This is a genomic window from Methanomassiliicoccales archaeon (assembly GCA_026394375.1).
Classification (GTDB): domain Archaea; phylum Thermoplasmatota; class Thermoplasmata; order Methanomassiliicoccales; family UBA472; genus JAJRAL01.
In genome coordinates this window covers 1-50,262 of record JAPKYJ010000019.1, presented here as the reverse complement: position 1 = coordinate 50,262, position 50,262 = coordinate 1, and the positions used below count along the sequence as shown (strand labels likewise).

Annotated in this window: 51 protein-coding genes, 1 tRNA gene and 2 pseudogenes; 27 read left to right on the top strand and 27 right to left on the bottom strand. The window is 59.0% G+C overall.

Annotated elements, in window-relative coordinates:
* The first annotated feature begins 152 nt into the window (after positions 1 to 152).
* Both NT137_04700 and NT137_04695 read left to right on the top strand, forming a co-directional pair.
* Positions 153 to 401 carry a UPF0147 family protein gene (locus NT137_04700; GenBank protein ID MCX6652635.1) on the top strand — a complete coding sequence of 83 codons (249 nt, stop codon included), beginning with the start codon at positions 153 to 155 and terminating at the stop codon, positions 399 to 401.
* Between the two features lie 103 nt (positions 402 to 504).
* Positions 505 to 576, top strand: a tRNA-Gly gene (locus NT137_04695).
* 566 nt (positions 577 to 1,142) lie between these two features.
* Here the strand turns inward: NT137_04695 and NT137_04690 are convergent.
* Positions 1,143 to 2,747 carry an ice-binding family protein gene (locus tag NT137_04690; protein MCX6652634.1) on the bottom strand — a complete coding sequence of 535 codons (1,605 nt, stop codon included), beginning with the start codon at positions 2,745 to 2,747 and terminating at the stop codon, positions 1,143 to 1,145.
* 151 nt (positions 2,748 to 2,898) lie between these two features.
* Here NT137_04690 and NT137_04685 point away from each other — a divergent pair, with 151 nt between their 5' ends.
* Together NT137_04685 and NT137_04680 are read left to right on the top strand one after the other, a co-directional pair.
* Positions 2,899 to 4,035: an Ig-like domain-containing protein gene (locus NT137_04685; protein MCX6652633.1), complete on the top strand. Its 1,137-nt coding sequence runs from the start codon at positions 2,899 to 2,901 to the stop codon at positions 4,033 to 4,035.
* A 641-nt stretch (positions 4,036 to 4,676) separates the two neighbouring features.
* Positions 4,677 to 5,510, top strand: coding sequence for a site-specific integrase (locus tag NT137_04680; GenBank protein MCX6652632.1), 834 nt, complete (start codon positions 4,677 to 4,679; stop codon positions 5,508 to 5,510).
* A gap of 205 nt (positions 5,511 to 5,715) precedes the next feature.
* Here NT137_04680 and NT137_04675 read toward each other — a convergent pair whose 3' ends face one another.
* From NT137_04675 to NT137_04665, 3 genes are all read right to left on the bottom strand, one after another.
* Positions 5,716 to 6,153: a hotdog fold thioesterase gene (locus NT137_04675; GenBank protein MCX6652631.1), complete on the bottom strand. Its 438-nt coding sequence runs from the start codon at positions 6,151 to 6,153 to the stop codon at positions 5,716 to 5,718.
* A 127-nt stretch (positions 6,154 to 6,280) separates the two neighbouring features.
* Positions 6,281 to 6,973, bottom strand: a complete 693-nt coding sequence (locus NT137_04670) for a DUF1638 domain-containing protein (GenBank protein MCX6652630.1) — start codon at positions 6,971 to 6,973, stop codon at positions 6,281 to 6,283.
* Between the two features lie 76 nt (positions 6,974 to 7,049).
* Entirely contained in the window at positions 7,050 to 8,897 is a 1,848-nt protein-coding gene (locus NT137_04665; GenBank protein MCX6652629.1) for a cation:proton antiporter, read from the bottom strand.
* Between the two features lie 401 nt (positions 8,898 to 9,298).
* Here NT137_04665 and rtcA point away from each other — a divergent pair, with 401 nt between their 5' ends.
* Positions 9,299 to 10,324: an RNA 3'-terminal phosphate cyclase gene (gene rtcA, locus NT137_04660; GenBank protein MCX6652628.1), complete on the top strand. Its 1,026-nt coding sequence runs from the start codon at positions 9,299 to 9,301 to the stop codon at positions 10,322 to 10,324.
* Here the strand turns inward: rtcA and NT137_04655 are convergent.
* Complete coding sequence (locus NT137_04655) at positions 10,311 to 11,156, bottom strand: PAC2 family protein (protein ID MCX6652627.1); 846 nt, start codon at positions 11,154 to 11,156, stop codon at positions 10,311 to 10,313. The two genes, rtcA and NT137_04655, sit on opposite strands and share 14 nt — an antisense overlap.
* Positions 11,157 to 11,399: 243 nt before the next feature.
* Here NT137_04655 and NT137_04650 point away from each other — a divergent pair.
* From NT137_04650 to NT137_04635, 4 genes and pseudogenes are all read left to right on the top strand, one after another.
* A pseudogene (locus NT137_04650) lies at positions 11,400 to 12,176 on the top strand (transposase).
* 15 nt (positions 12,177 to 12,191) lie between these two features.
* Positions 12,192 to 12,422 (top strand): annotated as a pseudogene (locus NT137_04645) (zinc ribbon domain-containing protein).
* Positions 12,423 to 12,484: 62 nt separating this feature from the next.
* Positions 12,485 to 13,114: a 2,5-diamino-6-(ribosylamino)-4(3H)-pyrimidinone 5'-phosphate reductase gene (locus NT137_04640; protein ID MCX6652626.1), complete on the top strand. Its 630-nt coding sequence runs from the start codon at positions 12,485 to 12,487 to the stop codon at positions 13,112 to 13,114.
* Positions 13,111 to 13,563: a Mut7-C RNAse domain-containing protein gene (locus tag NT137_04635; GenBank protein ID MCX6652625.1), complete on the top strand. Its 453-nt coding sequence runs from the start codon at positions 13,111 to 13,113 to the stop codon at positions 13,561 to 13,563. Before NT137_04640 ends, NT137_04635 begins: the two co-directional genes overlap by 4 nt.
* Positions 13,564 to 13,573: 10 nt before the next feature.
* On the opposite strand, the gene NT137_04630 is transcribed toward NT137_04635, so the two are convergent.
* Positions 13,574 to 14,503: a hypothetical protein gene (locus tag NT137_04630; GenBank protein ID MCX6652624.1), complete on the bottom strand. Its 930-nt coding sequence runs from the start codon at positions 14,501 to 14,503 to the stop codon at positions 13,574 to 13,576.
* 298 nt (positions 14,504 to 14,801) lie between these two features.
* Between NT137_04630 and NT137_04625 the strand changes: the two genes are divergently transcribed.
* Positions 14,802 to 15,170 carry a DUF131 domain-containing protein gene (locus NT137_04625; protein ID MCX6652623.1) on the top strand — a complete coding sequence of 123 codons (369 nt, stop codon included), beginning with the start codon at positions 14,802 to 14,804 and terminating at the stop codon, positions 15,168 to 15,170.
* Here the strand turns inward: NT137_04625 and NT137_04620 are convergent.
* Positions 15,144 to 15,365 carry a hypothetical protein gene (locus tag NT137_04620; protein ID MCX6652622.1) on the bottom strand — a complete coding sequence of 74 codons (222 nt, stop codon included), beginning with the start codon at positions 15,363 to 15,365 and terminating at the stop codon, positions 15,144 to 15,146. The genes NT137_04625 and NT137_04620 overlap by 27 nt on opposite strands.
* Positions 15,362 to 15,937, bottom strand: coding sequence for a GMP synthase subunit A (locus tag NT137_04615; GenBank protein MCX6652621.1), 576 nt, complete (start codon positions 15,935 to 15,937; stop codon positions 15,362 to 15,364). Before NT137_04615 ends, NT137_04620 begins: the two co-directional genes overlap by 4 nt.
* A gap of 112 nt (positions 15,938 to 16,049) precedes the next feature.
* Between NT137_04615 and NT137_04610 the strand changes: the two genes are divergently transcribed.
* Positions 16,050 to 16,778 carry an HAD family hydrolase gene (locus NT137_04610; GenBank protein ID MCX6652620.1) on the top strand — a complete coding sequence of 243 codons (729 nt, stop codon included), beginning with the start codon at positions 16,050 to 16,052 and terminating at the stop codon, positions 16,776 to 16,778.
* A gap of 2 nt (positions 16,779 to 16,780) precedes the next feature.
* Here the strand turns inward: NT137_04610 and guaA are convergent, their stop codons facing one another.
* The 7 genes from guaA to NT137_04575 all read right to left on the bottom strand — a co-directional run bounded on the left by guaA (position 16,781) and on the right by NT137_04575 (position 21,868).
* The gene (gene guaA / locus NT137_04605) at positions 16,781 to 17,728 is read right to left on the bottom strand and encodes a glutamine-hydrolyzing GMP synthase (protein MCX6652619.1); all 948 of its coding nucleotides are present in this window, start codon (positions 17,726 to 17,728) and stop codon (positions 16,781 to 16,783) included.
* A complete protein-coding gene (gene purE, locus NT137_04600; protein ID MCX6652618.1) occupies positions 17,728 to 18,195 on the bottom strand; it encodes a 5-(carboxyamino)imidazole ribonucleotide mutase in 468 nt (155 codons plus the stop codon). Before purE ends, guaA begins: the two co-directional genes overlap by 1 nt.
* Before the next feature lie 71 nt (positions 18,196 to 18,266).
* The gene (locus NT137_04595; GenBank protein ID MCX6652617.1) at positions 18,267 to 18,572 is read right to left on the bottom strand and encodes a hypothetical protein; all 306 of its coding nucleotides are present in this window, start codon (positions 18,570 to 18,572) and stop codon (positions 18,267 to 18,269) included.
* Between the two features lie 18 nt (positions 18,573 to 18,590).
* Positions 18,591 to 18,824, bottom strand: coding sequence for an Lrp/AsnC ligand binding domain-containing protein (locus tag NT137_04590; protein MCX6652616.1), 234 nt, complete (start codon positions 18,822 to 18,824; stop codon positions 18,591 to 18,593).
* 104 nt (positions 18,825 to 18,928) lie between these two features.
* Entirely contained in the window at positions 18,929 to 19,840 is a 912-nt protein-coding gene (locus NT137_04585) for a carbohydrate kinase family protein (GenBank protein MCX6652615.1), read from the bottom strand.
* Entirely contained in the window at positions 19,840 to 21,081 is a 1,242-nt protein-coding gene (locus tag NT137_04580; protein ID MCX6652614.1) for an adenosylhomocysteinase, read from the bottom strand. Before NT137_04580 ends, NT137_04585 begins: the two co-directional genes overlap by 1 nt.
* A 31-nt stretch (positions 21,082 to 21,112) precedes the next feature.
* On the bottom strand, positions 21,113 to 21,868 hold the full coding sequence (locus NT137_04575) for a 4-phosphopantoate--beta-alanine ligase (protein MCX6652613.1): 756 nt from the start codon (positions 21,866 to 21,868) through the stop codon (positions 21,113 to 21,115).
* A gap of 247 nt (positions 21,869 to 22,115) precedes the next feature.
* Here NT137_04575 and NT137_04570 point away from each other — a divergent pair, with 247 nt between their 5' ends.
* From NT137_04570 to NT137_04560, 3 genes are all read left to right on the top strand, one after another.
* Positions 22,116 to 22,379, top strand: coding sequence for a Gar1/Naf1 family protein (locus tag NT137_04570; protein MCX6652612.1), 264 nt, complete (start codon positions 22,116 to 22,118; stop codon positions 22,377 to 22,379).
* On the top strand, positions 22,348 to 23,283 hold the full coding sequence (locus tag NT137_04565; protein MCX6652611.1) for a transcription initiation factor IIB: 936 nt from the start codon (positions 22,348 to 22,350) through the stop codon (positions 23,281 to 23,283). The genes NT137_04570 and NT137_04565 overlap by 32 nt, the downstream gene beginning before the upstream one ends.
* 216 nt (positions 23,284 to 23,499) lie before the next feature.
* Complete coding sequence (locus NT137_04560) at positions 23,500 to 24,327, top strand: zinc ribbon domain-containing protein (GenBank protein MCX6652610.1); 828 nt, start codon at positions 23,500 to 23,502, stop codon at positions 24,325 to 24,327.
* An 11-nt stretch (positions 24,328 to 24,338) separates the two neighbouring features.
* Here the strand turns inward: NT137_04560 and endA are convergent, their stop codons facing one another.
* A complete protein-coding gene (endA, locus tag NT137_04555; GenBank protein ID MCX6652609.1) occupies positions 24,339 to 25,391 on the bottom strand; it encodes a tRNA-intron lyase in 1,053 nt (350 codons plus the stop codon).
* Between the two features lie 137 nt (positions 25,392 to 25,528).
* Here endA and NT137_04550 point away from each other — a divergent pair, with 137 nt between their 5' ends.
* The 8 genes from NT137_04550 (at position 25,529) to NT137_04515 (ending at position 33,305) form a co-directional block, all read left to right on the top strand.
* Positions 25,529 to 26,179, top strand: a complete 651-nt coding sequence (locus NT137_04550) for a helix-turn-helix domain-containing protein (protein MCX6652608.1) — start codon at positions 25,529 to 25,531, stop codon at positions 26,177 to 26,179.
* 1 nt (position 26,180) lies between these two features.
* Positions 26,181 to 26,480, top strand: coding sequence for a hypothetical protein (locus NT137_04545; GenBank protein ID MCX6652607.1), 300 nt, complete (start codon positions 26,181 to 26,183; stop codon positions 26,478 to 26,480).
* A gap of 94 nt (positions 26,481 to 26,574) precedes the next feature.
* Positions 26,575 to 27,084, top strand: coding sequence for an Hsp20/alpha crystallin family protein (locus NT137_04540; GenBank protein ID MCX6652606.1), 510 nt, complete (start codon positions 26,575 to 26,577; stop codon positions 27,082 to 27,084).
* Positions 27,085 to 27,151: 67 nt separating this feature from the next.
* Positions 27,152 to 29,335, top strand: a complete 2,184-nt coding sequence (locus NT137_04535) for a CDC48 family AAA ATPase (GenBank protein ID MCX6652605.1) — start codon at positions 27,152 to 27,154, stop codon at positions 29,333 to 29,335.
* A gap of 4 nt (positions 29,336 to 29,339) precedes the next feature.
* Positions 29,340 to 29,867 (top strand): Hsp20/alpha crystallin family protein, encoded by a 528-nt coding sequence (locus tag NT137_04530; protein ID MCX6652604.1) that lies wholly within the window; start codon positions 29,340 to 29,342, stop codon positions 29,865 to 29,867.
* A 105-nt stretch (positions 29,868 to 29,972) separates the two neighbouring features.
* On the top strand, positions 29,973 to 30,932 hold the full coding sequence (locus NT137_04525) for a transcriptional regulator (protein ID MCX6652603.1): 960 nt from the start codon (positions 29,973 to 29,975) through the stop codon (positions 30,930 to 30,932).
* Positions 30,919 to 31,566, top strand: coding sequence for a hypothetical protein (locus tag NT137_04520; protein MCX6652602.1), 648 nt, complete (start codon positions 30,919 to 30,921; stop codon positions 31,564 to 31,566). Before NT137_04525 ends, NT137_04520 begins: the two co-directional genes overlap by 14 nt.
* A 62-nt stretch (positions 31,567 to 31,628) precedes the next feature.
* Positions 31,629 to 33,305 carry a UbiA family prenyltransferase gene (locus NT137_04515; protein ID MCX6652601.1) on the top strand — a complete coding sequence of 559 codons (1,677 nt, stop codon included), beginning with the start codon at positions 31,629 to 31,631 and terminating at the stop codon, positions 33,303 to 33,305.
* Here the strand turns inward: NT137_04515 and NT137_04510 are convergent.
* Genes NT137_04510 through NT137_04500 form a run of 3 tightly spaced genes read right to left on the bottom strand, consistent with a single transcriptional unit; the run spans position 33,292 to position 39,974 of the window.
* Positions 33,292 to 34,482 carry an NAD(P)/FAD-dependent oxidoreductase gene (locus tag NT137_04510; protein MCX6652600.1) on the bottom strand — a complete coding sequence of 397 codons (1,191 nt, stop codon included), beginning with the start codon at positions 34,480 to 34,482 and terminating at the stop codon, positions 33,292 to 33,294. The two genes, NT137_04515 and NT137_04510, sit on opposite strands and share 14 nt — an antisense overlap.
* A 48-nt stretch (positions 34,483 to 34,530) precedes the next feature.
* Entirely contained in the window at positions 34,531 to 35,706 is a 1,176-nt protein-coding gene (locus NT137_04505; GenBank protein ID MCX6652599.1) for an NAD(P)/FAD-dependent oxidoreductase, read from the bottom strand.
* 50 nt (positions 35,707 to 35,756) lie between these two features.
* Positions 35,757 to 39,974 carry a type IV pilin gene (locus NT137_04500; GenBank protein ID MCX6652598.1) on the bottom strand — a complete coding sequence of 1,406 codons (4,218 nt, stop codon included), beginning with the start codon at positions 39,972 to 39,974 and terminating at the stop codon, positions 35,757 to 35,759.
* Between the two features lie 218 nt (positions 39,975 to 40,192).
* Between NT137_04500 and NT137_04495 the strand changes: the two genes are divergently transcribed.
* Together NT137_04495 and NT137_04490 are read left to right on the top strand one after the other, a co-directional pair.
* Positions 40,193 to 41,305 (top strand): hypothetical protein, encoded by a 1,113-nt coding sequence (locus NT137_04495; GenBank protein MCX6652597.1) that lies wholly within the window; start codon positions 40,193 to 40,195, stop codon positions 41,303 to 41,305.
* Positions 41,306 to 41,327: 22 nt separating this feature from the next.
* Complete coding sequence (locus NT137_04490; GenBank protein MCX6652596.1) at positions 41,328 to 41,492, top strand: hypothetical protein; 165 nt, start codon at positions 41,328 to 41,330, stop codon at positions 41,490 to 41,492.
* Between the two features lies 1 nt (position 41,493).
* Here the strand turns inward: NT137_04490 and cobO are convergent, their stop codons facing one another.
* Entirely contained in the window at positions 41,494 to 42,018 is a 525-nt protein-coding gene (gene cobO / locus NT137_04485; GenBank protein ID MCX6652595.1) for a cob(I)yrinic acid a,c-diamide adenosyltransferase, read from the bottom strand.
* Positions 42,019 to 42,105: 87 nt separating this feature from the next.
* Here cobO and cyaB point away from each other — a divergent pair, with 87 nt between their 5' ends.
* Positions 42,106 to 42,645 (top strand): class IV adenylate cyclase, encoded by a 540-nt coding sequence (gene cyaB, locus NT137_04480; GenBank protein MCX6652594.1) that lies wholly within the window; start codon positions 42,106 to 42,108, stop codon positions 42,643 to 42,645.
* A gap of 43 nt (positions 42,646 to 42,688) precedes the next feature.
* Here cyaB and NT137_04475 read toward each other — a convergent pair whose 3' ends face one another.
* The gene (locus tag NT137_04475) at positions 42,689 to 42,940 is read right to left on the bottom strand and encodes a hypothetical protein (protein MCX6652593.1); all 252 of its coding nucleotides are present in this window, start codon (positions 42,938 to 42,940) and stop codon (positions 42,689 to 42,691) included.
* A gap of 221 nt (positions 42,941 to 43,161) precedes the next feature.
* On the opposite strand from NT137_04475, the gene NT137_04470 reads away from it, so the two are divergent.
* Entirely contained in the window at positions 43,162 to 44,412 is a 1,251-nt protein-coding gene (locus NT137_04470; protein MCX6652592.1) for a CPBP family glutamic-type intramembrane protease, read from the top strand.
* Between the two features lies 1 nt (position 44,413).
* Here NT137_04470 and NT137_04465 read toward each other — a convergent pair whose 3' ends face one another.
* Together NT137_04465 and NT137_04460 are read right to left on the bottom strand one after the other, a co-directional pair.
* The gene (locus NT137_04465) at positions 44,414 to 45,181 is read right to left on the bottom strand and encodes a sugar phosphate isomerase/epimerase (GenBank protein MCX6652591.1); all 768 of its coding nucleotides are present in this window, start codon (positions 45,179 to 45,181) and stop codon (positions 44,414 to 44,416) included.
* Positions 45,178 to 45,567: a hypothetical protein gene (locus tag NT137_04460; protein ID MCX6652590.1), complete on the bottom strand. Its 390-nt coding sequence runs from the start codon at positions 45,565 to 45,567 to the stop codon at positions 45,178 to 45,180. Before NT137_04460 ends, NT137_04465 begins: the two co-directional genes overlap by 4 nt.
* 57 nt (positions 45,568 to 45,624) lie before the next feature.
* Between NT137_04460 and NT137_04455 the strand changes: the two genes are divergently transcribed.
* Entirely contained in the window at positions 45,625 to 47,052 is a 1,428-nt protein-coding gene (locus NT137_04455) for a DNA-directed DNA polymerase II small subunit (protein MCX6652589.1), read from the top strand.
* A 4-nt stretch (positions 47,053 to 47,056) separates the two neighbouring features.
* On the opposite strand, the gene NT137_04450 is transcribed toward NT137_04455, so the two are convergent.
* The 4 genes from NT137_04450 to NT137_04435 form a co-directional block, all read right to left on the bottom strand.
* Positions 47,057 to 47,185 (bottom strand): hypothetical protein, encoded by a 129-nt coding sequence (locus NT137_04450; GenBank protein MCX6652588.1) that lies wholly within the window; start codon positions 47,183 to 47,185, stop codon positions 47,057 to 47,059.
* Positions 47,182 to 47,820 carry a V-type ATP synthase subunit D gene (locus NT137_04445; protein ID MCX6652587.1) on the bottom strand — a complete coding sequence of 213 codons (639 nt, stop codon included), beginning with the start codon at positions 47,818 to 47,820 and terminating at the stop codon, positions 47,182 to 47,184. Before NT137_04445 ends, NT137_04450 begins: the two co-directional genes overlap by 4 nt.
* Before the next feature lie 3 nt (positions 47,821 to 47,823).
* On the bottom strand, positions 47,824 to 49,221 hold the full coding sequence (locus NT137_04440; GenBank protein ID MCX6652586.1) for a V-type ATP synthase subunit B: 1,398 nt from the start codon (positions 49,219 to 49,221) through the stop codon (positions 47,824 to 47,826).
* A partial coding sequence (locus NT137_04435; protein MCX6652585.1) for a V-type ATP synthase subunit A occupies positions 49,222 to 50,262 on the bottom strand: 1,041 nt, incomplete at its 5' end.

The window sequence follows — 50,262 nt, the reverse complement described above, 5'->3', positions numbered from 1 at the left end:
GTCGATGATCTCTCCAGCATCCCCGGCGTGAAGGACAGCAAGACGCTGATGGTCGTCTCCACCTTCAAGGAGAGGGGCGACCTGAAGTTCGAGCCGGAAGGCTCCAAGGAGAACGGGAAGTAACACGGTCATATGACCGATTAGGTGAGATTATGGATTCGAGGTTGAGACAGATCATCGAGGTGCTGGACCAGCTGGCCGAGGACACCTCGGTGCCCAGGAACATCAGACGTGGCGCCACCTCGGCGAAGGAGCGCTTGCTGCAGACAAAAGAGGCCATGGACGTCAGGGCCGCCAGCGCGATATTCATCCTCGATGACCTGGCCAACGACCCTAACATTCCCTTGCACGGGCGGACGTTGATCTGGAACCTCATCAGTCAATTGGAAACCATAAAGTGATCCTCTTGGCGGGAATCATGGCCCGCCTTTCGGCCCTCTCCTATCCAACCACGCCAGCAAGAAAAGTTTATCAACGCGCGGGGGATTAGTTCAAGGCGCTCAAGCGGCTGTGGTCTAGTGGTTATGACCGGAGCTTCCCAAGCTTCTAACTCGGGTTCGAATCCCGGCAGCCGCACTCTCGTGTCTATCCAGACAATTATTTTCTGATTTCAATCAAAAGGGAAATCGAATCGCTACGTCCAGCAAACCTATTTCCCTCTTTTTTCTTTTTCTATCCGTTTCCCTTGTCTGTCAAATATATCAGAACCGTCAGACGTACAAGTGGAGAAGCACGCGGGTTGGAATGACATGGCCTTGAGTATTATCTACGGTCGGCCCTGTTGCAAAAGTCTCATGACCAGAACTCCACTCGCATAGCCAGCTGAATTAGATCAAACAGAGCGAGCTTGACCCGAACCTCATTTCTTCGACCGTTTTCCGACCGACATCGAAGACGATATCCGAGCAGCGCTCCAATCATGCTGAAGACCGTTTCAGCATGATCCAGCGCCTCTTCGGTTACCGCTTGAGGTGCCGTTCCGAGAACGGCAGGAAGAATGAGGTCCAGGCGAAGCTCTCAATGTTCAACCTTTTCTTACTGGCTAGGAACGGTTTCCTTTGGAACGATTAGTTTAGCAACAGAGTCTGAAATAATTTCGGGATACTACAAAGAAAATTGAAAAAAGTGAAAAAGGGAAACCCTCATTTCTTCGAGGGTTTCTTTGCGAGGCGGAAAATTGCGGCAGCTACTATTCCGGCAACTACCACGATTATCAGAATAATCGCCCAGAGCGGTAATCCTGAGGAGGCTGGGGCCGCACCAGTGGTAAAGGTCCATGTGTAATTACTGGCCAGTGCATTGCCGGCCAGGTCCATGGCCCCGGTCGTGATCGTGGCGTTATAGACGGTGTTGTATGCGAGATCGACTGCCGGCGTAAAGGTCGCCGTGACGCCAGCGTAGGTCACCGCTCCTGAAACAGGGGTTGCCCCTTGCTTCAAGATAAATGTGGCGGTGGTTATCGTTAAGGGGTCCATCGCCTCACTGAAGGTTGCGGTCATTGCACCGTTGATTGCCACACCCGTGGCAGCGTTGGCCGGGACTGTGAGAGTCACTGTCGGTGCGATGATGTCTGGGGCCGCACCTGTGGTAAAGCTCCATACATAGTCACTTGCCAGTGCATTGCCGGCCAGGTCCTTGGCCCCGGTCGTGATCGTGGCGTTATAGACGGTGTTGTATGCGAGATCGACTGCCGGCGTAAAGGTCGCCGTTAAGCCAGAGTAGGTCACAGTGCCTGAAACAGGCGTGACCCCATGCACCAAGGTGAATGTGGAACTGGTGATCGTCAAGTTATCCATCGCTTCACTGAAGCTGGCGGCCATTGCACTGTTGACGGCCACACCTGTGGCAGCATTAGCCGGGACTGTGAGAGTCACGGTGGGTGCGGTGATATCTTTAGGCATAGTGATGGCATTGGCGTCGCAGGTGACCACAGTCTGTGCCAGCGCTCTGCCGTTAAGCGTTGCGCCAGTATTCAGCACAATCGCTGTTTGATCCAGGATATTTCCATAGAAGACAGATGTTGTTCCAAGTGTCGTTTGGCCAGCGACTTGCCAGAAGATGTTATTTGCCTGCGCATCGTCACTTAAGATAACCTGCGTAGCAGAGCTGATATCGAGATTTTGCGCTATCTGGAATATCCATACATCATTTGAGCTTCCCGAGAGGGTGACATCTGTTGGTATTGTCACGCCACTGCTCCATTTGTAGAGGCCGGGGACTAATGTCATTCCGCCGATATTTCCAGCTCCAAGTTCAGTATAATCCGGTAAAGTTCGTCCGGCGGCATCAGTGTACGCTGTTTCCATGTCGCTTATAGCTGTAGTCATAACAGTTGGAGTTGGAGGCGCATAGTCGGCTGCATAAACGTTTCCGGTAACCAAAGATGATGTCGCGAATTGATTGGAGGAATCCATTATTAAATCGAATCCAGTTATGTAGCTCGCGGCTGCTGGGCTCACTCCAATATTTCCAACAATCGAGGTGGTTCCAGTGGTTGAGATCCCTGATTTTGCTAGAATGACGAAATTGCCGGCCGACCCAAGGTCAACTGGCGCTTGTATTGATGTACCGGTGGTAAAGCCTGGGCCGTCCATGCCCCCTGCACCGGCTCGGATGCTCTTGCCCGGAGCTGACTGGCCTTGCATCATGCCTCCGCCAGCAAGGATGGAGGCGGAGAGGAGGGATAGGATGCTGAGGGCCAGCAGCGCGGGCAGGATCATCTTGAAGGCTCGTGCTCCCTTTCTCATGGTTGCTGCGAGTACGTGGCGACACTTAAGTGGTTTATGGTGCAAGCCTCGAACCGACTGGTACGAGCTTCGAACTTTGTGTTTGGCCGATCATCTGGATGTCCGGGTGTGGAATAGCTTTGCGTGGACTACGATATGGACGCAACCCGATGTGACCAGCGGAGGTTGGCAGCTTGCATCATTACCGATTCCGACCAACAGCTCGAAGGTCAGCTTCTTCTTCAGTGAAGACACAGTAGGCTTTGGCCCATATGAGGGCGTCTATGTCGACGACATCGTGATTGCTGGCACTGACGTGACCCCTCCCGTTTCTTTAGTCGGTTCGATGCCAAGCTGCACCAACTCAACCGTAGTTCCAATTCCGTTCATCGCCTCCGATACCGGAGGCGGTTCAGTTGCGTACGTTGAGCTATTCTTCAGAAAAGGGACATCTGGGGCGTTCACACGATATGCGCCTTCTGGAAACCCTTCAGGTCATTGGTCTTCCAGCCCGATTCTATTCGATCCCTCATCATCCGGCGGAGATGGTGTCTATGGTTTCTACACTATAATAGCTACGGATGACTTAGGAAACGTCGAGCAGGCGCCAACCAGCCCTGATGCGACGACGACCTATGACACGCTGCCACCTTCAACCTCGCTAGGACTAACGGGTGTGGAGGGGTCGAGCGGCTGGTACAGGTCTCAAGTGAATGCGACCCTGGTTGCAGGGGATACCACGAGCGGAGTTCACAAGACATTCTTCAGTATTGATTCTGGGGCTTTTTCCGAGTATGCAACTCAATTGATGGTCTCAGCCGATGGCGTCCACGCCCTTCAGTATTATTCAACAGACCTGGCGGGCAACGTGGAATCCACCCGTAGTATGGTCTTGAAGATAGACAAGACTCCGTCGCTTATCACAATGCATCAAAGCAACGGAAGCATCTTCACTTCTAGCTCAGTCTCTATCTTGTGGGCGTGTGCTGACAGCACAAGCGGAATCAGTCAGACCGTTACCATTCTCGACGATGGAACGCCGATCACGCACTCCGCTTCTTCCTATGCGGCTGAAATCTCCACGCCCCTGTCCGGCCTTCACGACGGCCAACATCAGTTGGTTGTCCGGGTCATCGACGATGCTGGTAACGTCGCGGAGAAATCAATCTCGTTCAATGTGGACACCAATCTGCTAAGCCCAACCGGACCGATGGGAGCAATTCCGCTGGTCTTGATAGTCGTGGTGCTAGTCCTTGTAAGCGTGGTCGTGGTCCATTACCTTCGGAAAAGGAGGGTTGGAAGTAGCTAGGATACACCCCGTGAAATTTGCCTGGGCAGTTTCGGGCCGTCACCGGTTCCTTCCCGGCTTCTCACCCGGACCCGCGCTCGATCCGTCGGTCAAGCGGGTACGAAGTAGGAATCAAGCGGGAAAGAATGCCCCAGATTCCATCTTGAAGCCGGATCGAAGCCGGATTTAAGCCCCTAAAAAGTTCATTACTTCGTGCGGAATGCGTGATTCCTTTGGTATTCCTCGATGAACATGAGCGGCGAGCCTAGCGCTTCCCAAGGTACGAAACCGTTCCTTATCGTCCTGCCCCTATTCAACTGTCACAACCGTCATTCTGTCACCACAGACGGCTATTTGCTCTACGGATGATAGGTACATCGACATCGTACTTCGACGAAGGCCCCTCCTTCGCGGTCCTCTAGGACGACAGGCGCTGAACTTACGGATGCAAACCTAACCGGGGCCAGATAACAAATAATGATTATATCGTCAAAGTGCCGGATTTAGTTTTGCAACAAGACCATTCATGATAGAATCGTTTTTTCGTATGTACCTACATACATAGTCAGGATGCGATTCTAATGGCTGGAGGAAGAGCGGGGGATAGGGCCCGGAACAATGGCGCCAATGTCGGCTTCGTCGGAATGCTCCGGTCAAGGGGCTTGAATGACGAGGGCATAATGCACGAAGTATGTGCGCTGAACAGCCTCCTGAAGTTCATCGGGAATGGTGCGGTTGAGAAAGCGAAAATCAGAGTGCCTACCGCATTTCCGAAGCAAAGCAAGGAGCGTCTGCCTCCGATGACTGGTGAAGAGCGTGCCCTGATAATCAGGACAGCCGAGACGGTCCCTGACAACGATTGGAAAAGGCTTGAGGCCTACGCTATGACCGTCATGGCAATCTGTTCCGGTGTAAGATCCAAGGAACTGAGGCTAACCAACCTCAGCGACTTGGACATGAACACATGGACGCTTCACGCAGAAGAGGTCAAAGGCAAAGGCAGGTATGGGAGGCCGAGAGACCCACCGATAGACCCAGACGGACACCGATTCATTGAGCGTTACGTCAGGGTGAGAAATCGGGTGGTGTCCAAGAACTGCCCAGACAATCAGGCCCTATTTCCGGCGTTAGGTGACCGTCACGGGGACGGTTATTTTGTGACGAACAGCCTGGCGAGACTCAGGGCGATTGTCAAGGAAGAAACGGGCGTGGAGTTCGATGGTAGAACGTGCCGCCGTACCTATGCTCAGAAATGCATTGACGATGGCATGCCAGTCGAGAATGTATCTCTCTTCCTTGGGCATAAAACATCCAAGACCACAGAGGAATCTTATTGCCGTAAGAAGCCTGAAAAGGCGATAGCGGAGGCTCGATGTACCTGGGCAGAGCAGGATGCAAAAAAACATTCACCTGTTCCAAGGGTTAAAGAGCAACCGAGACTGGAAAACAATTCCCTCTTGATTGAAAAAGAAAAATGGATTGCTGGCTATGCATGAGAGTAAGGCCCGGCAGCCGCACTCTCCCTGCCCCGGTGTCGTCCTGGCATGTCCGAGTGCTGGTTCATCGCTGGTCGGGTTCTTCGCCAGCTTCCAGCCTCCGTGTGGATCTCTGTGAGCAGCCAGGCCTCTTCTTCGTTGATCTCATCCAACCAGCGCCTCCATTCCTCCCTATCACGAATCTGAGGGGAGAAATGGGCATACATCACAAGCTATTGGAGGAGGCGGCTTTTGGTTTTTGGCGGAGCTTGTACCCGACACCTTCGAACTCTGCCACCACGCCCTCTTCTGAATGAACGGATACCAGACACAAGGACGTGCGCTCGTCCTCTTTGACCTGGCGCGCGACCGCTCTCAGCTTGCCTCTGGCTGGCTTGAGATACCTCATCCTCACTTCCTTGGCCACCTGGGGGTGCTCTCCTTGATTGCAGGAGATGGCGAAGGCCTGGTCCGCTAGGGCGAATATCGCCCCGCCGTGGCCGGTGCCAAAGCCGTTGAGCTTTCCATGGAGGCCCATCTCCACCACCATCTCATCCTCGCCGACCTTCGTCACCTTCATCCCATTGACTAGGGCGAACTCACAGCCTTCGATCGCCTTCAGCCGTGCGCGGACGCTGCCAGGGACCCTTATCCCGACGCTCAATTGAGTCGCCTCCAAAACCCGTATTGAGACAAAAGCAGCTTCCTGAGCTTGAAGTCAGCAGAAAAAGGAGGCTCACAGGGAACCAAGGTCGCCGATGTCAGCAGGCGAGAGCGCAAGACCAGTGAAATCAGGCCGGCGATGCCGCAGGCTCCGGTTGGGCCGCTTTCTCCTCGTTGGCAGACCGGGCCAATTCCTTCGCCTCCGCCAGGGCCTTCTCGAGGACTCGCAGATCGCACCCTCGGCTCTCATGCTTCAGGTTCAGGCGCCTGGCGAAGTCCTTGGACATGCCCTCGTACTTCTCCTTCTCCCCGGTGCCCGTGTCCACGTACAGGCAGCGGTGATAGCCTTCGAAGAGCATCTTCAAGAAGAACATGCGATCGTAGCCCTGGTCCTTCATGCAATCCAGGTGCAGCTCTTTGATCACCCCGTCGATGCCGAGCTCCGCCCAGCCCGGAGTGGAGAACCAGGTGCCGGTGCACACCCGCTTCTCCCGCGCGTACTCCTCCGGGGTGATGAAGGCTCCGATGCAGTCGTCCGATTCCATCATGGACGTGGGAACCTCTACCTGCTTGGTGATGTCCCGCAGCGACTGGCAGATGGCATAGCCCAAGAACACGGAGTCCACCTTGCCCTTGAGCGCGTTCACCTTCTCCGTCACCTTGGCCTTGAGCACGGCGGAATCGATGTGCAGCCCGAACTCCAGATACTCTCGATGCACGATGTCCGGGTCATCCTTGGTGAGCATCTCTATCTCCCGCTTCAGGATCTCGCAGGCGATGATGCCTATTCGTGGATGTCCGTTGCTGGGGCTGCCTTCCATTTGGACCGAAAAGTAAGAGGGTGGCTCTTGGACTTAATGTTGATGATTAGAACATCGGTGTCAGGGACGAGGTCGGTCAGAGCCGCCGCTTCTTCTTGCCGTTGCCGTTGGCCGGCTTCACCTTTCCCCGGAGCATGCGCGTGCGCAGTCTCTCCCCTGGAAGAACTTCCTCGTCGGACCCCCCTTTGTTCGGTCCAGAGGGCTTCTCGAACCCCCAAACGCTCTTGGCGGAGGAGACGCCAGCAAAAGGCAAGGGGGATCGCATGCGTCGGGAGTACATCTTCATCAGCGCAAGCATGGCGAAGAAGTAGACCACCATGACCACCACGCTCAACCACCAGACGTAGAGGAAGACGAAGGCCACCACCAGCATCATGATCAGGCTATCGGAGACGAAGGAGGAGATGAAGCGGCTGATCGGTCGTCCGTCCCTGCTGGACACGTTGAGGTTGTCGTAGTTGATGGAGCGTACGATGGGGCGCAGCTCCTCGTCCAGGACCCTGAAGATCCAGATGGTGACCGCCAGTCCGACCGCTGCCAACATGATGTGGAGCCAGGAATCGCTGACCGCCACTGCGATGAGCAGCACGAAGAAGGCGATGAGCCCGATCTCGATGCGACGCCCCCGCTTGAACAGCCGAAGGGGGGAAGGCAGGACTATCTTGCCCAAGGTGCGCGAGATGACCGCGCCAGAGTGCTTGGCGTATTGGGGCAAGATACGCGAGAGCACGCGGTAGATGTTGTCGCTGAACCGCATCAGCGTTGGAGTGATGACGCTCAAGATGAAGCAGAACGCGCCTGCGAACGGATACAGCTCCGCACCCTTGGTGGCATTGACGGCGCTGCTGCCCACGCTGGCATACATGACCGATTCGGCGCCCCGCCCGCACATGGCCGCGCCCATGGAGGTGGCGGCCCGACCGGAGAAGCCCAGCAGGTACGCCAGGGCACCCGTGATCAATAGATCGCTCAAGAGCACCAACGGCACCGCGGCCAGCACGATCCAGAGCACGGACTGGAACATGGCCGGGTCGATGAGCATGCCGAAGAGGACGAAGAAGATGGCCACGAAGGCATCGCGGAACGAGGTGAGCTTGCTATCGATGCGGTCGGCGACCTTGGTCTCCGCGAACACCATGCCCAGGAAGAACGCGCCGATGATCGCCGGAACACCCGAGACCTCCGCTAGAGCGGAAGACAGGAACACCAGGCCGAGGGCGAAGAGCACGAACAGCTCATCGCTGCGGATCTTCTGCATGTGCTTCGATGCCCGAGGTATGACCCAGATGGCCAGGAAGGCGAAGAATCCGTAGAAGGCGGCCACGCCCACGAGCATGCCTAGGAAGTTGCCTGCGCCCAGGCCCACGCCCCCGCTCTGGATGACCAGTCCGCCGGCGATGGTGAGCAGGACCATGGACAGGAAGTCCTCTACCACCACCATGCCCAGCAGGAACTCCGTTTCCGGATTGGAGAACTTCTGCAGCTCCATGAGCGACTTGCCCGTTATGGCAGCGGAGCCCATGGCCACCACGCCCGCAAGGAAGATGGTGTCAACCAACGGCCAGCCAAGGGCAAGACCCAACAATATCCCAACGAACATGTCCAGGCCGGTGTTGACGACCGCCAGCAGAATCGCCGGAGCTTTCGTCTTCTTCAGCTTGCTGACGGAGAACTCCAGCCCCACGAAGAACAACAGCATCATGAGGCCGATCTGCGACATGTAGCTGATGAAGGAGAGGTCGGAGATGATGCCTTCATAGCGGAAACCGAAGAGCTCGAATCTCAGGTTCGGACCGATGAGGATGCCTGCGAGGATGTATCCGATGATGACACTCTGCTTGGCCTTCGAGGCCAGGGCTGCGCCGATGAACGCGACCAACATGATGATCCCTACCTCGAGCATCACCTGTTGCGTTGCGACCATGCTTGCCTCTCCTCGATACCGTGCTGAAGCTGTGAGCGAGCTGTCTAGCTTACCATCGCAGGAAAGCGTTTGGACTGCTGTGTGCCCGGAAGGCGCTACATGCAAGCAGCTGGAAGAGGCCGGATCGCGATCCCATAGGCTGCGGTCGCCCTAGAGCCCAGCTCATCCATTCCCTTCTGACGGGACGATAAGCTCAGTGCATCCCTGAACCCTCATAATCCACTGCACCATACTAAATACTTTCCTGGCTGGATTCGCTTCTGGCCTGTGCCTGCGCCGCCCCTCCCCCGCTCGGGCGGGTGCACCGCCGGCTCATCTGGACTGCCTGCCCTTATCGGGCTTTCATGACGGTTGAATTAATGACCGGTCAATGCAATCATCATTCAACGGTGGACCGTTGGATGATCGAGATCGATGGCTCCCAAGGTGAAGGTGGCGGGCAGATGCTTCGCACCGCCCTGGCGCTCTCCGCCCTCACTGGAAAGGAGTTCAATATGACCAGCATCCGGGCCAATCGGCAGAACCCTGGTCTGGCGGCACAGCACGTGACCTCGGTGTCCGGGGTGGGAGAGTTGTGCGAGGCGGAAATCGAGGGAGCGAAGGCCGGATCGATGGACCTGCGTTTCAAGCCCGGACCGATGGTGGGAGGCAAGCACCAGCTGGATGTCGGGACCGCGGGCAGCGTCACCCTCGTCCTGCAGGCCTGCCTCCTCGCCCTTGCTCGCTGCCGGAAGGAGGTCGTTCTGCAGATCCGCGGAGGAACGAACGTCAGATGGTCGCCGCCGGTGGATCACTATCAACTGGTGCTCCTACCTCTCCTATGCCAGATGGGGGGTGAGGTCCGGATGGATGTTGTGCGACGGGGATTCTACCCTGAAGGGGGAGGTGAGGTGCTGGTGACCGTTGGGCCGTGGAAGCACATCGCCCCTTTCAAGGCGGAAGAACGGGGTATGCTTCGCTCCATCGATGGAGTGTGCTTCTCCCGCAATCTACCCCCTAACATATGCCAGAGGATGGCCGATGCGGCGCGCAAGAGGTTCAAAGGCATAGAGCCACACATCCACATGGATGTCGGCCAAGGACCTTCCGCCGGAGCGGGCGTATTCTTGTGCGCGTCGTTTGGGCGGACGATACTGGGTGGAGATGCCCTAGGAGAAAGGGGGGTCAGCTCAGAGAGAGTGGGTGAGAAGGCGGCCGATGCTCTTCTGTCTGAGATCAATAGCCGAAGCACGCTGGATGTGCACACCGCGGACCAGCTCTTGCCCTACATGGCCCTGGCGAACGGCGAATCCCGCTTCTTGGTGAGGGAGATCACCGGCCACCTATCCACTCAAATCGAACTGGTGCGTCGGTTCCTCGACGTCCGGGTGGAGCTTGCTGATGATGGAGAAGATCACCTGGTCAGCGTCTCGCCTAGCTGTACATGACGGATGAGCGCCTCTTCGCCGCGTCTTCCTCGGTGCTCGACCGCTTCTGTATCTCCTTGAGGGTCTCCTCGATCATCGCCGCCTCTTCAAGCAGCGGCTTCAGGTCCAATTCCGCGTGGAGCAGCATCCGGTCGATGACGGTCATGATGGCCGCGGCCGCCCGCGCGTCCGGATACTCGACGTGCGCTTCCGCCAACAAGGAGATCACATCGAAGTCCCTGGTCACTCCCTCGTTCAGGAGCATGCCCGCCAGGCCGGCGATGACCCCGTTCTCGAAGGTCTTGACCTCGGCCTCCTTGAGAATGGCTCGGGCGATGGGCGTCGACCCTACGCCGAACACTGCCGCTCCGCCGTTGGGTTTGGATGGTCCGGCACCAGCGCTGACCTCCAGCTCCGTCACCACCTCTTCGTCCGCCCGCGCCTTTGCCGTCCGCACCATTCGCTCCGATTCCTCTTTGGAAAGAAGACCTTCGGGAGAGATGACCACCTTGCACTTGTGGTCCTCCACCCAGTCCATGATGGTGATGGCCAGGGCCTTGAGGGTCTCCGGGCTCGGCTGGAACTCGGACACGAACACCACGATCTTGTCCTGCTCCTTCTTGCCCAGCGCTCCGGCGTACACCCGCACCGGCGCCAGAGGCACGCCTTCCCGGACGAGTGAGATGGACGGGAAGTAAACGGAGTCTACCACTGCTATTTGTTCTAGGTTGAGAAAGCTGACCAGGTAGTTCGCCACTATGGAACCGACCAAACCGATGGAAGGGAAGCCATCGATGACGTAGGCCCCCTTGACGTTCTTCTCCTTGATGTCGATGATGTCGATGCCGTTCATCAGGCGGCATATTCCCCCTGCTCCTACTTATAGATGGGTCGCCAGAAGACCCAGGAATGAATTCCTTGGATGACTAGTAACAGTGGAAATTGAATACACAGCAGCCATTTTAGAAATGATATGTTTCGCACCATCAAGATACGTTTGGAACGCATCGCCGACCTGGTGCAAACGGTCAGCGTGTTCAATCAAGCGTGCCAGCGTGTCTTGGACTGAGGTCAGCAGAACAAGCAGTACAACAAGACCAGGCTCCATCGCGCAACCTATCGTGGTGTCAGAACAGACCTTCCCTCGTTGCCATCGGCCCTGGTCCAAACGGCCAGGGACCAGGCCAGCGAGATGATGCGGCGGGACAAAATCAAGCATAAGATATTCAAGAGGCCGCTCAGTTCGATACGCTACGACAAGCGCACACTGAGCGTCTTTCTGGAATCCGGGCATTGTTCCATGAGCACCGTGTTCGGCAGGATGAAGTACACCTTCACCCTGCCAGAATATTACCGCCAGTATATGACCTGGAAGGTGCAGAACGCTCAATTGGCCGTTGGAAGGAACGCTTGTTTCCTGCATGTCCAGGTTGAAAGCGAGGCCCCGCCGTTCAACGGCGGCGACAGGAGGTTGGGCGTCGACCTCGGCATCAACAACGTCGCCGTCTGTTCGGACAACACCTTCTTCAACTCGAAGCACTGGAAGAACGTCAAGGGCAAGTACCAGCATCTCAAGGCTGAACTACAGTCCAAAGGCACTCGCTCCGCTAAACGCAAGCTGAAAAAGATAGGCGGGCGAGAGAGACGGTTCGTCAGGGACTTGAACCACTGTGTAGCCAGGGAGATAGTGAACAAGCCGTATGACGTTCTGGTGTTCGAGGATCTGACCGCCATCCGCGTGGTCAAGAAGAACAAGGTGTTCAATCGTAAGCTCGGCAACTGGTCGTTCGCCCAGTTGCTCGGCTTCGTGGAGTACAAAGCGGAGGCATTGGGAAAGAAGGTACTGGTCATCAATCCATACCATACCTCCTAGACGTGCTCCAAGTGCGGTCATGTATCGAGAGTGAATAGAAAAGGAAGGCAGTTCAAATGCGTCGAGTGCGGGTTCAGCCTCGACGCAGACCTGAACGCCAGCAGGAACATCGCCACCTTCTCTAGACGGGTCGGTGGCAGGTCGATCGTCAGCCGACCGAATGTAGCGGGTGCTGAGGCCGAAGGCCGAAAGGCAATTGAGGCGGAGCCTAGTTACAAGCCTGCAATCTCAATCGTGGGTTGCTGACGGCTTGTTTGTTGGTATCATGGACAAGCTTTATGACCGCGCTTGGCCCTCGATGGAAGAGCATGTGCCCCCACGTCATCGTCAATTGCGCCATGACCGCCGACGGCAAGATCGCCGGCCGGGAACGCAAGCAGGTGCGCATCTCTTCGTCCGAGGACCTGGAGAGAGTGAAGCAGCTCAGAGCGCAGGTGGACGCCGTGTTGGTGGGGGTGGGAACGGTGCTGGCCGACGATCCGCATCTCACGGTCAAAGGCTTGCTCCCGGAGAAGAACCCGCTACGCGTGATTCTGGACAGCCAGGGTCGGACGCCCCCGAGCGCCCAAGTGCTAGATACCAGGGCAAGAACGCTCATCGCCACCGCCGAATGCTGCGCTCGCAACTGGCCAGGAGCGGAGGTCGTCCGCCTGGGGAAGGAGCGAGTGGACCTGACCCGCTTGATGGACGAGCTGGACCGAAGGGGAGTGCGCACCCTGCTGGTGGAAGGGGGCGGAGAGACCATCTACTCCTTCTTCTCCGCCGGCCTGGTCGACGAGTATCGAGTGTTCATAGGCAGCAAGGTGCTTGGAGGAAGACGCTCCCCCACCCCGGCGGACGGGGAGGGCTTCGAGGGCCAAAGATGCCTGAGCCTCAGATTGCTGAGGGTGGATCACCTGGGCGATGGTGTGCTGCTCAGTTACGAGGTCGTCCGATGACCGAGCGGCCGCGCTTCGCCGTGGACGAGATGCTCGGCTCCTTGGCTCGCTGGCTGAGGATCATGGGATACGATACGGTGTACACGAGAGATAGGACCGATTCGGCCATCCTGCACCTGGCCAAGGGCGACGGCCGCTTCCTCCTCACCCGGGACTGGGAGCTCTCGAAGCGCATGGGCGAGATGGGCGTCTACGTGGAGAGCGACGACCTGGACGAACAGCTGCGGCAGGCGCGCTCTCGCTTCCAGCTGGAAGCCAACGCCGAGCGGTCCCGATGCACGGTGTGCAACGGCGAGCTGGAAGTGGTTCCTCCGGAGAAAGCCAAGGGACATGTGCCCGAAGGGGCGCTGGAGAATCATACCTCCTTCTACTTGTGCCTGGCCTGCGGCAAGTTCTACTGGCGCGGTTCGCACTGGAAACAGATCAACAAGCGGCTGGAAGACCTGTAGTTCGGACTTCTCACACCCGATAGTAGTCCTCGCTGACGATCTTCCCCGTGCCGGCGTTGATTATCATGACCCCGTGCACCCCTTCTACGCACCAGACTGGCAGGTAATAGATGCCCTGCGGTTGGAGAACCACGTCCTGCTCCCGGGGAGCCACCTTCTTCTTCTCCTTGACCGTGACGTGACTCTGGTCCCGCACCACCTCCCTCTCGCTGGTGTGCAGCCTCAGCACCTCTTGCCTGGCCGCGTTCCTCGCCGCCTCGACGTCGATGCCTGGCTCCAGCCGACGGTGCCCCTGCTCCAGGGCATAGACCACGTCCAGGTTCTCCCCCCACCTCTCCGCCTTCTTCGTCAGGCCGTTGATGGAGAGCCTCCCCTTCTCCATCCCTATCTTCTCACCATCCAGATAGAGGTCGCAGGAATAGTCGAAAAGGTAGTACGGCACAAGCTCTAGTCGGTGGCGGAAACCGCCCACGGTACGCATCCCTATCTCCTTCACGTCCTGGATGTCCATGGTGGGCCGGATGATGCGCTCTCCCACCTCCGCTCCCTGCAACCGCTGCAGATCAGCCTCCGAGACCATGCGCGGATAGTCATCGGCCACCAGCTCGTCCACCAGGCCGTGGTCCTTGTCGCCCACCAGCCGCTCCAGGTGCGTGCGACCTATCTCGTGCTCCAGCGCCTCGCGATCCCAGAACACCACCCGGGAATCCAGCCTCTCCGGAGGGATCTCAGGGATCGCTCCCAGGCTGACGATGACCTTCTTCCCGGAGAAATCCCGGAACCTATCGAGGAACGTCAGGAGCTTGTCGTCGCCCGCTCCGAGCAGACATAGCGCCACTTCAGCCTCTCCCTTTCTGGCGAGCAGGAACCCGTCCCGTTCCTGCACCTGGAACTCCCGAGACTCCAGTATCTCGGCAACCAGCGCTTTCAGGGATGTCAACCATTGCACCCGACCCCCTAATCAAGCTCGTGCGATATATACCTTGTAACCGGCATCGACGGATGTGGATCGACCGAACTCATGAAATCGAATCTGGAGGAGCTGGTCAGGCAGTGCCAGCTTCCCGGTCCCCGGGCGCCTGGGCAGAATCACCAGAGGTTCCGCTCCAGGCGGCGGAGCCTGCGTTGCGCTGTGGGTTTAAGTTCTGAATCCTCGGTTTGATTAGGAAGTTGTTGCCATTTCGATGAGGATGAGAGGACTTCGCTTTCTTGGCCTTCTGATTCTTTGCACCGGAATCGTGACCGCGGTGGCGGCGGTGCTGCTTGGAGAAGTGAAGGTAGGTCTGCTGCTCTTCATCATCCCCTACCTCTACGGGGATTCCCTATTGGGAGCGATGGCGATCCTATCGATGGTCGCCGGCGTCTTCTTGCTTATGGCTGATGCACTCACTTTCCCCTTATCGCAACATTCTGACGAAGAAAATGCCGCTTCCTCTTCCTCCGCAACGGACCGGAGGACGAGGCGTAGGGGCGGGGAGTATGGGGGGGTGCTGCTCATCGGCCCCATACCGATTGCGTTCGGATCATCTGGCCGGGCCGTCATTGTGGCCATGGCGATCATGGCTATCGTGCTGATCGTGCTATTCCTGCTCTTCCTTCTGCTCTGAGAGCTGGAGCGCAGCCTCATCCGGGCTGATCTTCCTTCGCTTGGCGATCTGCCGCACCTCGCTCATGACCTCGATATAATCCGAATAATCAAGACCGGAATTGCGCATCGCCCTTCCCAGCGACCTTTCGAACGTTTCGTCCTTGCGGCGCTTCTCCACCGCGTTCTTGAGCGCCAGGCGGACCGCTCCCTTCATCTGTGCCATCTCTCGACGACCTTCAGGAAGTTCTGGAATATCTCGTAGCCGTGCTCGGTGTTCTCCACCTCTGGATGGAACTGCAGGCCGTACATCGGTCGCGATTCGTGCCTTATGGCCTCGATGGGGCAATTGGCCGAGTGGGCCAGGACCTTGAAGACCGGGGGGAGGGAGGCGATCTCGTCATTGTGCGATCCCCAGACGGTGAACTGCTTCGGCAATCCCGCGAACATGTCATCCTCCTCGTCGACGATCAATGTGGTCTTCCCGAACTCGGGGAGCTTGGCGGGAGCGGTCGCTCCACCGAAATGGTTGCACATGAACTGCATCCCCGCGCAGATGCCAAGGATGGGGAATTGAGCTCTATCAAGATACTCGCCGTTCCGGCCCATGCGTCCCAGGTCGGTGGCCACCCGAGGCGCTCCGCCTGAGAGCACCAGGGCGTCCACTCCTTGCAATTCCTCAAAGGGAGCGGTGTTGGGTATGATCTTCGTTTCCACCTTGAGGTACGTGAGCACGCGCCATTCGCGATGTGTCCACTGCCCTCCGTTGTCCACCACGAAGACCTTCATGGTGCACTGTAAACCCCGGGCGATTCTTAAATCATTGGCACGCGACCGTATCCGAGGTTCGCCTACTAGCTAAGGGAAGGTTTATCAAAGCGCGGGGGATGGGAAGACTGGAATGAAGGCCGTCATCTTCGACCTGGGGCATACCCTCATCAACTACCATAACGACTGGAAAGGTCCAGAGGCCAAGGCCGTGGCCAGCGTCTCAGCCCTGGTGCGGGAGGCCAGCCAGAATGGAGCCGATGAGAGGAGGGTCTCCTCATACCTGTTCTCTCTGCTGGAGAAGGGAAGGGAGAGGAAGCTGAGGGAGATGGTGGAGATTCCCTTGGAAGATGTTTTGCGCATCTGTTTTGAGAACTTCTCCTGCGCGGGTGACGAGAACCTGATGCGAGCTTCGCTGGAGGCCTTCTACAACGTGCTTCTGGAAAGAAGGGAGCTCGTACCAGGCACGAAGGAGATGCTGCGCTCGCTTCGCGATCGGGGATTCCGCATCGGTCTGGTGTCGGACGTGGCCTGGGGCCTTCCTTCGTACTTCCCGCAGAAGGATATGAGGCATTTCGGATTGGAGAAGTGTTTCGATGACATGGTCTTCTCCACTGACGTCGGGTTGCGGAAGCCCAATCCCCGGATCTTCAGGATGGCCCTCAGCAACATCGAATCGTCGCCGCGGGAGTCGTACTTCGTAGGCAACTCGCTCCAGGCGGACATCAAAGGCGCCCTCGATGTGGGCATGACCGCCGTGCTCAAGGAGTCTGACTACTTCACTCCGGATGACAACATCGTGCCGGACGCCAGGATCTCCAATTGGGACGAGCTGCGGGTGCTTATCGAGGAAAGGGAATAGGATCATTCCCAGTCGATGGTGGCCGGCGGCTTGTTAGTGATGTCGTAGACCACCCGGTTCACCTTGTTCTTCATCTCATTGGTGATGCGGACCGAAATGGTCTCTAGCACCTCGTGCGGCACCTTTGAATAGGCAGCGCTCATGCCGTCGATGGACTGGACCGCCCTGATGGCCACGGTACGACCGTAAGCCCGGTTGTCTCCCTGCACGCCCACGCTCCGGACGGGCAGGAGCACGGCGAAGTATTGCCAAGGGATCTCCATCTTGCCCTCCTTGGCAGCCTTCTCCAGTTCCTCCTCTACGATGGCGCAGGCGTCCCGCACGACCTCCGCGCCCTCTCTGGTGACTGGTCCGATGGTGCGTATCGCCAAGGCTGGACCGGGGAATGGCTGCCGCTCCGAGACCTCCACTCCCAGATACCGGGCGAGCTTGCGCACCTCGTCCTTGTAGAGGTTCCGCAGAGGCTCGACCAGCTTGAGCTTCATGTCCACGGGCAGGCCGCCAACGTTGTGATGCGATTTTATCGTGTCGCGGACCTGGTCCCCCGATTCTATCCAATCCGGGGCGATCGTCCCCTGGACCAGGTAGGCTGCGCGGAAGCTCTTGGCCTCGCGCTCGAAGACCCGGATGAACTTCTCGCCGATGATCTTGCGTTTGGCCTCCGGGTCCTCCACGTCCTCGAGGGCGGCGAAGAACTCGTCCGAGGCATCGACCACCTTGAAGTTGACCTTGAGCTTGGTCAGCATCTTCCTGACGCTCTCGGTCTCGCCCTTGCGCATCATGCCGGTGTCTACGTAGATGGCCAGGAGCCGGGATTCGATGGCTCTGCTGACCAGTACGGCCGCCACGGTGGAATCCACGCCCCCCGAACAGGCGATGATGGCCTTGGCCGGGATGGCCGCCTTGATCTCCTCGATCTTCTCCTCCACGAACTCCTTGGCGTTGAACATCAGCCGGACACCTCGAGGGAATCCTTCTCCACCTGGTCGGCCATCTCTTTTCGATGTTTGACCAACTTGCCCTTGAGCTTGGGGTGCTTGAGGGCTAGCATCTCCACCGCCAGCAGAGCGGCGTTCTCGCCCCGGTCGATGCCTACCGCCGCCACCGGTATTCCTGGCGGCATCTGCACTATGGAAAGGATGGAATCGAGATTGACCTTGCCGCTGACCGGCACTCCAATCACTGGCTTAACTGTGATGGAGGCTATGGCCCCGGGGAGCGCCGCCGATAGTCCGGCCACGGCGATGAAGACGTCCGCATCGCTCATCTCCACCATGCGCTTCACGCGGTCCGGCGTTCGATGGGCTGAAGCGACCACTATGCTCGCCTCCACCCCGAACTTCTTCAGGGTGGCAACTGCCTTCCGACCTATCTGCAAGTCGCTCTTGCTGCCGAGGATCACCAGCACGGCGGGCATGTTGCCCACTCAAAAGGTGAGAGAATAAGAAGGTTTCGAAACCAAACAAATAAAAGGTTTGGGAGAGGCGATCAGCTCTTCATGATCGCCAATAGGAACACGCCTACCGCAATCAACGCGCCCACGAGCGCAGCGATGATGTTGATGAACGCGGTCCAGATCACACTGCTCAGGCTGGCTGAGAGCTTGACGTAGCCCGGTCCGCCGTACATGGTCATCCATATCCACAGGATGCCGACCACCAGGCCGACAACCAGCAACGCTACACCGATCATCCGGCTCTTGCCGCTGCCAAAATAGGCAGTGAAGACGCCCGCCAATATCATGAACAGGCCGAACGTCAGCAAAAGCACCGTCAGGAAATCCATCAGTTCCATCTTTGTTCACCTTCTATCTCAGAACTTAATTCCAGTAAGGGTCTTCGTGTCGATGACACCGGGGATCGATCGGATCTTGTCCACGACCACCTGCCCGAGGAGGTTGAAGTCGTCTGCCTCGATCTTGGCGATCAAGTCGTACTCCCCGAACAGGGGATGAAGCTCAACGACCTCCTTCACCTTCAGGAGTTCGTTGTACACCTCATGCTCCTTGGCTGGCGCCGTGCTTATCAGGACGAACCCCACCGCCATGCGGTTCACCTGTTCACGGGTTACGGCTTTTTCTCAAATAAAGCTTTCTGTGTTGGCTCCATCGAATGCCTGTCTGGCGTTCTTGTCCTGATTCGAAGAGGGACTTAGAGTAGTCCCCGTGCCCGCTCTTCGATCGATGACCAAGTCGGAATGTTCGTCAGCGAGCCTCTAGATTCGATGATGAAGGACGCCGTGACCGCCCCCACCACCGCGCTCTTCCTCAGGTCGAAGCCTCTGAACCGTCCGGCGTAGAAGCCAGCGCGGAAAGCGTCCCCCGCACCAGTGGTGTCCACCACCTGCTTGGGAGCGACTGCCGGCACTTCCACCATCCCTTCCCTGGTGCAGATGCGGCTGCCCCTCGAGCCCAGGGTGTTCACCACCACCTCGACGTGCTCCAGCAACTGCTCGACCTTATCCATTCCAAGATATCGCAAGGCGGTCCGCAGCTCGTTCTCGTTGCAGAAGAACATCTTGGCCCGGGAGATCGCCTTTCGGAATCGCTCTGCGTCCCAGACGTGGTGGATCTCCTGCGCCGGGTCGAAGCATATCTTCCTGCCCGCACGCGTGCAGTCATCCATTACCCTAAGGTAGTAGTCGGGTCGCCCGGTCATGATGTGCACCCATTCCGATTCCAGGGCCGCTTCCGTGCGCGGAGGGAATCGCTCCATGACCCCCATGGGCCCCTGGTAGACGTAGGCTATCTGGTTATGCTCTTGGTCGGAGACTATCCACACCGTGGGCGTCTCCTGCTCCTCCACTTCCACCAGGTCGCGAAGGTCTAAGCCCTTCTGCTCCATCAGCCTCCGGAACCCCGAAGGCAGGTCCTTGCCCACGAAGGAACAAAGGGCAGTGGGCACTCCCAGGCTGGAGGCGATGATGGCCACGTTCGCTCCCGTTCCTCCGTAGTAGAAGCGCTTCTCCTCCACGTCCACGGAGGTGTTCCGCTCCGGGAATTGCTTCAGGCTGAGGATGTAGTCGAGGTTGGTGTGCCCGTAGACGCATAGGAACGTCTTCATCACGTTCCCTCTTGCCAAGCGGCCAGGTAGTGCTTCTGCCCTTTGCTGAGCGAGTCGATCTTGACGCCCATGCTCTCTAGCTTCAGCTTCGCCACCGTCTGGTCCAGCTCCGCCGGCACGTTGTACACTCCGGGCTTGAGCTCCTGATGATGCTTCACCAGGTACTCTAGGGAGAGGGCCTGAATGGAGAAGCTCATGTCCATGATTTCCACCGGATGCCCCTGACCGGCGGCCAGGTTCATCAGTCGACCCTCGCCGATGAGGTAGGCCTTACGCTTTCCTGGCAAGGGATACTCGTCCACGAACTCCCTCACCTTCCTCGGTTTGCCACCGTACTCCTCCAGCTCCTTCTTGGATATCTCGTTGTCGAAGTGACCGGAGTTGCCCAGGACGCAACCGTCCTTGAGCACCTTGAGATGCTCACGGGTGACGATGTCCTTGCAGCCCGTGGCCGAGATGATGATGTCCGCCACCTTGGCTGCCTCCAGCATTGGCATGACCTGGAAGCCGTCCATCTTGGCCTCTATCGCTCGTATGGGGTCCACCTCGGTGACGATGATGTTCGCGCCCAGACCTTTGGCGCGCATGGCTATCCCCCGGCCGCACCAACCGTAACCGGCCACGACCAGAACCTTGCCGGCGACGAGCAGGTTAGTGGCGTTCATGAAGCCGTCGAAGGTGCTCTGCCCCGTCCCGTAGCGGTTGTCGAACAGGTACTTCATCTGGGCGTCGTTCACCGAGATCACAGGGAACTCCAGCTTGCCCGCCTGGGCCATGGAGCGCAGGCGGATGATGCCGGTCGTGGTCTCTTCGTTCGCTCCCTTCACCTTCTTCAGCTGCGCCCGGCGCTCCGTGTGCAGCATGGTTATGAGGTCGGCGCCATCGTCGATGACGAACTCCGGATCCAGGTCGAGGACCGAGTTCAGGTTGCTATAGTACTCCTCCGTGGACTCCCATTTCTTGGCATAGGTCTCTATGCCATGCTCCTCTCTCAGGGCCAGGGAAACGGAGTCGTCCGTGGACAACGGATTGCAGCTGGCCAGGCGCACCTTCGCCCCGGCCTGTGCCAAGGTCACTGCCAACATGCCGGTCTTGGCCTCCACGTGCAAGGCCATGCCCACCCGCACACCTTCCAAAGATCTTTCCTTGACCAGCCTCTGGCGGATGGCGGCGAGCACTTTCATGTGCGTGCTGGCCCACTCCAGCCTGCGCACTCCCTTGACCAGAAGATCATCGCTCATCTTATCGCCCCTGAATCCACAGAGGGGCAGTTTAGCCTTTGCCTTCAGACCCAATGGCGCGGAGCCGGGCGCATATCATGTCCAGAGAGGCTTTCCGGTTCTGAGAGTTGTCGAATCCTGCCAGGATCAATCCGCGCTCCCTCTCGCGGCTCAGCTTCGGCACCATGGCCAACATGTTCGGGATGGCCCTGGTGACCTCGTCCACGATGGTGATGGTCGCAGCCCTGGCCGATCGAGAAAGGGGGTTCAGGTCGACGACGATGACCTTCTTCCCTGCCTTGACCAGAGCTTCCGCCCGGTCCCCGTCCTCCAGGGGAACGAGCACTACGTCCGCGGAGAAAATGCCCTCCTTGGAGCACTTGGCCCGGTTGGAGGTTATGCCTGAAAGCAGGGCGTCAGGATTCCGACCCAGAACGTGCTGCGCTCCCGCCGCTTCCATGAAGGTACAGACGAGATCGACCCTCTCCTCAGTTCGGTGGAAGAGATTGACCTCGATCTTGGCTCCAGTTGCCTTGGAGAGCAGAACGATATCCTTGGCGCTCAAGGCCGCGGTGTTACCGTTGACGGAGATGACCGGTCTTCCGGCCTCGAGGAGACAGGCCGTGGCAGCTCGTTCCGCGGCTAGGGCTGGAGGGGTCGTCACCTCTCCCAGCAGGTAGTCGAAGGCCTCTCCCCTTCCATGTGCGATGAGGCCGGTTTGCGAGACGATCCCTTCTCTCACCCTCTCTGACATCATCTCACGAATGACGAGCGACTTGTACCGAGGGTGGTCCTTCGAAACCTGCACGAAGAAGAGTAGCGTCATGGCGGTGATAAACAATTGCGGCCTACGGACCCCTACGCGGGAAGGCCCAGTTCATCGTTGGCGTCGCAGCCATCCGCAGGAACAGTATTCGCTGTCCTTGTTCAGCTGAACGTGCAAATCCTTTTTATGGCGATGGCAAAAAGGCTATATAGTTATGCAAAATGCTTAAATACAATTAACGGCATTGGGCCAAAAAGCGCCGGGAACCGACGAGGAGCGACGAACCGCAATGAAGTTTCTGGGTGAGGTCCAAGAGGTGACCCACGAAGGCAAGCTCATCGTCAAAGGCGTTTTCGCTCCCCACGCCAGGGACGGGGTTTTCGACGGCCGCAAGCGCCCCATCGGCCTGGTGGTCAGGGTCTTCGGACCAGTCCGAGAGCCCTACGTCTCGGTACAGGTTTCCAGCGAGCAGAGTCTTTTGTCGGCAGTAGGCAAACAGGTCTATGTTGAGGAGGGAGAACATGGCAAAGGCGGTAAAAGAAGGGACCGATGAGATCGAGCGCTGCCCGGAGTGCAACAGCGCGCACCTAGTCCGCGACTACGAACGAGGAGAGCTTATCTGCGAGGAGTGCGGCCTGGTCATTGACGACCAGTTCATCGATCAGGGACCGGAATGGAGAGCGTTCGATGTGGAACAGGGCGAGAAGCGCGCTCGCACCGGCGCACCCATGACCTACACCATCCATGACAAGGGCCTCTCCACGGAGATATCGTGGAAGAACAAGGACTCCTACGGGAAGAGCATTCCCACCCGGAATCGTGCCCAGCTGTACCGTCTCAGGAAATGGCAGCGACGCATCCGGGTGTCGAACGCCACGGAGCGGAACCTGGCCTTCGCCTTGAGCGAACTGGACCGCATGGCCTCCGCCATGGGTCTGCCCCGCAATGTGCGCGAGACAGCGGCCATGATATACCGCAAGGCAGTGAACAAGAACCTGATCCGCGGGCGAAGCATAGAGGGCGTGGTGGCCGCTTCCCTATACGCGGCGTGCAGGCAGTGCAACGTCCCCCGGACGCTGGACGAGGTTGCCAATTCCTCCCGCGTGGGCAGGAAAGAGATCGGACGAACCTACAGGTTCATGACCCGGGAACTCAAGCTCAAGCTCATGCCCACCCGACCGCAGGACTACGTGCAGCGCTTCTGCTCCGAGCTGAAGCTGAGCGGTGAGGTGCAGGGGAAGACGGCCGAGATCCTCAAGGACGCAGCGAAGAAGGAGCTGACGTCCGGACGAGGTCCGACCGGCGTCGCCGCGGCGGCGATATACATCTCCTCCATCCTATGCAACGAGCGCCGGACCCAACGAGAGGTGGCTGACGTCGCAGGCGTCACGGAGGTCACCATCCGTAACCGCTACAAGGAGCTCACGGAGAAACTGGGCATAGAGATCCAGCTTTGAGAACCGTTCGGCGGGGTCCGTCTTTCTAGGGCTCCGCACATAACCTGTTTATGAATGAGAGCTAATCCAGCGGAAGGTGTTCCTTTGGTAGACAAGAAGAAACTTTTCAAGCCGGTGGGTATCCTCTTGATCGCTGCCGGCCTGGTAACCATCGTTGCCTCGATCGAGGTTTTTTTGCTCAAGTCCAACTAGGCCTTTGGGACACTGCCTGGCGTCTTGCTGCTCTTGCTGTTGTCCATCGTAGGCGGGTTCGAGATGAGCACCGCCCGTGCCATCTACCGCAGCGAGATGGGCAGCTGGAGGGGCTCTCTCAACCTAGTGATCCTTAGCCTCCTCGGCAGGGCATTCCTCATCTACGTCAATTACAAGGTATACCTCGATCCCAAGGGCAAGGATGATTTCGTCTTCGCTCTGCTTATTCTGAACTTGGTCTTCTTGGTGGTGGAAGGAATCACCGTCCTGTTGTTGTACCACTTCAAAGACGTATTCATGCCCACTGAGCAGGAGCGGCAAGTGGCAATGAGGAAGTTGAGCGGGCCATTGGTCAAGACCGTATCCGAGTGCCCGAACTGCCACGAGATCATCGAGAAGGAGTGGGTGCTCTGCCCACAATGTGGTACCCACTTACCTCGCCACTGCGCCAACTGTGGTCACGAGCTCAAGACCAAGGGCGAGAAATGCCCCAGCTGCGGTGCTTCGGTGGAGCATTCGGAGGCGGTGCAGAAATCCATCCAGTCCTTGAAGATCATTGCCGATCAGGACTCCAGACCCGAGGCGCGCTCGGTCCGCTTCGCTCGGTTGGCCGATGCCTACCTCAAGGCCGGGGAGATTGACCTGGCATTGGAGACCTATAGAAAGGCCATTCATTACACCAAGTTCAGAAGGAAGCAGAGCAATTTCATGGTCAAGATGGCGATGGTGCTCCACAACGACGGCCGGAACGACGAAGCGCTCCAGGTGCTTGAGGGCGCTCTTGAACTGGACCCCCAGGACACCGCTGGCGCATTGGAGATCAAGAACCAGATCCTGGCGCAGAAGAGCTGATCCACGTCGGCCTATGGACGCATGCGCCGGAGACGGACGTACTCCACGCTCTTGGCCGACACGGCGGCGAATAGTATGTCCTTCTTCACCCCGTGGGCCAGCCTAACCGCGCGCGATATCTCTGGCCAGCCGGTCTCGTAGTCCGCCGGTATGGCATGCACCAAGTACCGGGAATGATGGTTGCTTGGATCGCCGTCGTACACCCGGAAGTGGGTGCCGTACTTGAACCCGGTCTTGACCACCAGGTCCTTCTCCCGCATGTCATCATAGGCCCTCATCCTGAGCTCGAAATCTGACTGGATGCTCGTGGCCTTCTTCTTGAAGGCGGCCACCCCCATCTTCCTTCCCGTGCCCGGAAGGCGGATGAATAGCCTGCCAAGCCGCATGAGGTGCGCCGTCTCGATGAGGGAGAGCTGGAGCGTCCGCCCGATGGGCTTTCCATAGAACCCCTGGGTGTATAGCGACTGTCCGATGTCGTCCATCACCAGCACCCGGTCCTCCAGGAGAAAGCCCTCCACCTCGCCCTCGTCGACCTTAGCGGTCTTGGGAGCGTGCGGAGCGCCGGCCGCGGCCTGGTAATAGGTGATGTCCCCCTCCTCGTCCACCACCGCCAGCAGGAGCTCCTTCCTGGTCCGATCGGAGGTCTGGCTCAGCTTCATCATATCGCGGATGTGGAACGGCGCTCGTTCGGACACCGCGTTCACCCAGTACTTCGTCTGCGTGGTCGAGGGCGTTCCTCCTCGAGGGAAGACGCGAAAGTCGAAATCCCCTGCATCGGACTTGACCACATATCCCCGTTGCCTTAGGTCGCGATACACGATGTAGCGGATCCCGAAATCGGGCGATGCTCGAGCCGCCTTTCGGATGAGCTCGAGGTGCGACACCACGTTCCCATCTTCTGAGACGACCAGACGATCGCATTCCTGGAGAAAGATGGCCTCCAGCAGATCGAGCTCGATCCCGCCTCCCGACTGGGGATAGCCGTAGAAGCCTTTGTTGTATATCTGGCTGGCTTCCGCTTGATCCTTTACGAGGACGGAGTCGCCGATCAGGTCGCCGGGCATGATGGCTCGTAACAGAATGCCCTTGATAATACTATTCGCTGCCGCTCTTGCTCGGCGATCGCGGGGGAGGAAACGAAAACCCCTTATACAACAAGCTGCACTAAGTATACAACCCGAGGTTAACAACGGTGTTCTGAATGACGAACCTGTCTGATCTGGACATGCTCCTGTCGGTGATAGAGAACCCCACTAGGAGAAGGATCTTGGAAGCCTTGGTGAGAGAGCCGCACTATCCTCTGCAATTGTCACGGGAGCTGGGCATGAGCCAACAGGCCATCATGAAGCATCTGAAGATGTTGGAAGATCGCAATCTGGTACGCTCTTTCCCAGAGGAGAGCGACCAAGGAGGACCGGCCAGGAAGAGCTATGTCCCCACCACCAAGTTCACCATCATCGTGGACTTCGGCCCGGGCCTTTTCAATGCCGAGCTGGTGAAGCTCGCCATGAGCGACCTTGAGAGCGAGGAAGAAGTGCAGGACGAGGGGTCGGAGAACGAGTTCGTGGAGATCGGGGTGAAGATCAACCGCCTCCGGGAGACCGTGGCGGGCGTGGCCAACGAGCTGGAGGAGCTCCATGTCCACCGGGCCCGTCTCATCACGACCAAAGAGCGCGTTCTGGAGGAGGCCGGCAGACTGGTGGAGAGCCAGATCGATGATTACCAGGTCCGACGCATCATCTACGAGTACATTCAGAGACCGGAGCTGTCTACGGAGCAGATAGCGGTGGACCTGGACCTTAGGGATGATCTGGTACAGCAGACTATTCGGAAGTTGAGGAGCGTGGGTTAGAATGGCGAAGAAGGAAGATCTGTGTGACGAAGAGTGCGCCAGAGAGATGGCGAAGATGCTTGAGGACGTCGGAAAAGAGCTGGAGAAGGTGGCGGAGCGTGTGGACCGCGTGAGCCAGAAGATATACGCCAAGATGCCAGATCAGGCCAAGGATGCGGAGAAGCGCCTGCGCAACATCGCCAACGCCGTGGTGACGGACATGAAGCAGGACGTGCCCAAAATCCAGAAGGACCTGGGGCGGATGGGCAAGCGGCTGGAGAAGTACCTGGACGATGTCTATGCGGCCATGGGTAAGCCCTAGATAAACGATATATAGAAGTTCAAACATAAGTGATGTTATCCATATGTTATCAACATACGGTTGATATCTTGAAGCCAGAAAGGAGGCACGGACAATGGTAGAAGAGAGCGAACGGCGAAGGGGAGAACTGGTGCCCCACCGCTATTGGGGACCGATGTGGTTCGGAAGGCCCTGGGGGCCTGGAAGCATGATACGCGAGATGGAGAGGATGATGGGAGAGATGACCAAGGACATCGACTACCCAGAATGGCGCCCGATCGCGGCGGCTATGAGCCGCTATCCCGCAGTGGACATCATGGACCAAGGGGATAAGTACCTGGTGAAGGCGGACCTTCCTGGCCTGACGAAGGAGGATGTGGATGTGATGATCGGCGAGGGCGTCCTCGAGATCTCGGCTAAGAAGGAAGAGAGCCTTGAAGAGACGGGGAAGGAGGGCTACATTCGAAGGGAGCGAGGCTACATCACCTACCACCGGCGCCTGGTGCTCCCGGATGACGTCGATGACGAAAGCATCGAGGCGAAGCTGGAGGAGGGCGTGCTCACGGTCCAGGTGAGCAAGAAACCCTCCGAGGCAGAGAAAAAGAAGAAGGTCGAGGTCAAGTAGGCCCAGACCCGCTTTGATCGAAATCGACGAACAGACGAACGAATAACAGGGATGAGAGAAGATTAGCATGGACTCGTCAGAGAAGGTGCTCAAGGTAGTGGAGGCGAAGCCGAAGGATGCCGGTCGAGGCATCGCCAGGGTAGACCCGGCGATCATGGATATCCTTGGGCTCACGCCAGGGGATGTCGTTCAGATCGAAGGCAAGAAGCGCACGGTGGCCATCGTCTGGCCCGGCTATCCCGAGGATGCGAACCGAGGCCTGATCCGCATCGACGGCACCATCAGAAGGAACGCGGAAACGGGCATAGATGAGAAAGTGGCCATCCGCAAGGTCGTGGTGAAAGAAGCGCAGAAGATCAGCTTCGCGCCCACCGAGCAGTTGCGCATCATGGGCGGCGAGGAGTACCTGAGCCAATCACTCGAAGGCAGGGTCGTCACCAGGGGCGACATCATCGAGATCAACGTCATGGGCCGGCGCATCGACCTGGTGGTCATCTCGTACACCCCCACGGTCGACGCCGTGCTGGTGCACCGCACCACTAAGGTCAAGATCAGCGACAAGCCGGTGAAGGAGGGCGCCTCACACATCCCCAGAGTCACCTACGAAGACATCGGAGGCCTGGGTGACGAGGTCAAGAGGGTAAGAGAGATGATCGAGCTCCCCCTCAAGCACCCGGAGCTCTTCGAGCGTCTGGGCGTAGAAGCGCCCAAAGGGGTGCTGCTCCATGGGCCGCCCGGCACGGGAAAAACCCTCCTGGCCAAGGCGGTGGCCGGAGAAACGAGCGCCAACTTCGTCTCCATAGGCGGACCGGAGATCATGAGCAAGTTCTATGGCGAGTCGGAGGAGCGACTGAGGGAGATCTTCAAACAGGCGGAGGAGAACGCTCCGACCATCATCTTCATAGACGAGATAGATTCCATCGCGCCCAAGCGGGACGAGGTCACTGGCGAAACGGAGAGAAGAGTGGTGGCGCAGCTCCTGGCCTTGATGGATGGATTGGAGGCGCGAGGAAAGGTGGTGGTCATCGGGGCCACCAACCGACCCAACGCCCTAGACCCGGCCATAAGAAGACCGGGCCGCTTCGACCGGGAGATCGAGATTAATATCCCCAATCGCGATGGCCGGCTGGAGATCCTGCAGATCCACACCCGGGGCATGCCCCTGTCCGAGGAGGTGGACCAGGATAGGTTGGCCGATCTAACGCATGGGTATGCTGGCGCGGACCTCTCCGCCCTGTGCAAGGAGGCGGCCATGCATTCCCTGCGCCGCATCCTGCCGGACCTGGACCTGGAAGCGGAGTCGATCCCCGTGGAGGTTCTGAACCGGATCACCGTCACCCGAGACGACTTCTTCGCCGCCCTGAGAGAGCTGCAACCCTCCGCCCTGCGCGAGGTGCTCATCGAGAGGCCTAACCTGCACTGGGAGGACATCGGTGGACTGGAGGATGCCAAGCGCGAGCTGCGCGAGGCGGTGGAATGGCCCCTGCGCTATGGTCCGGTATTCGAGTACATGAACGCCACCCCGCCCAAGGGCATCCTGCTCTACGGTCCACCAGGCACGGGCAAGACCATGCTGGCCAAGGCCGTGGCCGCGGAGAGCGAGGCCAATTTCATCAACGTCAAAGGACCGGAGTTCCTGTCCAAATGGGTGGGCGAGAGCGAGAAGGCCGTCCGCGAGACCTTCCGCAAGGCCAGGCAGGCGTCGCCTTGCATCGTCTTCATGGACGAGATCGATTCCATAGCTCCCACTCGAGGCGGAGATGGCGATTCGCATGTGACGGAGAGGGTGATCTCTCAGCTGCTGATGGAGATGGATGGCCTGGAGTCGCTCCACAACGTGGTGGTGATCGCGGCCACCAACCGTCCGGACATGCTGGATCCCGCCTTGCTCAGGCCGGGCCGCTTCGACCGCCTGGTGAAGATAGGCGCACCGGACCTGGAGGCGAGGAAGCAGATACTGAAGGTGCACGCCAAGAACAAGCCCCTGGCGCCTGACGTGGACCTGGATGACCTCGCCCGGCGCACGAATGGATACACTGGTGCGGACCTGGCAGCCATGGTCAACGAGGCCACCATGCTGGCTATCCGCAGACTAGTATCCAAGAACAAGGAGCTCAAGCCGGAGGCTTTAAAGAAGGAGAAGATCGGCATGCAGAGCTTCAACGAAGCCCTGGCCAAGGTGAAGCCCGTGGCCCGCACGGATCTGAGCAAGTACGAGAAGATCGTCAAGGACTTCGAATACGTGAGGTGATCGGATGGCTGAGGAAGAGCGGAGAAAGCGGAACGAGTGGGACGACTTCTTCGGAGAGTTCGACGGCGACTTCGAGGATATGCGCGGTCGGCTGGACCAGATACTGGAGGGGTTCATGCGAGGTGAGCTAGACGCAGAGCAGAGCCCCCTCGTCTATGGGTTCTCCATGCGCGTGGGGAATGATGGCGCCCCGGTCATCCAGGAGTTCGGCAACGCCCTAGGATCTAGAAAGGAAGGTGAGGGCAAGGAACTATTGCGCGAACCGCTCACGGACATCATCGAGTCGGAGGACAAGGTGCGGGTCATCGTGGAGCTGCCCGGGGTGGAGAAGAAGGAGATCAAGGTGAATGCCAGCGACCGTGCCCTGGACATCGGGGTGGAGAACCCGGACAAGCCGTTCAGCAAGCACCTGGACCTTCCTTGCGACATCCGGCGGGACAGCGCCAAGGCCAACTACAAGAACGGCGTGCTCGAGGTCGTCCTGACCCGCGTGGCGCCAAAGAAAAGGAGCAAAGCGATCAAGGTGGAGTGAAGTTACAAGGGGAGCGTAACCCCCCTCTTCGATTTTCACTGGCCCCCACCCAAGCGAAACCGCTCACGGTAACGATTATATAGAAGCACAACCTGCTAAAGGAATGTGCCCAGGGAAGAGCTGATCGCCGGGGTGAGAGAGACCCTTGCACGTGCGGGCTTCTACGTGTCCAAGCCTCTCAACATGCGCAGCATCAGCTTTGACGTGGTCGCCCGGCGCGACAAGACGCTGCTAGTGATCAAGATCCTTTCCAATGTGGACGCCTTCTCCAAAGAGAACGCGGAGGAGATGAAGACCTTGGCCGAGGCCCTGCAGGCCTCTCCGCTCATGGTGGGGGAGCGCTCCGGCTCTGGCATCATCGAGGACGGCATCGTCTATTCCCGGTTCGCCGTTCCTATCGTCTGCCTTCAGACGTTGGGGGATTACCTGCTGGAGGGCGTACCCCCCTTCATCTTCGCCGCTCCTGGCGGCCTCTACGTGAAGTTGGACAGCCTGGCCTTGCGCCAGATAAGAGATGAGAGGGGGATCAGCCTGGGCAATCTGGCCGAGGCGGCCGGGGTTTCCAGGCGCACTATCCAGATGTATGAGACGGGCATGGGCGCCATGATCGGGGTCGCCGTTCGTCTGGAGGACTACTTGAAGCAGCCGCTGGTGGTGCCGGTGGACCTCTTCGAGCACAGGACCGGAGAGGCAAAACCGGCCCCGGACCTCGGCAACATGGACGCGTTCACCAAGCAGATCTTCGAGCGGCTGATGCAGATGGGCTTCTCCGTCCTGCCGACCACCAAATGCCCGTTCGAGGCGCTGACCAAGGACCGCGAAGTGCTCATTCTTACCGGCGTAGGATTCAGGGAGAACAGGCTATTGGAGAAGGCGAAAGTGGTCTCGGACATCAGCAAGATCACCGAGCACCGCTCGGTCATTTTCATAGAAAAGGTCAAGTCAAGGGCGAGCATCGAGAGCACCGCTCTGATCGGCAGGGACGAGCTGAAGAAGCTTGATGCGGCAGACAAGCTTTTCCACCTGGTCGAGCAGAGAAGTAGTGAATCCAATGCCAAGCGTTGAAGTGAACGGCTCAACGATCCATGTCTTAGGGGTCGTGAAGGGCCTGGTCGCAGAATCCAAGAAGGTGGAGGAAGCCATTTCCACGCTCGGCCCGGAAGCGGTCGGGCTGAGCGTCTCCAAGGAGGAGCTGGCCGCCCTCAAGGTGAAAGAGGACTACTCCAAATACGAGATGTCCACGTTGGAGGAGGTGTACTCCATCTACGTGGAGAGCTTTGGTCCGATAGCGTTGCCCACGCCCGCGTACGTTAGGGCGATGGAGCTTTGCGAGGAGAGGGCCATTCCCATTCTTCCCTTGGATATGAATGACGAGGAATATACCGAAGCCTACTGCGAGAGAATAGGGGCTATGGAGATAGCGCGGGAGTCCTTCTTCACCCGCAGCATCGCCCGGAAGAAATTCGACATCTCCTCGCCGGAGGCGTTCGCCTTGGACTGGGACCGACGGATCAACAAGGCCAAGGGGTTCAGGGAGCTAGAGGTCGACCGGGAGAGGCACATGGCATCGGCGCTGGAAGCCATGACCTCGAAGTACAAGGTGATCCTGGCCGTGGTGGAATATGAGAAGGAGGAAGGCGTGCTTGAGACGTTGCGGTCGGCAGCCGCGCGCACCGGCCGAGCGGGAACGCGTTCCTAGGGTAGATCATCAAGCACTTTACCGTGCATATTATTTATAGCCAGTAGGGGCTGCATGTCTTGATGCCAGGGGAGGATGGCTTTGAGCAGCGCTTCGCCGAAAGGGTGGACCGGTTCGTCGCTTGGCTGGAGAAGGACCGTTTGCCCCTCCTCGCCATCTTCGTGTACGTGATCGCCATCGCCACGACCCGCGATCTCTTGGAGTATTTCCTGCTGGACCAGCCTTTCGTGACCGCGCCCCATCCATGGATATTCAGCATCGCCCATCACGTGGCCTTCTATGTGGTGGTCTTCCTCGGTCTCATCTTCCTCCTCTCCGCCTTCTCGGGAAGAGGGGTCAGGCGATGCACGAACTTCGTCTGCATGTTCTACTGGATCATCGTGCTGCCGCCCATCATCGACCACTACATTGGTGGGCTCGATCAGAACTATGCGTACTTCTCCATAACCGATTTTGTCAACGCCATATTGCATTTCAGCGGGGAGGGCTTCCACATCGGTCAAGCGAGCGAAGTGGTGGTGGTGCTCTTCGCCATCTTCGCCTACGGCATCTGGACCCAGCGAACCGCTTTATCAACGCTCAAAGGTCGTACCATCGTCCTGGTGCGAGTCTGCTTCCTGGTATTCTTCACCTTCCTAGCCATGTTCATCATGGCCACGCCCGGGGCCTTCCTGCCTGTGGGGTTCAAGGGCGGCATTCCGGAGTTCCCGGCGTTCGACCTAACCCGCTACTACCAGTTCCATCTCTTCCTGCTCCTCTACTACCTGGTGGGCGGAGAGGTGGTGGCTCTGTCCATCTACTACTTCGCCATGAAGTCCGAGTTCCGGCGGGTGCTGCGCAGCATGCGACCCGCGCAGACGCTGTTCTTCGGCGGGGTGGTGGCGGCCGGGATCGTCACCGGTTGGCGTCTGGGATACAGCCTGGACCTGGTGACGATGATTCTGACGACTCCCTACTGGGTCAACCTGTGCTTCGCGGGGACCGCCATCATCGCAGCCCTCTTGACCTGGCAAGTGAGCACCATGTGGAACGATCTGAGTGATTCCGCCTCCGACGAGCCGAGCCGCCCGGACCGGCTGGTGGCCTCTGGCACGGTGGAAGCGAGGTTCCTTTGGCAGATATCCATGGTTCTGGTAATCATCAGCGTCATCCTTTCATTCCTCTTGTCCCTGCTCCAGGGCTTGATCTTGTTGGTCATCTTGGTACTGGCCTTCGTCTACTCGTTCAAGCCGGTGCGCTTCAAGGAACACCTGCTCAGCCCGGTGCTCATCGGCCTGGGTGCCTTCTTGGCCTACCTCTACGGCTACCTCACCCCCTACAGCGTGGTGGAGAAGTTCACGCAAGGAGGGATCTATTATCCTTACCTGACGGGCGACGTGCTCGTGCCTCAGCTCATGCCAGAGGGTTTCCTGTTGGGCTTCTTCATGTTCCTCGGCCTGGTCATCGGATCGATAGTGACGGACATCGATGGCTACGATGAGGACCGGCGTGGGAACGTGCGCACGATCTACACGGTGCTGGGAAAGGAGAGAGCGACGAAGCTCGTTTCCGCCTTGATCTACGCCGGTTCGCTCACTCCGCTCTTCCTTTTCCACCAGCTGAGCGACATACTGGTGTTCCCAGCCCTGGGGGTGGCGGCGGCGGTGCTGTTCGCCCGTTCCATGAGCTCTCGTCCGGTGCTGTTGGTGGCTTTGATAGGCCTGGCATATGCGGCCTTGCGTTACCTCAGCTTGTTCTGATCGGTTCCAGAGAAGAGAAGAAAAGGCGGGGGAACCGGGGGCCGGCCAGGCGAGCCAGGCGGCGCCAATCCGCCTCACCTCGGGCGATGTCCGCGCACACTTCCACCAATGCCTTGTCCTCTTTGAAGCGCCCGAAGAACCGGGGAGCGTCCACCACTCCCACCAGCCAATGCAGGACCGGTCCGATCAGCGCCGCTGCGCGCAGGTCGCGCAGTATCTGTTCTTGACAGCTGCGGTCATAGAGCTCCAGCGCCCGCACGCTCTCCGTGTCCACCACGGCACGCGCCGTCCGGGCGGCCAGATGAGCGCTCAGGAAAGCATATCCCATCCCCTCTCCGGTGATAGGATTGACGAAGCCCGCGGAGTCCCCCACGGCCATGGAACGAACGGAGTGGAGGCGGGGTCGGGGACGGAACGGCAAAGGATGTGCGCTCCTGTCCAGGGTGACGACCGGACCGCAGCGGGCTTCCAGCTTCTCCATGATCGCACGCATGGACGCGTTCAGACGTTCCCTGCTGCTTCCCTGACCTACGATTCCGATGCTGGCACCGTCGCGCTGAGGGAACATCCAGCCGTTCAGCGGAAAGCGATCCCAATGCAGTCCCCGGGTAGGTGTGTCAATCAAATGCAGCTCGATCTTGTCCCCGGGATCTCTCTCCGTTGACACGTTCGCCGCCATTCCCGTGGCCAGAGCCAAGGGAGGAAAAGGCCCGAAGAGCTTCCGGGCCGTTCTGCTGCTCACGCCCTCGGCCACGATGAGTAAGCGCGCCTGGAAAACGCCTGCCTCGGTCTCCACCTCCACTCGGTCCTTGTGCTCACAGACCTCTTTCGTGGCTGTGCCAGACATGAGCTCGGCCCCGGCGCTCACGGCCTGCTTCGCCAGGAAATGATCGAACTGCGCCCGCCGCACCGTCACCCCCACGCGGCGGGAGAAGCTGAACTCCTCTCTCTGACCTCCGACCTCCACCGCGAAGCCCATTATCTGCCGCTGCACGACATCATCGGGCAACTGGAGGTCGAGATGGTTCAGAGCGCGCTGCAACAGCCCTCCGGCGCAGCACTTGACCCGAGGTAGCTGGCCCTTTTCCAGCAACAAGGTGGAGAGGCCGAGCTGGGCACATCCCCTGGCCGCGCATGCTCCTCCCGGCCCAGCCCCCGAGACAATGACGTCGTACACCTTCCTTCTCCATGTGCTTGCGCGTGGATAAATCCGCGCCGACCGCGCTCAACGGATGTTCAGCCGGGGCATCAACCTCGGGAACTTGGCCATCATGACCGCTGACGCCTCCAATGCCCCGCTTCTGCCATCCAGAAGCCCTGACAGCTTGTCTCGCAACAACTCGTCCTCATCCAGCGCTCGCGCCAATTCCCTTACGTCGATCCGACGCGATACCGACCTTACCACTGGTCCGAGGATCGCAGTCGCCCGCATCCTTCTTACGATCTCGCGCCAGCAGGTCCTTTCATAGAGCGCGAGGCTCCGGGCGTTGCCTTCGGTGCGAGCGTTCACCACGGCCAGCGCCGCCAACCTGGAGCTCTCCAGGGCGTGGGTCAAGCCCTCGCCAGAGAACGGGCTAACGAAGCCCGCCGAGTCGCCTAGGGCCAAGCAACGTCCGTTGCGTAGCTTCGGCCTGATCCAAAGAGGCAGCTTATGGAAGCACGATTCTGTATCGTCAAAAGCTCGCCCGAACCGAGATGAGTATTCCTTCCCCACCTTAGAGAGCACGGCGCGAATCGTCTCCCCATCAAGGCCCTTGGCCACGAGAGATACCGTCGCTCCGCCTCGATATGGAAAGACGGCGGCCGTCGGAGGCATTGTCCCGTGGACGCCGGAACGATGGGGCAAGAAATGCACCTCCATGGCATCGTCCGGCTCTTCCTGCAGCTTCATGCGCATGGCCCCTCCCACGGCCACCCTCCTACGGTCGAACCGACCGAAAAGGCGATCGGCGTTCAGGCTAGTAGTCCCTTCGGCCACCAGGAAGTAGCGACAGCGCATCTCACCGGCCGTGGTCGTCACGGCAACGGATGCAGCATCCTGATGCGCGTCCAGGGCCTTGACCCCTTCCAGAAGCTCCGCCCCCGCCTCCTTTGCCTTTTGCGCCATGAGCTCGTCCAGACGTTCCCGTTTGATGGTCAGTGCGAACTGCCCCGTCGCCCGGAGCTCCGCCGCGTCCCCGCCTGAGACCAACCTCAAACGCGAGATCCTTTTTTCCACGATCTCTTCCGGAAGTTCGAAGTCGAGCTTCCTTGCCGCTCGAAGGAGCAGGCCCCCAGCGCAGCATTTCGGACGGGGATGATGCTCCTTCTCTAGTAGCACTACGTCCAACCCTCGCTGGGCTAGCAGACGGGCAGCGAACGATTCGCTCGGTCCAGATCCGGAGACGATGACCTCGTGCAAGACGCACCTCCTCAAGCCAAATAAGAGAAGATGAAAGAGGTTTCAGGGGTTTACTCGCGCTTTCCCTTCCGGTTCACGACCGCCTCAGCGACCACCACGCCCAGCACGCCCAAGAACGGCAGGAAGATGGACAGGTCGATGTTGCCTTCCTTCACGTTGATGGCCGATTCGCCCTTGGACGCGAGCACGTTCACGTAGCTCTCTCCGAACTGCCACACACCCGGGGCGAACTGCTGGTTGTTCATGTAGGACCACATGGTCGGACCGGCGCCGGGCGAAACGCCGGGCGGCGCGCCCACCACCACGACTATGTCCAAGTCCCCATCGCCGTCGTTGTCTCCCAGCTCGACCGCCTTGGTGTCATACTGGGCGCTGTTGGAACAGAGCACGGACATCTGCGTGGTGTAGACGGCGTTGGGGGTGAAGGAGCCGCTGTAGGAGCCTATCGAGCCCTGGGTCAGTATGTACAAGGTCTGCGTATCATACCCTGAACCGACACGGGCTGTCGAGACCACGATGTCCGGTATGCCGTCCGCCTTATAGTCGGTGCCGATATGACCGACATCTCCCACCGCAAAGGCGGTCAGATAGTCGGGCCCGGTCCATGGTATCTTGTAGGTGTGAGCCAGATCCCAGCTTACCGTCAAAGCGAAGTGCCTGATGGTCAGCTTATCCACGTAGAGCGTGTCGTTGAACACGTCGCTCGTGTCCCTTATCAGATCTACCACTCGCACCCAGTAGTAGGCGCTAGGGGTGTAGGTGAGGTCGAACTGCAAGGTCACGTCCGTAATGGCGGTGATGTCCGTCAGGTTGAACCAGGTGATGTTGTCCACTGAGTATGCCAGCCGGAAGGTCTCGGCCGTGGTGCCAGAGCGGTGACCGACGAAGGTCATGTTGTGGAAGGCCCGGTTCTGGTTCGGTATCTGCCAGACCCAACCCATCTCCCTCGTCTGCACGAAGGTGACCTGCAGGTTCAGGAAGTCGAAGTTGACCTTATGGGTCGTTCCGTCGTTGTTCACGAACTTGAAGTCCAGGCTCTGCACTTCGCCGAAGGTGTCCACCGCTTTGGGCAGGATGAAGGTGCGGTACACGTACGACGTATCAGAGCCAGTCGGCTGGATGGTGGTGTCATAGAATGTGAACCCGTCGTATGACCACTGTAGCTTGCTGCTGCCAGTGTAGCCAGAGTCCACCGTGAACTTTGCGATCACCTTCACCTCCGCCGCCACCCTTCCAGAGTAGAACGAGTCGACATCCCAGTAGGTTATCCAAAGCGTGTTTAGCGCGCCAGTGCCGACATTGTAGTCCACTGAGTCGTTGTACTTGAGCCGGTCCGTGTTAAGCCAACCGGTAGTGTCGAGCATGCTCTGCATTGAGGGTATGACAGTGGTAGGAGTGTAGTTCAGGTATGTCTCCCTAAGAACCTCGTAGCTAGCGTCGGCGATGGCCAGGTTGGCCATGGACCCCGTACGACTGGGCGTCGTGCTGCCAGCCGCCGGGTACTCGTACTGCGGCGTGTTGATGATCTCGTCCGGAACTCCCGGAATGGTATACAGGATGCTCACGCTCTTGCTCTTGGTGTTGGTGCGGATGATGTCCGGATACTGGTCCAGGTTCATGTCCGCCACGCGCACGCGAGGGATGTACTGAACGTGGTCCCAGGGGAGCGTCGAGTCAGCGGCCGGCAGGGCAGCTAGGTTCCTGTAGGATGCGACCGCGAACGCTCCGTTCCGATGCGCGGTCGCGTCGCCCGTTATCTTTCCCCACTGGTTCAGCCACACCTTGGTCGCGCCCGTTTCGTACACAGCCACGATGTCCGGATAATTGTCGCGATCGAAATCGCCCACCGCCAGGTCCATGGCCGCCGGGTTGGTGTCCTTGTTCGCTTCGTTGTTCGCTATCCAGGTGTCGGTCGAGTACAAGGTGGTGCGCGTCCATAGTCCGTCGTTCCAGAACACATAGACGCCCCGGTTGAAGTACATGCCCTGGTTCTTGCCGGGGTTGGCGCGCGCGTCGGCCTCGCTCGTCGCTGTCGAGTACACCACCACGTGGATGAAGCTGGCTACCACGTCCCCGTCCCCGTCGTGGTCGAAATCACCGACCGCGATGGCGCCCACGAGCTCCATGTTGCAGGTGTACGTGGTCTGGAAGCGGTCCCCGTCCTGCGTCGAGAATACGCTCGAGTCCTCGTTGTCATATCCCTTGTCATTGTCGTGGGCGGCCTGCGTACCCGCAATAGCATCAAATGGCATGGCGATCGGACGGCCGGACGACCATTGACTGCCATCCGCCTTCTGATTCTCATACCAAATCAGGTTCGCATAGGTGCTATCCTGGCTGCCGATGACCACGTCGTTCCTGCCATCGCCGCTGAGGTCTGCGAGTGCTATTCCGATGCATCCAGCGTTGGGATTATCATCGATGACCGTTTCGTCCCACTGCTCCCCGCCTGAGTACCAGGAGACTTTATTGTTGGTCCAGGTGGCACCCGAGGAGCTCCAGGTGAAGGTGCCGGACCCCACGGTCGCTATCAGGTCGGTTGTGCTCAGAGGGGCGGTGACGTTGATCTGCATGTTCAGGAAGTTGTAGACCTCAGCGGTGGATCCGCCCGTGCCAGTATCTGTTATCCTAAGGATCTTCATGGTGTAGGCGTTCTTCTTCGGGAGCCACCAACCCTGGTAGGCGTCCTTGAGCACGACGTAGACCGTATACACCCCGTTGTTGGTATTCTCGCAATCCGGCGTGGGGCTGGTGCCCGACGTCTTGTAGAGCGAGCTTATCGGCGCGCTATATGCCGGTGGGCTGGCGTAGGATGGCGGTACCTTCTTGACGATGTAGCGGCCAGTATAGTCTGAGATCTCGAGGTCGCTCAAGTAGACAGTGCTGGACAGGCGGTCCACGTCCATGGTCACTATCCTCAGGTACATGGTGTCGGTGTGGTTGAAGTTCGACGTCTTGACCAGACTACCGCTCACTAACTTGTACGTCTCCAGCTTGGGGTAGTTGGCACCCCCAATGCTGATCGTGTCGGCCAGGTTGATGGTAGTGCCAGTGGAGTCCTTCATCTTCATCTGCAACGGGTAGATGTAGGGGTTGCTGGGCGCGCTGAAGTTGTAGACGTAACGATGGAATGTACCGTAGATGCCACCATACTGGAATGCATCTGTGAGCTTGGTCTGGGGGGATACGGGCTCACCGAAGATAGGGTCGAAGACGTAGAAGGCGTTCTCCAGCGCCAGGTTGGCTAGCGCGTCGGAGTAGACCTCAACCAGCACCCTCTCTCCCACGACGAAGTCCTTAGTGATTACGTTATCCGAGTAGCGGCGGATGTAGTAGAAAGTGGTGCCCGTGGACGGACCGGCCTCGCCTCCGCTCGCATCGGGTGGATAGGTTCCGTTCACCAGGTAATGGGAGTAGTTGATGTACGGTCCGTAGCTGTTTTCGCTCCCTCCGCCGGGCTTGAGCTGTATGTTCAGTGTCAGCCTGCCGACCTCCATGTGCCCGTTCAGGTCGGTGGCATTGAAGATCACGATTTCCCCATTCCAGTTGTTATTGTCTATCGGGGGGGTGTACGTGCCAACCGTGAACACGTTGTCGTTGTTGCTGTCGGTCATCTTCCAGGAGTAGTTGCTGGTCGCCGGGTTCCACTGCCCGATCGACGCAAGGTCAACATACACACTGTTACGGTTGAGATCGCCGTCCGGGTCCGTCACCGTGACGTAGAACCAAAGGGGATCACCAGCGTAGGATGGTATGGGGGTCGTTCCCCGAGCACCGATTATCGGCTTGACGCCGCCGCCGACCGCCCCTCCCGAGAGCGTGGCGGTCCAGACCACGGTGTTGCGAACCGTATCCACGATCATAATGCTCATGGGCCCGTGGGGATCCTCACCCAGAAGGATGTCGAAGCCGTAGCGCCATGTCTCGCCGGTCACCCAGGTGGACCCGATGCTGGGCGAGCTGTCGGAGATGCGGAGCACATAAGGCTTACTGTTGAATTCCAAATAGAGCGCAGAGGAGGAGTTCTTGAGCTCTTGTCCGCCTTTATGCGTGATGTTGATCTGCACTTGGGCGGGAATCACTTGCGTATTAATGTAGACCTGCGAGGAGAAGTCCGCGTACGCGTTCTCTTGCGGTGGCGGCATCGAGACCACGTACCACATGATGCTCGAGAACAGCGTCACCGTTATGCCGAGGATGAGGATGTTCCCGATGATCTCGGACACTCCTCTCCGGCTCCACTTCAATCTGCGTTTCAACTGTTGCATCTTACTGCCTCCAAGGTCCTCGCTAAGCTACGCTCCTCTGATCCTACTCTACCTCCAAGAGCATATAAAATGATTCTGTGGTAATTACCCACCTGGGAATCCCCAGAACGTGCCATGAAGAAGCGACTGGCCCGGCTTGCCGATTGCTCAGCCCGGACGCCGAACCAAGAATCGCGTGCGCACAATTATTATCCTCCGCCCCGATAGTGCTGGCAGCTATGCCGCCGCTGTCGCCGCGCGAGAGAGCGCTTCTGCACCTCTACGATGCCCGAAGAGAACAGATGAGGGAGAGGCCTTCGGAGGCCATCACCCAGGAAGGGATCGCCTTGGCGCTGGGAGTGAACCGCACGCACATCACCCGCACCCTGCGCCCCCTGGTGGATGCTGGACTGGTAGAACAGGACAAGGGCCACGTATCCGGCAAGGAGCGCAAGCTCATCTTCTACAAGCTCACCGAGGCAGGATTGGCGAACGCGGTGGATGTGATACGAAGCATCGGGGACGAGGAGTTGGTGGTCGTCGATTCGTCCGGGCGCAGGATGACGACGGTTCGCGAGTTGCTCGCCTTGCGGACCGATCTTCCGGCCCTCACGGTCGCCGATTCCGTTGGGCGGGAGATGCGCCTTCCGCCGATTAAGAAGCTCGTCACCTCGAACGCCCCCCTGCGGCTCGAGGATTTCCTCGGGCGGGAGGAACAGCTGCGGACGGCCCAAGGGTTCGTCCATTCGGACGCGACCTTGCTCGCCGTCTTCGCGAACTATGGCTACGGTTCGTCCACGTTCATGAAGAAGCTCGCCCTGGAGCTATGGGACGGACACCTGTTCTGGCACGACCTGGAGAAGGAGAGCTCCTCGGTCAAGCTGGTCGAGGCACTGAGGTCTTACGCCAGTCAGCTGGGCCTGGAAGGCGAGCTGGACCGTCTCAGGAATGAGCGGGTGTTGTTGTGCTTCGATAACTACAACGACGTAAGCCAGGAGAACGTCGATGTGCTCTTCGACCTCCTTCAGGCGTTGAAGGGAGGGGCGGCGAAGATGGCTGTGGCCATGCGCGAAGAGACGCCCTCGTACAACCGTTTCTACCAGAAACGCGATCTGGTTGACGGCTCCGCCGTCGAGGTGCACGTGCATCGCTTCGATGAGGCCATGGCCCGGAGGCTGGTGGGGGAGGACATCGATGACGAAGCTTTCCAGCTCATCTACATGCTCACCCGGGGACAGCCGCTCGCCCTGGCATTGATCAAGAAAGGGGATGCCGAGGAGCTGCGCAAGATACGTTTGAGCGAGGAGGTGAGCTTTCTCATGTACCTGCGCACCCGGAGAAAAGCAGATTAGAACGTGGCCGGATATCACTCACATGCTGGTCAGAGAAACCATCTTCCTCTACGTCCTTGGAGCAGCCTTCGTGCTCCTCGGTTTTCTGGCCAGCTATGTCGCTCACGTCTCTGTGCTGGGAATAGGGTTCTTTCTGATGGGGGCCTGGATGTTCCTCATGCCATCCATGCGCCAGCGTTATGGCTAAATCAGTACTCTATGCCCTGCCGGGCCATGACCCCCCTGTCGTAGGGGTGCTTGCGCATCACCATTTCCGTCACCAGGTCCGCCTCCTGGATGATCTCCTCCGGAGCGTTGCGGCCGGTGAGCACGACCTCCACCTCTCCGGCCCTAGAGCGCACTACCTCCAGCACCTCGTCCGCCTGCAGGATGCCGAAGTCTACCACCACGTTGATCTCGTCCATGATGACCAGGTCGTATCTGCCCGAGGTGAGCGCTTCGCGTGCCTTCTCCAATCCTTCGTGGGCCAGGCGCTCGTCTTCCTTCGTGTGCCGGCCCTTGTGTATCAGCTTGTCCCGGCCGAACTGGGATATTTCGATGGATCCTAGCTTGCGCAGCGCAACTATCTCCCCATAGTCATCGCCGTGCTTCATGAACTGGATGATGCATATTCGAAGACCCCGCCCCCAGGCTCGTAACGCCAATCCTAGGGCGGCGGTCGTCTTGCCCTTTCCCCCTCCGGTGTAGACCTGAACGAGACCGAGGCCTGACATGCTCCTCGATTCGTGATTGACCGACCAGGTATAGAAACATCCCCCTGGGCAAGTGCTTTTATCTTGCGGCGGCGTCTAAGGTCAGGAATGCTCGAGATCGAAGTCAAGGCCCCGGTCGCTGACCTCGCAGGGCTGGAGGCAAAGCTGAGGGGGATGGGCGCTAGGGACTTCGGGACCTTGGCGCAGAAGGACGTGTACTACGCTCATCCGACCAAAGATTTCGGGGTCACCGACGAGGCCCTGAGGATAAGGATCGAGAATGACCTCCAGATGCTCACCTACAAAGGGCCGAAGATAGACCCATCCTCCAAGGCCCGCGAGGAGATCGAGGTCTCGGTCGCCAACGCCAAGGCCATGGCCGAGATCCTGGAACGACTTGGATTCAGGCCGGTGCTGACCGTGGTCAAGAGACGCAAGGTTCTCGGGCTCAGGGGCATCTCCGTCTGCCTGGACCGCGTCGATGGACTGGGGGATTTCGCGGAATTCGAGTTCGAAGGCGAGGAACTGGAGAAGGGTAAGGAGGAGATCGCCACGCTCATGCGCGAGCTTGACGTGCGCGGGAACGAGCGCCGCTCCTACCTGGAGCTGCTCCTACTGAGATCCCCGGTCGACCATCAGAAGACCTGAAGGTCGTTAGACCCATAGGTGAGCGACAACTGCCTTTACGCCTTCAGAGCGATTTGATCTTGTCGACCACGAAATCCTTGATCTTCGGATCATCTGGGATGGTCACGGACTTCTTGAACCGTTCCGTGCCGTCCGGGAGGTAGTATCCTCTTGAGAGCGAGATGAACTCGTTCTCACCGTCGTCTGTGATCGCCTTCTTGCGGGCAACCTCGATGAAGTTGTTCCGTCCGAATGGGATCTTCTCAGCGCTTATCGTTACAAAATCCACCTTCTTGCCCGGTGCCTCTTCGTCCATTACAGTGCCTCCTAAGTCGGCATCTCGGAAGATGTGGGTTCTGTATTAAAAGTTTCTACAGAGAGGAATGTATCTCGATTGCCGACCTTTGACACGACAACATCTAGGGTGTTGGAAAGAGCCCATCCAGGCCGCCCCTCCTGCATGCGATGGCGACACCTAGATATAGCAATCCGCGGATTGCACTGGCCATGACCGATGGCGGGGCTGGAAGTGACGCCGTGCCAAGGTACTGCCCCGGCTGCGGCATGCCGTTGCCCGAGCAAGCGGAGATCTGCCCCCATTGTGGTCGCGGCCTGGGAATGGCTCACAACTTCTATGCGCAGGTCGACCCCCGTCCTCCGACCGACACCGTCGGAGATGCCATCCTGGGGGTCGGCCGAGCGGTCGGCGCCTATACCGCCCTCGCTTTGATCGTGCTCCTGATCATCAACGCAGGCATACTCATATGGAGCCTGGGGGTGGTGCTCCCGATCGCCGCGGACCCGAGCCACGGCACGACCCTGTACCTCCTCATCCCGGGGCCGAACCCCATCCTCAGACTATTCCCGGTGGACGGCGTTTGGTTCGGCGTATACCACGTCCTCATCGTCAGCGCCATCCTCGCCTCATTGGCCTGGACGTTCAAGAAGAGCGCCAAGCCGTTCGCCAAGGAGCTAACGCTGCAACTTCCAGAGGAAGGGCACAGCCCCATCTACCGCATCACCACCCTGTTCCTGGCCCTGATGGCCGTCAATCTCATTTACGTTGCGCTGATCATCCTCTTCAACGCTATTCCTAATTCCCCTGGCTTCGGGGATATGAAGCTGTGGCAGCTCTTGCACGCTTTCGCCAGCGCCTCCGTCTGGGAGGAGCTGATCACGCGCGTGCTCTGGCTGGGAGTGCCGCTGCTCCTCATCGACCTGGCCTTGGGCAAGGCGAAGAGCCTCAAGCCATACCTGCTCGGCGGAAGCAAGGTGTTCGGCACCAAGGAGATCGTTTTCATTTGGGTGTCGGCGGGCATCTTCGCCCTCGGTCACATCGTCTACTGGGACGCTTTCAAACTGCTCCCCACCTTTGCCGCTGGCATAGCCTTGGGCTTCCTCTTCATACGCTACGGGCTCTATGCCTGCATAGTGCTTCACTTCGCCGTGGACTATTACGACATGCTTGGCCTCTCGTTGAACAGCGTGGCTATCCAAGGAGTCTTCGGGCTCATCCTCATCGCCCTGGGGATCCTCGGCATGCCGTTCCTGGTGGTGTATGCCCGACGCATCATCATGTTCGTGCTCGGGCTGGACCTCAGGCCGAGGCCCGCACCCACCGCCAGCTCTCTAGAAGCGGGCATGGGTGGGCAGACAAGCACCTTTGAGGCACAGCCAGCAGTCGGCTCCCGGGGGCAAAGCTTCTTCACCTGCGCCCGCTGCGGCAGCAATGAAGCGAAATACCAGGACGGAAAGCTGGAGTGCGTTCGATGCGGTTGGCGTCAGTAGCTTAGTTCTTGAACGCCGACAGCTTCCGCAACCGGTCTCGCGACGTGATCGCCTCGCCCAGGCTCCTTGCCTCTATGACCAGCCTTCCCTTGTAACCTTCCAGGCCAGAGAGCACCCGCTGGTAATCGATGTTGCCCTCGCCGATGGGCAGGTGAGCATCCCGGTCTCCCAGGTTGTCGTGCACGTGCACGTTGGCGAATCTCTCCTTGTGCGCGAGCCACCCCTCGATGGAATTGGTGGTGTTGGCGTGGCCGACATCGAAGCATAGGTCCATGTCCAGGCCGTCCAGCAATGGAAACAGCTCGTCCGGCGTCCGGCCCATGGCCATCGGACCGAGGTTCGGCATGTTCTCCAGCGCCACCCGCACGCCCGTGTCCCGGGAGACCTTCTCGATGAGCGCGAGCGACTCTCGCGTCCTCTCGAACACCGATCTCTTGTCCAGCAGCCCGATGGGCGAGTAGAACCCCGGGTGCACGGTGTAGACGGACATATTCAGTTTGCTCGCAGAGCTCAGACCGTTCGTCACCTCTCGCACCGACGCTTCGCGGATGCGGGGATTGAGCGAGCCGATGTTGATGTCGCTCAGCGGCGCATGAGCGGAGAACTGCAGATCGAAGGAGGAGGTGGCATCGAGGAACTGCCCCTCGATGGAGGGCAGGAAGTGCTTGCCCTCGCCCACGATCTCCCAAGCGTCGAACTCCTGGCTCACGAAACCCAAGGCCATCTCAAAGTCAAGCATTGAGAATACCGGCGAAGAAACGGATATCATCGAACGACCTCCTTTCCATCCATGGTCATAGGTGCCACCTCATCGATGAGCTTCTGCGGGTCCCCGGCCTCGATGGACACCTCGATACTCCCTAGCGGCATCTCCTCGTCCACGAAGCTCACCTTGCCCACGAAGGCCACCTGCTTGTTGAGCCGCAAGACTATCTCCTCGTCCCGAACACCCCGGACCAGGATGTGGCGCGTGCTGTCGAGTATACGCTGGTTACGAATGAGTTCCTTGAAGCGGTCCAGCGATCCCGTTCGGGCCAGCAGGCCACCCTCGTACTCCTCCACCAAGGCGTCGGGGAAGAGATTGAGAAGCGCTTGCCTCACCTTCTCTGGATTCTCGGTGGGAAAGCAGTGCACGCGGGCGGTGATGAATGACATGCGCTCGGCATCCCGGACGAAGTATTTAAAAGGCGACTCTTCTTCATAGGAGGTCGGATGTGGAACCAGGTTCTGGAAACGCTCGCCTCCGAGGGCATCCTGCTCGAACCGGAGGCGGCAGGATTCATCATGCAGCAGGTGGACCCCCTTGCTTTCGTCAAAGCGGCGATATCGAGGATGCCGCAGCAGCCTCTGGTGATCTCCGTTCAGGACCTGAGGGAGACGTTCTGCTCTTCCCCCGAGTCTCCAGCTTGCCCGCCACAGCTCCCGCCTCGGCAAGAGGTGCGCCGGGGCGAGGTAAAAGTGATCAAGGACATCACCGGCAACTCGACCTGCGAGGGCAACATCATCGACTTCGCCCGCTATTTCAACGACCGTTTCCAGACCCTCAAACGCATCCTGCTCAGAAGGCGGGAGCTGGCGGGCTGCGTGAGCGTCCCCCGGGCCCTCAAGCTGGAAAGGGAGGTGAAGCTCATCGGCATAGTGAACGAGGTCCGCATCACCAAGAACGGCCACAAAATGCTGGAACTGGAGGACGAGGAGGGCAAGTGCCTCGCTTTGATGATGAAGGATTCGCCGCTGATCAACGAGGCGGTGGTGCAGGACGAGGTCATAGGTATCATCGGCAAGAACTCTCGCAAGCGCGAGATGATCGTGGTGGATGAGATCGTCCGTCCAGATGTGCCGCTACGGGGCAGCATGGCCCCTACGGACTCGACCTCGCAAGTGGCATTCGTCTCGGACATGCATGTGGGGAGCAACACCTTCCTCCGGCCGCAGTGGGACAAGATGGTGCATTGGGTCCGGACCGAGGGCCAGAAGGATGGTCTGGAATACATGGTCATCCCCGGGGACTGCGTGGACGGGATCGGCATCTTCCCTGACCAGGAAGAGGAGCTGGAGATCGAGGACATCTTCGAGCAGTACCGCCTCCTGGCGGAGCTGCTCAAGGGACTCCCGGATTGGCTTCGGATCGTCCTGCAGCCGGGTAACCACGACGCCGTCCGACCGGCGGAGCCGCAACCCGCCTTCAGCGGAGAGATCGCGCGCATGTTCGATTCACAGATCGTGCTCGTTGGCAATCCATGCTACATGGAGATCGAGGGACGCCTCATCCTCTCCTACCACGGCCGGAGCATGGACGACCTGGTGAACGCCATCCAAGGCCTGACATATGACAATCCACTGGAGGCGATGAAGGAGATGCTCAAACGGAGGCACATGGCGCCGATCTACGGCGGCAAGACCCCCATCGCCCCGGAGAAGAAGGATTACTTGGTCATTGATCCGGTGCCGGACATCTTCGTCACCGGACATGTGCACGGTGCAGGTATCTCCGAGTATCGGGGAGTGAGGCTGATCAACGCTTCCACCTGGCAGGCGCAGACCTCCTTCCAAAGGATGCACAATTTCCATCCCAACCCGGCCAAGATGCCGCTGGTGCATCTGGGCACGGGGAAGAGCGTGATAAAGGACTTCAACTGAGCAGCTATGTCCTGTTCCAGAAAAGGAATATCACGAGATAGCCTAGGACCAGCATCCCTAGGGAGATGATCCAGAAAAGCCGGAGAAGCTTGGCCTTCCTCTCCGGGTCGGAAAAGATGTCTTCTAGGTTCATTTCGCCCGCGCGGCCATCTTCTTCTTGATGCGCTTCAAGCGGAAGATGCTCTCGCGCTCCATCTCTTCCAGGCGCAGGCGGATGAACGCTTCTGCCTCCTGCAGCTCCGGAATGACCTTGTACTCCAGGGCATTCACCCGGCGCTTGGTCTTCTCGATCTCGTCCAGCAATCGTTTCATCGTGGTCTCGATCTCCGCCGCCTCCACGATGGTCTCCAATTGCGCCTCGTAGGCCTTGGCCGCCTCATCGATGTACGAGGAGGTGCCGATCACTCCGTAGCCGCGCTTGTCCGCCGGAGTGCGGATGCTCGCCGCCTCGATCTGCGGCACCACCAGGCCCATGATGTTCTTGGACTGGAGCTTGATCTCTGGATGCACCTTGAGCGCGAAAGCGGCCGATTTCACCGCTATGACGCCGTCCACCGCCTTGGCCACAGCGATCTTCTCCATCGCCGTCTCGTAGTCGCGGTTGACCTTGATCCGGATCTCCTTCGCCTCCTCCAAGATCTTGAAGAACTCCAGGATCAGGCCGTCCCGTTTCATCTTCAGTATCTTGTAGCCTGCCTGGGAGAGCTTGATCTTCCTCTTGACCTCGAGGAGCTCCGACCGGGTTGGTTTGACGTCCAGCTTGGGCATGCCTTACGCCGCCTGGGGCTTCTGCTTGTGCGCCGGGTGGTACTTCTCGATCCACTTGCGGTCGATACGGGTCAGCTGGTTCTCGGGAATGTGCGCGAGCAGGTCCCACATCAGGTTGAGGGTGGTCTCTATGTCCCTGTCCTCCTCCCTGCCCTGGCGCACCAGGCGCTTCTCGAACAGGTCGGCGAAGTCCAAGAACTTCCTGTCGCGGTCGGAGAGCGCGCCCTTGCCGACGATGGCCACCAGACCGCGCAGGTCTCGGCCTTCGGCATATGCGGCGTAGCATTGGTCTGAGACCGACTTGTGGTCCTCGCGAGTGCGGCCCACGCCGATTCCAGCGTCCATCAGCCTGGAGAGCGAAGAGCCCACGTCGATGGGCGGGTAGATGCCCGCTCGGTGCAGGTCGCGCTTGGCCACGATCTGCCCTTCGGTGATGTAGCCCGTTAGGTCAGCGATCGGATGCGTGATATCATCACCTGGCATAGAAAGGATGGGGATCTGGGTGATGGATCCCTTCTTTCCCTTGATCCTTCCCGCCCTCTCATACAAAGTGGCCAGATCGGTGTACATGTATCCAGGATACCCCCGGCGACCGGGAACCTCCTCACGCGCCGCACCGATCTGCCTCAAAGCCTCGCAATAGTTGGTTATGTCCGTGAGGATGACCAGCACGTTCATGCCTAGGGTGTAGGCCAGGTACTCGGCCGTCGTCAGCGTCAGCCGAGGAGTGATGATGCGCTCGATGGCTGGGTCATCGGCCAGATTCATGAACACGACCGCGCGCTTCAGCGCCCCGGTCCGCTCGAAGTCCTTCATGAAGTACTGTGCCTCTTCGTTGGTGATGCCCATGGCGCCGAACACCACTGCGAACTCCTCTTCCTTGCCAAGCACCTTGGCCTGGCGGGCGATTTGCAGCGCGATGTCGTTGTGCGGGAGACCCGCGCCGGAGAATATCGGCAGCTTCTGCCCCCGCACCAGGGTGTTCATGCCGTCGATGGTGGAAATGCCCGTCTGGATGAACTCCCGCGGATTGTCCCTGGCCCAGGGGTTGATGGCCGAGCCGATGATGTCCAATCGGTCCTCGGGAGTGATCTTCGGGCCTCCGTCCAGTGGTTCTCCCGAACCGGACATGATGCGGCCCAGCATGTCCTGGGACACCGGCATCTTCAACGTCTCGCCGGTGAACCTGGCGCCAGCGGACCGTTCGATGCCCGCGGTGCCCTCGAACATCTGGATGACGACCACGTCACTGGATGTATCAAGCACCTGACCCCGGCGCTCCTCGCCGTTGGGCAGTGTGACGATGGCGATCTCGTTGTATCCCACTGGGTCGGTCTTCTCCACGAAGACCAACGGTCCGGCGATCTGTGAGATGCTCCTGTACTCCTTGCTTACGGCCATTTACTTACCTCCCAGTGATTCGAAGGCCTTGTCCATCTCTTTGAGGATCGTCTCAAGCTCGTTGTCCACGGTCTCCTCGAACTTGGACTTGCCCAGCCTGGTACGCAATGGCATGTTGGCAATGGCGTCCACCATGACGTCGTTCTCCACCGCCCTCTTGGAGAGGTCGGCGAAGCGCTTGATGGTCCTCATCACTTGGTACTGGCGGCTCATCGGGCAATAGGTGTCCACCGGATGGTAGGCGTTCTGTTGCAGGACGATCTCGCGGATCATCCTCGCCACTTCGAGGGTCAGCTTCTGCTCCTCCGGCAACGCGTCAGAACCGACCAGCTGCACGACCTCCTGCAGCTCTGCCTCCTTCTGCAGCACCTCCATGGCCCAGGCACGCAGCTCCGGGAAGTCCGGGGCCACGTTGGTGCGGTACCAGGAGTCGAGGGTGCTAGTGTACAGCGAGTAGGATGTCAGCCAGTTGATGGCCGGGAAGTGTCGGCGCTCGCGCAATTTAGAATCCAGGGCCCAGAAGACGCGCACGATGCGCAGCGTTCCTTGAGTGACTGGCTCTGACAGGTCGCCACCAGGCGGGGAGACCGCTCCTACGACGGAGACCGAGCCTTGGCTGCCCGAGAAGGCGTCCACGCGACCGGCGCGCTCGTAGAACTCCGACAGGCGGGCTGAGAGGTAGGCAGGGAAGCCTTCCTCGCCGGGCATCTCTTCCAAGCGGGAGGAGATCTCTCTCATGGCCTCCGCCCAACGGGAAGTGGAGTCGGCCATCACGGAAACGTCGTAGCCCATGTCGCGGTAGTATTCGGCGATTGTGACTCCCGTGTAGACGGAAGCCTCGCGGGCTGCTACAGGCATGTTTGAGGTGTTTGCTATGAGCACGGTACGCTCCATGATTGACTTTCCGGAGCGCGGGTCCTTCAGGCCCGGAAATTCAACCAGAACCTCGGCAATCTCGTTCCCCCGCTCCCCGCAGCCCACGTAGACTATGACGTCGGCGTCGCTCCATTTAGCAAGCTGGTGCTGGCCGACCGTCTTTCC

Coding starts and splice junctions, on each gene's coding strand:
- NT137_04580 (MCX6652614.1), bottom strand. CDS start 21,081: ATGAGCGATGATCTTCTGGTCAAGGGAGTGCGCAGGCTGGAGTGGGCC.
- NT137_04665 (MCX6652629.1), bottom strand. CDS start 8,897: ATGGTCGCAACGCAACAGGTGATGCTCGAGGTAGGGATCATCATGTTG.
- NT137_04550 (MCX6652608.1), top strand. CDS start 25,529: ATGACGAACCTGTCTGATCTGGACATGCTCCTGTCGGTGATAGAGAAC.
- NT137_04535 (MCX6652605.1), top strand. CDS start 27,152: ATGGACTCGTCAGAGAAGGTGCTCAAGGTAGTGGAGGCGAAGCCGAAG.
- NT137_04700 (MCX6652635.1), top strand. CDS start 153: ATGGATTCGAGGTTGAGACAGATCATCGAGGTGCTGGACCAGCTGGCC.
- NT137_04490 (MCX6652596.1), top strand. CDS start 41,328: ATGCTGGTCAGAGAAACCATCTTCCTCTACGTCCTTGGAGCAGCCTTC.
- NT137_04520 (MCX6652602.1), top strand. CDS start 30,919: ATGCCAAGCGTTGAAGTGAACGGCTCAACGATCCATGTCTTAGGGGTC.
- NT137_04590 (MCX6652616.1), bottom strand. CDS start 18,824: ATGGCGGTGGGGTTCGTCCTGATAAGCACGGCGCCAGCCAAGGAGCAT.
- NT137_04565 (MCX6652611.1), top strand. CDS start 22,348: ATGGCAAAGGCGGTAAAAGAAGGGACCGATGAGATCGAGCGCTGCCCG.
- NT137_04690 (MCX6652634.1), bottom strand. CDS start 2,747: ATGAGAAAGGGAGCACGAGCCTTCAAGATGATCCTGCCCGCGCTGCTG.
- NT137_04455 (MCX6652589.1), top strand. CDS start 45,625: ATGTGGAACCAGGTTCTGGAAACGCTCGCCTCCGAGGGCATCCTGCTC.
- NT137_04530 (MCX6652604.1), top strand. CDS start 29,340: ATGGCTGAGGAAGAGCGGAGAAAGCGGAACGAGTGGGACGACTTCTTC.
- NT137_04495 (MCX6652597.1), top strand. CDS start 40,193: ATGCCGCCGCTGTCGCCGCGCGAGAGAGCGCTTCTGCACCTCTACGAT.
- NT137_04450 (MCX6652588.1), bottom strand. CDS start 47,185: ATGAACCTAGAAGACATCTTTTCCGACCCGGAGAGGAAGGCCAAGCTT.
- NT137_04635 (MCX6652625.1), top strand. CDS start 13,111: ATGACCGAGCGGCCGCGCTTCGCCGTGGACGAGATGCTCGGCTCCTTG.
- rtcA (MCX6652628.1), top strand. CDS start 9,299: ATGATCGAGATCGATGGCTCCCAAGGTGAAGGTGGCGGGCAGATGCTT.
- NT137_04620 (MCX6652622.1), bottom strand. CDS start 15,365: ATGAAGGGAGCGGTCCGCCTGGCGCTCAAGAACGCGGTGGAGAAGCGC.
- NT137_04445 (MCX6652587.1), bottom strand. CDS start 47,820: ATGCCCAAGCTGGACGTCAAACCAACCCGGTCGGAGCTCCTCGAGGTC.
- endA (MCX6652609.1), bottom strand. CDS start 25,391: ATGCCCGGCGACCTGATCGGCGACTCCGTCCTCGTAAAGGATCAAGCG.
- NT137_04475 (MCX6652593.1), bottom strand. CDS start 42,940: ATGGACGAAGAGGCACCGGGCAAGAAGGTGGATTTTGTAACGATAAGC.
- NT137_04655 (MCX6652627.1), bottom strand. CDS start 11,156: ATGAACGGCATCGACATCATCGACATCAAGGAGAAGAACGTCAAGGGG.
- NT137_04615 (MCX6652621.1), bottom strand. CDS start 15,937: ATGAAGGTCTTCGTGGTGGACAACGGAGGGCAGTGGACACATCGCGAA.
- NT137_04570 (MCX6652612.1), top strand. CDS start 22,116: ATGAAGTTTCTGGGTGAGGTCCAAGAGGTGACCCACGAAGGCAAGCTC.
- cyaB (MCX6652594.1), top strand. CDS start 42,106: ATGCTCGAGATCGAAGTCAAGGCCCCGGTCGCTGACCTCGCAGGGCTG.
- cobO (MCX6652595.1), bottom strand. CDS start 42,018: ATGTCAGGCCTCGGTCTCGTTCAGGTCTACACCGGAGGGGGAAAGGGC.
- NT137_04595 (MCX6652617.1), bottom strand. CDS start 18,572: ATGGAACTGATGGATTTCCTGACGGTGCTTTTGCTGACGTTCGGCCTG.
- NT137_04540 (MCX6652606.1), top strand. CDS start 26,575: ATGGTAGAAGAGAGCGAACGGCGAAGGGGAGAACTGGTGCCCCACCGC.
- purE (MCX6652618.1), bottom strand. CDS start 18,195: ATGCCCGCCGTGCTGGTGATCCTCGGCAGCAAGAGCGACTTGCAGATA.
- NT137_04640 (MCX6652626.1), top strand. CDS start 12,485: ATGTGCCCCCACGTCATCGTCAATTGCGCCATGACCGCCGACGGCAAG.
- guaA (MCX6652619.1), bottom strand. CDS start 17,728: ATGTTCAACGCCAAGGAGTTCGTGGAGGAGAAGATCGAGGAGATCAAG.
- NT137_04515 (MCX6652601.1), top strand. CDS start 31,629: ATGCCAGGGGAGGATGGCTTTGAGCAGCGCTTCGCCGAAAGGGTGGAC.
- NT137_04500 (MCX6652598.1), bottom strand. CDS start 39,974: ATGCAACAGTTGAAACGCAGATTGAAGTGGAGCCGGAGAGGAGTGTCC.
- NT137_04465 (MCX6652591.1), bottom strand. CDS start 45,181: ATGATATCCGTTTCTTCGCCGGTATTCTCAATGCTTGACTTTGAGATG.
- NT137_04545 (MCX6652607.1), top strand. CDS start 26,181: ATGGCGAAGAAGGAAGATCTGTGTGACGAAGAGTGCGCCAGAGAGATG.
- NT137_04440 (MCX6652586.1), bottom strand. CDS start 49,221: ATGGCCGTAAGCAAGGAGTACAGGAGCATCTCACAGATCGCCGGACCG.
- NT137_04585 (MCX6652615.1), bottom strand. CDS start 19,840: ATGAAGACGTTCCTATGCGTCTACGGGCACACCAACCTCGACTACATC.
- NT137_04670 (MCX6652630.1), bottom strand. CDS start 6,973: ATGGAAGGCAGCCCCAGCAACGGACATCCACGAATAGGCATCATCGCC.
- NT137_04610 (MCX6652620.1), top strand. CDS start 16,050: ATGAAGGCCGTCATCTTCGACCTGGGGCATACCCTCATCAACTACCAT.
- NT137_04460 (MCX6652590.1), bottom strand. CDS start 45,567: ATGTCATTCATCACCGCCCGCGTGCACTGCTTTCCCACCGAGAATCCA.